Raw genomic sequence first — 57,671 nt, forward strand, 5'->3', positions numbered from 1 at the left:
CCGTTTGAAAAAGTAATTTTAAACGCAAAAATAAAGGCGCATAGCCGTACCCGTGAATTAAGTAAAAAAGCCCACCAACAGAACACTTTACTTGAGTATCATCGCAATCAAATAGAGCGCGAGCACGAAATTATTGAGCACATTTTTAATAATTCGCTCGAAAACCAAGATAAATTTAAAGATCATTTAGACTTTAGCCTGTCTCCTGCTTCTATGTTTAACGGTGACATGTTTTTAGTCGCGCAAAGTCCAATTGGCAATTTATATTGCATGTTGGGGGATTTTACCGGCCATGGTTTAGCTGCTGCTATTGGCGCGCTGCCAGCATCTCGAGTGTTTTATACTATGGTGCAAAAAGGCATGGCGGTTAATGATATTGCCTCTGAAATTAATATATTGCTGCACAATTTACTACCGGAGCATATGTTTTGTGCGGCGACCATTATTGAGCTCAGTGCGTCAGGCAAAAGTATTTCAGCTTGGTTGGGCGGCTTGCCCGATGCCTACTTAATAAATACTGATGGTGAAGTAAAGCAAACGCTTGAATCGCAACACATGGCGCTGGGGATTTTAGACAGTGATGAATTTGAATACGAGCTAATTAATTTAGAAGTTGATAAAAGCACCCGCTTAGTGCTTTCAACTGACGGCATAATAGAAACTAACAACGATGCTGATATTTTTTATGGTGAGCAGCGCTTTTTAGCTGCACTAAAAAGCAAGCCGATGATCAGCAGCCAGCGCGTTATAGATAATGTAAATACTTTTGCCAATGGTAGCGAGCAATTAGACGACTTAAGCTTAGTACTGCTTAATTGTTTGCCACTAACCCCAGAGCCTGAGGCCAAAGAAGCGTATTCTAATTTAGCGTTTAACTTTTCACTTAGCTTAAACGCGCAGCAAATTAAATGCACAGACCCTGTGTATGATGTTGTTAATGTATTAAGCAGTGTTGAGGGGCTTAGGTCGCATCGCTCAAATATATTTTTATTACTTTCTGAGGCATACAACAACGCACTTGATCACGGTGTATTAGGCCTAGATTCAGACATAAAAAAACAAGACGATGGCTTTTTTAAATACTATGAATTAAGAGAGCAAGCACTGAGCAAAATGAAAGAGGCGATGATCATTATTGATATGCGTTATTGCCCAGATACTTTGTGCTTGTACTTTATTATTTGTGACTCGGGTAGGGGATTTTCAAGTGACTCTTCAAAACGTACCGAACTGAACGCAGAGTTTGGTCGCGGCTTATCGTTACTCGAAGAAGTGGCAGAAAAAGTGACGTATAACGCAAGTGGTAACCAAGTCGAACTGTGTTATAAGTTGCTATAGCTCAGAAAAAATTTCCGTGGTATTATCTAAAAAATTTTAGATGTATGGATGGCCAAATGATTTCTTCTTACCTTGATATTGCGCAATTAAACATAGACCCACAATTAATTGCCAAAGAGCTAGAGCAGCTAGAACAGTATATTGCTCAGAGCGCGTTGCCGTCTGTGCGTTGGGAGTATCAAATTCCTGAACTTGGTGAAGGCGGCGCATGTAGTTTGTTTGGTTATTTACAAGATGAGCCATTTAAGCTCACCGAACACGTGAGCGCGACTTCACAAAACGAGCAAAAACTAGCAAATCTGCAAAATATAGTTAATTACATAGCCCAGCAAACACAGGTCGATTGGTATGGTATTTATCAGGCAATTGACACAGCTCAAGGCCCGCAATTATTAAAACTGGCGTATCAAGGCGCGCCAAGCCGCCCACTGTTTCCTCTCACTGATGCTTTTGCAGCAGGCAGTAATAATGTACAAGTTGCGTTATCTAAGCGTGGGCGTGTAATTAACAACGTTGAGAGCTATTTAGCACAAGGTGGCGAGTACTATACGTGCGACCCTAAAGTAAAAGCTGAAACCTGTTTACCTTTGTTTAATGATCAACATGAGTGCGTCGGTATTGTTGATGCGGAGGCATTCAGTAACGACTTTTTTGATAGCCGTACATTGGCTGTATTAGTTGCGTGCTGCATTAAAATTCCTCACTTTCTAGTGTAAATATCACTAGCCAAGAAGGTAAGCTTTTATGTTAAGCTTACTACAACAGCCAACCCCTAATTAATGATAAGAGATAGCTAATGTTCTCAGAATTAAAACCATTACCAACAGATCCTATTCTTGGCCTTATGGCAGCCTATAAACAAGATACAAACCCTAATAAAATTGATTTAGGTGTAGGTGTCTATAAAGATGAGCAAGGCAATACACCGGTATTAAAAGCGGTAAAAAAAGCTGAAGCATTTCGTTTAGAAAACGAAACAAGCAAATCTTACATTGGTTTAGCGGGTAACTTAGACTACTGTCAAAAAATGGAAAACCTACTATTAGGTGAGCATCAAGCGCTTTTAGCAAACCGTGTACGTACTGCACAGGCGCCAGGTGGCACAGGCGCACTTCGCGTTGCGGCTGAGTTTATTAAACGTTGCAATAAAGACGCAACAGTATGGGTAACTACACCAACATGGGCTAACCACATTAGCTTGTTTGAAGCAGCAGGCTTAAACGTTAAAGAGTACCCATACTACGATTACGAAAACAAAGACTTATTGTTTGACGACATGATAAACACCCTCAAGCAAGTACCAAAAGGGGACATTGTGCTACTTCATGCATGTTGTCATAACCCAAGTGGTATGGACTTAAACGAGACACAATGGAACACCGTTGCTCAGCTTGCAAAAGAAGTCGGCTTTACACCACTTATTGATATTGCTTATCAAGGTTTTGGCTCATCACTTGAAGAAGATGCACGTGGGCTTCGCATTTTAGCTGATGCGGTAGAAGAGCTAATTATTTGTTCGTCTTGTTCTAAAAACTTTGGTTTATACCGTGAGCGTATTGGTGCGTGTTCTATTATTGCAAAAGACGCTGCAACCGCAGATATTTCAAACTCTGTGCTATTAAGCGTTGTACGTAGTATTTATTCAATGCCACCGGCGCACGGTGCCGACATTGTAAACACTATTTTAAGCAGCACAGAACTTACACAAATGTGGCACAGTGAGCTTGATGAAATGCGTAATCGTATTAATGGTTTACGTAGCTTAATCAAAGAAAGCTTAGCAGCAAAAGAAATAGAGCAAGACTTTTCGTTTATTGAACGCCAGCATGGTATGTTTTCTTTCTTAGGCATTAATAAAGAGCAAATTGCGCGCCTACAAAAAGAATATGGTATATACATTGTTGGTTCTAGCCGCGTAAACGTAGCCGGTATTAGCGATGCAAACATTGAATACTTTGCAAATGCTGTCGCTGACGTTTGTAAATAAACCGTCTGCTAAATAGTAAAAAAACCGCACTAACCAAAGGTTGTGCGGTTTTTTTAATTTATACCCCTCCTCAAAATAGATCACTTAATTATGCGGATTGGTATTAAAATGAGCTTAGCTTTCAATTAAGTCTTCAACATCAACAATCAGCCATGGTGCATCATTTGATGTTGAGCGCTCAAGGTGCCAAATTTCTAAAATTGGCTCTTCTTTTTTATCACCTAAATCACGGTACTTACCTTTAAAGCGAATACTTACTTGCCAAGCGCTCGCTGTTGTATCGGCGCGAACAAGCTCTGCATCTATAAACATAACTTCAGTGTCTACACTTTCAATCGCTTCGCGTTCTGCTTTAAATTCTTGTGCTAACTCTGGGCTTAGGTATTCAGCCATCGTTGCATAATCAGCATTGTTCCATGCTATTTGTAGCGTATGGTAATGGCTACGCGCACCTTGTAAAAAGCCATTTACGTCAAAATTGGGTGGTAAGTTATAAGGCACTTGTTCTGCGTTAGTGCTTTGCTGAGCAAACCTATGATTTATAGGCTGCTCAGATTGAGCGTGTTTAAATGCATTTTGCCCCATATTATTGCCAGCAAGCTGCGGGGGGTGTTTAGCGCGTATAAAGCCCATAACAAGCTTAAATATAATAAATGCAGCTCCAGCTAATAAAATCATTTCCAATAGCTGAAACCCTTCAAAATTATCACCTAACATTGCTGCAATTAACCCACCGGCTAAAAGTCCACCTAGTACACCCGCCATTATGCCTTTTTTATTCGACTTAGCTTTAGTAGCCGGGGCTTGTGTTGTCGTGTCAGCTTTTTGCTTTTGTGCGGTTTGTTGAGTTGTTGGGGTTTTGCCGCGTTTGCTGCTACCAAATTTTTTACGTGCATGTACATCAAAACTGGCAGTACAAAGTAGTGCTAGTAAAGTAAATATAACGATGATGTTCTTCATGAAATTCCTTAATTTAAATCGAGCAGGAATTATAATTTACTTTGTTGTAGAACTTAATAAATTACGCTTAAAATCAACGTGATCGAGTGATAAGTAAACAGTGGTAATTATTTATAGGCACAAAAAAAGCGCTTATTTAAGCGCTTTTAAAATAACAATAAAGTTATAGCCAACGAATAGCATTGGTAACCCGCTCGTTGTACACATTAATTGGCGCGCCGGTATTTGCCACTAAAATAGTATCGGCTTTTTCGCCTCGATTAATATGCCCTGCAAAACGAGAATCATGAAAATCATCTTCGCCAAACCCAAACGACTTATTTTCAGAAGGGACAATAAACACTGTCATTGGGCCAAAGTCTGACTCAAAAATTAAGTGCAAACCTTTTTCTCCTTTGAAATCGCAAAACATTGCATAAGTAATCTTACCAGGCAGCTCTTCTATATGAGCGCCAAGTAGTGCAAGCTTGTCGTTGACGCTTTGTAAACTAATAGCATCGGTTTTTTCAAGGGCGCTAATTTCATGGTAAACATGGGTTAAGGCATGTTCACCTGCTGCGTGGGCAATGTGTTGTTCTGTGCTAAAAAAGAACGCACCAATGGCCACAAAAAAAGACGCGGCTAACGCTAAATGAACACGGTCAAATTTAAACCGAGAGCGTGCATCTACAACGTTACCCCCTGAGGCTTGTTCCTCTTGAATAGCTTTTTCTTTCAACGACGTATTTAAAATAATACGCTCAGCAAGGTTTTCAGGCACGGGCACATCTAACGCATCTTGAATGTGTTTATCAAAGTCTTTCATGTCGTTAATAAAGTTTTGTCGCTCAGAGCTTTCTTTAGCAAACTCTAAAAGCTCCTTTTCTAAATCGTTTGGCTGCGCAATAGTGCGTCGACGAAACTCAAGTTCATCCATTATTTTGATGCCCCTTTAAGTTGTTCATCATCACGGCTTAAAGCCTCTTTAAGTTGGTTTCTGGCACGGTATAAACGGGTCATAACCGTGTTTTTATTTAAATCGAGAATCTCAGCTATTTCTTCACCAGAGCAACCCATAACAACTTGCAGAAGTAAGGGTTCTCTGTATTCGTCAGATAGCAGTGAAATTTGGCGTTGGATAACCGTTTGCTCCATTTCATCATCTAACGAATGGCTGGTTTCATCGACAAGTGTATCGTTTTCTACATCGCTGTAGTCAAATTGCTTGCGCTCAAAGCGACGCGCATTTTCTCTACGCAAAATAGTGAGCAGCCATGGCTTGGCGGCTTTTTGATCCAATAATGAGTCAAGCGAGCGCCAAGCACGTAAAAACGTTTCTTGTACTAAGTCATCTGCAATATGGGGGTCACGGCATAACCAATAAGCAAAGCGATAAAGCTCCTTATTGTATACATGAACCAAGGCTTCATAGCGCTTTTGTTTCTCTGCCATATCAACTAAGACCTGATTATTTGATTTTTTCTTTCCAAGCATAATTACTTTTTTTAGTTAAAATTTATCATTTAATGCATGCAAAGACCTGAACTTATCAATTTTTTAATAAAGGTCTTTTAATACAGCTTGTTGCGACTTTGCGTGTTGAACTTGGTGCTGTTCAATTATGTTAATAATAGCATTAAGATCGAAATCTGCGTTGTTATTAGCATAAAGAGCTGAGCGTAAACGGTTGGTCTGTATTGCCAGCTCATCATTATTGATGTTGTGTATTAACGTGTCTATCGCAGCCACTTTTTTGCCCGTAAGCTTAATCGCTACTTCATTTAGTTCGCTGTAAAATGCATTGAGGTTATTTGATTTGGCTGCATTTTTAAGCGCGTTTAATGAAAGCGGTTGGGCTTTATTTACAGATGCACTGTTATTTTTTTGCTCATTATTAGTAGAACGGCTTAGCCAATAAAAAATTGCAGTGATTATCCAAAAAATATACCCCAGCACGGCAACAATAATTAACCAAAGCGGAATAACACTTTGCGACGTGGCTACTGCTGTATTGTGCTGCTCTGTATTACTTAGATTATTGTCAGGCAAATTTGGCTCACCTGTATTAAGGGGATCGTTTGTAGCAGTACTTGGGTTTATACCATTGGCGCTTGGTGTTACGGTTATAGTACGTTCAGGTAATTTAGCATAGCTAATACGGTTTATTTTGGTGTTATACCAAGGCAATGTTATTTCAGGTAGGGTGTAGGTACCTGCTTTTTGTGGTAATAACGCAAATGACGCTGTTTGCTGAGATACAACCCGTCCGTTTCTTACGGCATTGTTTGTTTCTACCTCGTCGGGATAACTGCGAATTCCCGTAATGGTTTTCATATCAATTTCAGGCAGTTGCTCTTTAGTAACCCCTAATGCGGTTAAGGTAATAGTGCGTGTAATAGGTGTGCCAACTTCTACTGTATTTTCATCAGGTTGCCACTGCTCATCAATATTAACTAACTCACTGGGCAGCCATGCGCCTTTATAGTTTGCTGGGATAGGTTTTATCTCAAGTTGCTGATCATCCCCTAAAGCCGACACCTCTAATTGGCGGTAGTTTTGTTGTACACGGCCTTGAAATGTAGGGCCTGTAATAGTGTATACACCACTTTTTTGCGGTTGTAGTAAGTATTCTCGGGTGATCACTAAATAACGTTTACCATCTACAAGCTCATAGCTTTCGGTTTGTTTACCTAATTGAGTAAGTTGGGCATCCTCCATGGTGGGTGTACTTAAACTGCCGTCAAGTAGCTCTTTTGCTAGGTAGAGTTTAATCGTATATACGCCAGCTTCTTGAACAAACAACGCGTCACTTGAGAGCGATGTTTTTAAAAAAATATCGTTATTTTTATCAGCATCGGCTGCGCGTTTAGCCACTTTTAATTTTATAGGTTGCGAGCTTAAACCTGCCACGGTAAAGGCTGGAATGGTGTATTCGCCCTCATTACGGGTCATTAACTTTACAGACCACGTTGTTTGCTTATTAATATTGCCATTTATAATGTTGGTGCGCGTACTCAAACTTGTGGGCCCAACGACAAAGTCTTTAAGTAACACCGAGGTGTCGGGTTGCTCGGTTTTTATTGTGTCGTCCACTGAAATGTTAAGCATAAAAAATTCGCCAGCAAGGACTGGGTTTTTATCTACACTTGCCTCTAATTTGGTGGCGGCCCATGATGGCATCGCACTTAATAGCAATAAACAGCAAAATAATCGCATTACCATGATTTTTCTACTCCTGTAGGGCGACGTTGATATTGTCTTTTTTGGGCTTCTAATTGCATTTTATTCCGTAATAAAATTGCCGGATCGTCCGGTACTTTTCTTAATAACTGGTTAAGCTGCTGGGCTTTTTCTTTCTCTTCGTTGGTGAGCTCACGGGCTTGTGCTTGCGCGGCTTGTTGTTGGGCGTTTTGCTTTTGCTCATCTGTTAACGTTTGCTGCTGCGCTGTTTGCGGCTGAGCATTTTCAGCCTGTTCTTCGTTTGTTTGCTCAGGCTGTTTTTGCTCTTGATTAGCTTGTGGCTGAGTTTGTAGGTCTGGCTCATTTTGTTTATCTGATTGTGAACCCGACTCAGCACTTTGTGGGTCTTGCTCAGTGTCAGACTCATCACTTGGCTCACCTTGCTGATCTTGTGATTGTTCGCCTTGGCTTTGCTCTGATTGAGAATCGCTATTTTCACCTTGTTGGCTTTGATCTGATTGCTGATTGTTTTGTTGCTCACTTTGAGCAGATTGTTGCTGATTATCTTGCGAATCACCCTCTTGCTGTTGCTGCTGTTGCTGCTCGAGCAACTGCTCAACCAAAGCTTGGTTATCAGCGGCTTCGCTAAAGTTAGGTTGTAACGTTTGTGCTTGTTTGTAAGCATCTATGGCTTGTTCTAGCTGTCCTGATTTGGCAAGCGCGTTGGCATAGTTATAAAAACCAGTGGCTGATTTATCATTACTAAAGGCTTCTAGTGCGGCATCAAAATTACCTTGTTGGTACAATGCGGCCCCTTTTAAGCTGCTTGAGTCGGCATTGGCGGCCTGTTCAAAATCTTTATTTTTATAAGCATCAAGTGCTTGCTGATCAGTATTTTTTAAAAAAGAGGGGAGCTCTAATGCGCTTGCTTGCTGGGTTGGCAAAACGCTGAGTACCAAAAAGGCCCCTAAAAATGCTGCACTTCTAAATAAATAAAGACCTAAGGGCAGTAAAATAAGTAACCCGTATATACCGGCGTCTATACGCCAAAGGGCATGGCTTTGTTTTTCATCTTTTAATAACTCACTATTGGCACTTGGTGCAAAAGTAGCTATGTCGCTGCTGCTAGGTTGGTAAAGGGCAAACTTTCCACCACTTCGCGTCGCTAGGCTTTTTAAGCGGCTAATATTAATAGTAGGAATGACTATTTGACCGTAGCTGTCTTTTAAAAAGCCGCCTTCAGGTAATTTAATCGGCGCGCCTTGCTCTGTGCCAACGCCATATATATTTAGCCGATAAGAGGAATTACTGGTAAAGCTTGTAATATCACTTTGTTCTTCTTGGTCTATGCCATCGGTAACTAATATTATATCGCCATCAATATAGCCTGCTTGTGTTAAAAGCTCCTTTGCCATATCAAGGCCAGCTAAAACATTCGAGCCTTTATCGGGCATAATGTCAGGGCTTAAACTCGGAATTAAATTGCTAAGCGTAGTGGCATCGTTTGTGAGTGGCGAAATAGTATAGGCACTGCCGGCATAAGCAACTAAAGCCGTGTCGCCTTCTTTAAATAGCTCAATCATATCGAGTGCCTTAAAGCGCGATTGCATTAAACGATTTGGTGCTATATCGGTACTGTACATTGAGTACGACATATCCATTACAATTACACGAGCACTTTTACTTTGAAATACAGGAACCTGTTTTTCTTCAAAGCTAGGGCCTGCACTAAACATAATCGCTAAACAGCAAAATACAGCAACCAACCAGAGTGGTTGGCTGGCTTTAGTGTTTGACTCGTTCATAATAAACGGCGCCAAATGAACCGCTATTAGGTTATCTGCGCTTTGTTTTTTATACTTAATAAAGGCGATAAAAAACAAAGCCAGCGCTGGTATTAAAAGCCACAAAACAGCGGGGCGAATAAATGTAAAGTCCATTAGCTAGGCTCCTTTAATGCACGTAAGGTGCTTAACAGTATTTTTAAACTAATGAGCAAAATAGCAATAAGTAGTGGGTAGTAAAACAATGAGCTTTGCGGGCGAAATGTCTGCTCATCTGCGCTAATTGGCTCTAACTTATCGAGCTCTGCGTAAATTTGCTGAAGTCCAGCTACATCTTTGGCCCTAAAATATAGCCCACCGGTCTGTTCGGCAATATCTTTTAATAGGCTTTCATCTAAGCTGCCGCCACTCATACCGCCCATATTAAAAAGGCTAAAGCCGCGTCGGTTATCAGAGCCAACCCCTATGGTATATACTTTTATTCCTTCTTCGCGGGCAAGGAGTAGGGCGTCTTCAGGTTTTAAATTACCCGCGGTGTTTTGCCCATCGGTTAATAGCACCACAATGCGGTTACTTTTATCTTTATTGGCAAAACGTTTTACCGATAAACCTAGCGCATCGCCAATAGCGGTGGCGCGCCCTACCAAGCCAATTTGAGACTCGCTAAGCATTTTACTTACGGTTTTAACATCGCGAGTTAGCGGCGTTTGTAAAAATGCGGTATCGCCAAATAATATCAGCCCTAGCCTGTCACCTTGACGCTGCTCTATAAAGTCACTCAATACGGCTTTTACCATAGTGAGGCGATCAACATATTGGCCGTTGTAGGCCATGTCTTGTTCGGTCATCGAGCCTGATAAATCGACCGCAAGCATTATATCGCGTCCTTCATTAGGTAATGAAATAGGCTCATCTAACCACGTTGGGTTTGCAGCCGCTGTTACCAGTAATAACCATAAAGCCCATTCAAAAATACTTAACTTACGTGTGCCTTGTTCAAAGCTGTGTGTGGCTAAATTGTGTTGAGCAAAGCTAGGAATGCGAAGGCGCGTTTGTGCGCTACTTGCAGCTGGCTTTAATAATAAAAGTAATAAAGGCAGCGGCAGTAATAAAAATAACCAAGGCCAGCTAAATTCAAACATGTACTGACTCCTTTAACTTAAATTGTTTAATACCTTGGCGAAACTTGTTGGTTAGTTCTTTGTTTGCTTGCTCGGTGTTATAAAGGCTGAGTATTTCCTGCTCGCTAAAGCTTAAACCCGTTAACGCATTAAGCGTATTGCACCAATTAGTGGTTGACTGTGCAGCTAGGCGTTTGTCGTAATACTCAATAACAAGGCGTTTTAAAATAATATGAAGGGTGAGCGGGTTTTGTTCTGTTTTACTTAAATCTATTGCGTAACGTTTTGGCTTTTTAAATTTGTGATTTTTGTAAAACCAAAAAGCAGCTGCACAGATTACTATAAATAGCAGGGCAATAATAACCCACCAAGCAGGAGCGAGTGGCCACCAACTTACTTGGCTTGGTGCTATTATGTCGTGCAGGCCGTCGAGTGGATTGGATTGCATGGTTACTTTCTCACTAATTGCAGTTCAAGCGGGCTGGCTGCATTGAATGATATTAAATTAAGGCCTGATTTAGTTAAGCGGTTAAGGCGAGTACTAAATGCGTGCTCGGCATTTTTTGCAAAGCGTTTTCTAAAATTACTGTCCATTAGTGGAAGGGCAAAGTCTTGATTATTTGCACTTACCGTTACAGTTTGTTTAAACGCAGGGAGCTGATGCTCAAATGGGTCACTTATATGACAGCCTATCAGCTCGCAGTGGCGGCTTAATATTTCTAATTGCTTAAAGCTTGCATCATCAAGGGCATTAAAGTCAGAGACTAAATACACTAAGCTGCCAGGTTTAGCTAAATGATTAAGGCGCTTTAAATTATCACTAAAGTTATTACTTGCTTGTTTGTCTATATTGTTAAGTGCTTGCTGGTGGCTGTCGCATAGGTTATGACACAGGTTTAATACTGCTTTTTCGCGGGCGCTGGGCTTTAGCTCTAAATGCGAGTGCTGGTTAAACACAATGCCGCCAATTCTATCTCCGCGTTGACACGCAGACCATGCAACTAGCGCGCTAATGTGCGCAGCTTGTACCGACTTAAGTAGCAGCTTTGAGCCAAAAAGCATTGAGTTTGAAAAATCAGTAAATACAAACACAGGGCGCTCTTTTTCTTCTTGAAAAAGCTTTGTATGGGTTTCGCCGGTACGCGCCGTTACTCGCCAGTCAATAGAGCGAATGTCATCGCCTTGCTGGTAATGGCGTACTTCGGCAAACTCCATGCCTCGGCCTTTATGAGGCGCAAGGTATTGCCCAGCTAAACTGTTTTTAATTTTAACTTTTGGTGCAAGCTCTAGCAATTGCGCTTTTGCTTTGTAATACATAAGCTCTTTTAGCGCTAAATTTACACCGTGGCTATGGCTTTGCTTTAGCCACGCCTTTGAGTCTAATTGTGTTTGCATAACTTAGGGTACGGCTACAAGTTCAACAATACGGCTTATCACCTGATCTTTAGTAATGCCATCAGCCTGTGCTTCGTAGCTTAAAATAATACGATGGCGCAGTACATTATGTACAACGGCTTGAATGTCATCGGGTGCAACAAAATCACGGCCATGTAACCAAGCGTGGGCACGGGCACATTTATCAAGTGCAATGGTGGCACGGGGGCTTGCGCCAAACTCAATCCAACGGCCAAGTTGCTCATCAAACTTAGCCCCTTCTCGAGTGGCAATAATAAGCTGTACTAAATATTGCTCAAGCGGCTCGGCTAAATACAAACCTAAAATAGCTTGGCGAGCGGCAAATAAGTCGCTTTGGGTAATTTGCTGCATTACCGCTTGGTGTTCATTAAGCGCTTCACCACGGGTTAAGCGCAGTATATCTAGCTCGTGCTCTGCACCTGGGTAATCAATGCTTAAATGTAATAAAAAACGGTCTAATTGTGCCTCTGGCAGCGGGTAAGTCCCTTCTTGCTCCAGCGGGTTTTGGGTAGCCATTACCATAAACAAATCGCTAAGCGGGTAGGTGTTTTTACCTACCGTTACTTGGCGCTCTGCCATGGCTTCTAATAACGCTGATTGTACTTTTGCTGGGGCACGGTTTATTTCATCGGCTAAGATAAGGTTATGAAATAAAGGGCCTTTTTCAAACACAAATTCACTTGTTTGTTGGCGGTAAATATCGGTGCCTGTGACATCTGCAGGTAATAAGTCGGGCGTAAACTGCACGCGTTGAAACGAGCCTTCAATGCCTTTAGCAAGGGCGTTAACAGCACGGGTTTTTGCAAGCCCTGGTGGGCCTTCTACTAATAGGTGCCCATCAGCTAAAATGGCAATAAGGAGTGCTTGAGTAAGCTCTGGCTGGCCAATAATTTGTGTATCTAAGTACGTTTTTAATTGTTTGAATGCGTTAGCTGCCATAATAAATAGACTTCCTCGTCAGCTGGGTTTGTACCTAATTTGTTATAGGTGATTAATACTGACCTAGTTATAAGGTTTATAAGTGAGTAACTCAAGAGTTAGACTGTATTTTTAAAAATAGTTCGTTATTTTTTAACGGTTTTTAGCGTACCACAAATCTTTGTAAAAACGCGTAAAAAAGCCTATTGTGGTAGTCAATATTAAGCACTATGTGTATATCTAGCTTTAGTGCTTTTGTATAAATTTGTGTTTATCTATTGGCTTTAGCACACGGGTTGTTTAGAATCGAGGAAAACAAACAGGTCAGACCTGTCAGCGGGAGAGCATAAATGTCTGAGCAAAATATACTAAAAACACCAAAAGGCGACCGTATTGCCATCGTTAGCGGCTTACGTACTCCTTTTGCAAAACAAGCAACAGCGTTTCACCATGTACCGGCCCTTGATATGGGTAAGTTGGTGGTTAACGAAATGCTTGAACGATTAAATTTCGACAAGTCAGAAATCGATCAACTTGTATTTGGTCAAGTAGTGCAAATGCCAGAAGCACCAAATATTGCGCGTGAAATAGTATTAGGTACGGGTATGCCTGTAGGTGTAGATGCGTATTCTGTATCGCGTGCGTGTGCTACCAGCTTTCAGGCCATTGCCAATGTAGCTGAGTCTATTATGGCAGGCTCTGTAAATGTAGGTATTGCTGGTGGTGCTGACTCATCTTCAGTGCTGCCTATTGGCGTAAGTAAAAAATTGGCAGGTAGCTTAGTTGATTTAAACAAAGCGCGTACCTTAGGCCAGCGCTTAAAAATATTCTCAAAACTGCGTTTAAAAGATTTATTACCAGTACCGCCAGCGGTTGCCGAGTACTCGACGGGTCTTTCTATGGGGCAAACAGCTGAGCAAATGGCTAAAACACACAACATTAGCCGTGAAGATCAAGATGCACTCGCGCATCGCTCGCATTCACTTGCAACCCAGGCATGGGCAGATGGCAAGTTAAAAGATGAAGTTATGACGGCGCACTTGCCGCCATATAAAAGCTTTATTGAAGAAGATAATAACATCCGTAAAAATTCTACCGTTGAAGGCTACGCTAAGCTTAAACCAGTATTTGACCGCCAACATGGCTCGGTTACCGCAGCAAACGCAACACCCTTAACAGATGGTGCAGCTGCCGTACTGATGATGAGCGAAAGCAAAGCAAAAGCACTAGGCTACGAAATTTTAGGTTATGTGCGCAGTTTTGCGTTCTCGGCAATTGGTGTAGAGCAAGATATGCTAATGGGCCCAGCGCATTCAACGCCTATCGCACTTGATAGGGCAGGTATTACGCTTGCTGATTTAGATTTAATTGAAATGCATGAAGCATTTGCAGCACAAGCGCTGGCTAACATGAAAATGTTTGCATCAGATAAGTTTGCGCAAGAAAAACTTGGTCGTAGCAAAGCAATTGGCGAAATTAACATGGATAAGTTTAACGTTAACGGCGGCTCACTGGCATATGGTCACCCATTTGCAGCAACCGGTGCTCGCTTAATTACGCAAAGCTTACACGAGCTTAAACGTCGTGGTGGCGGTTTAGCATTAACAACAGCGTGTGCTGCTGGTGGTTTAGGTGCAGCCTTTGTATTGGAGAGCGCGTAATGACAGATTCAGTATTTAATTTAACGGTAGATGAAAACAAAATTGCCGTAGTAACCATTGATGTGCCGGGTGAAAAAATGAACACTCTGCGTGACTCATTCGCTGATGACTTAAAAGCTTTACTTGAAGAAGCCAAGCAAGAGTCAGTAAAGGGTATGGTATTTATTAGTGGTAAAAGCGATAACTTTATCGCGGGCGCTGATGTAAAAATGCTTGATAGCGTAGAAAAACGTGAAGATGCTTTAGCAATCAGTGAGCTGTGTCATCAAGCCTTTTTTGATATGACAAAGCTACCTTACACAACGGTTAGCGCAATTCATGGTGCGGCGCTTGGTGGTGGTTTAGAGTTTGCTTTAGCGTGTGATTACCGCGTAGGCACGGATAGCGATATTACTAAAGTAGGCCTGCCAGAAGTACAACTTGGTTTATTACCAGGTGGTGGCGGTACGCAGCGTTTAACTAAAATTGTAGGCATTCAAAAAGCGCTAGAGTGGATGCTAACAGGTAAGCAAATTCGTCCTAAGCAAGCTAAAAAAGCGGGCGTATTAGATGATGTAGTACCACAAAGTGTATTGTTAAAAGTTGCTAAAGAATTTGCAGCTAAGAAAAAGCCAGCAGATAAAGAGCCTAAGCTTGATAAAGTAAGCAAATTGCTAGAGTCAAACCCGTTTGGTCGTAACTTTATCTTTAAAAAGGCGAAAGAAAACGTCCTTAAAAAAACTGGCGGACATTATCCTGCACCGCTTGCAATTATTAAGGCTGTGCGTGCAAGTGTAGAGCTTGATAAATTAAAAGCATACAAAACAGAAGCTGAAAGCTTTGCAACACTTGTAATGAGTGACGAGTCTAAAGCGCTGCGTAGTATTTTCTTTGCAACCACGGAAATGAAAAAAGAGTGGCGCAACGATGATGCGCCGGCTATTAGTAAAACAGCTGTTTTAGGTGGTGGCTTAATGGGTGCTGGTATTGCGCATGTAAGCGCAGTAAAAGCCAAAGTACCTGTGCGTATTAAAGATGTTGCAGAACAGGGCATTAGTAATGCCATGAACTACACCTACAAAATTTTAGATAAGCGCCTTAAGCGCCGTATTATGTCTAAAGCTGATATGCAGTTAACCATGAACCGTATTACCGGTACTACTGACTACAGCGGCTTTAAACACATTGATTTAGTAGTGGAAGCTGTATTTGAAGACCTAGCCTTAAAGCAAGGTATGGTTGCTGATATAGAGCAGCAATGTCAAAGCAATACTATTTTTGCTAGTAACACGTCATCACTGCCTATTTCACAAATTGCAGCGCAGGCGCAGCGTCCAGAAAACGTGATTGGTCTGCATTACTTCTCGCCAGTTGAAAAAATGCCACTAGTGGAAATTATTCCACATGAAGGCACGTCACAAGAGACCATAGCACGTGTCGTTAACTTTGCTCGTAAGCAAGGTAAAACGCCCATTGTGGTAAAAGATATGGCTGGTTTTTACGTAAATCGTATTTTAGCGCCTTATGTAAATGAAGCGGCTAATTTAATGCTTGCCGGTGAGCCAATTGAAAAAATAGATGCAGCGCTTGTAGAGTTTGGCTTCCCAGTGGGGCCACTTGCTTTACTTGACGAAGTAGGGATTGATATAGGCTCTAAAATTGCCCCAATTCTTGAAAAAGAATTAGGCGAGCGATTTAAAGCGCCAGATGCATTTTCTCGTATGATTGATTCAAAACGCCTAGGCCGTAAAACGGGTCGTGGTTTTTATGAGTACGATAAAAAGAGCAAAAAAGTTGACGAGTCAGTGTATGAGCTACTAGGTGTGACACCTGCTCCGCGTTTAAATAAAAGCGAGATTGCTAAGCGTTGTGTATCACAAATGCTTAACGAAGCAGTACGTTGTTTAGACGATGGCATTATTGCCAGCCCACGTGATGGCGATATTGGCGCTATATTTGGCATTGGCTTCCCACCGTTTTTAGGTGGACCGTTTAGCTACATGGATAAATTGGGCGCAAGTAAAGTAAGCTCTGAAATGTCTACTTTGGCTAATAGCAATGCGAACTTTGCTCCGTGCGATACGTTAGTAAGTATGGCTGAATCAGGCGCTAAGTTTTATCAAACGCAGCCTGTTACAACTGAGCTAAGCCCAGCACCTGTTGCTGAACAAGCAATAGAGGCAGAGCCTGCTGATGAGCAACCTCAAGAAGAGAGTGTAGACTCACCAAAACAAGACTCGTAAAACAGCTTGATTAAAAAACCGCATTAGATGCGGTTTTTTTATACCTGCTATTTGTAAATATAGAATACTAGGGCGCAATGATAAGCAATTATTCTTTAGGGCTAACCTCGGTACATACTGTGTTAAAAACGTGCATTTATAAACTTAGATTGCCAGTCTTTATTTAGTTATCGACAGGTTTTTACCCTCAAATAAGGCTTATAATTAAGTGGCTTGCTATAAAGTGTGTTAGCTTAATTTGCAGCTAAGCAGATAAGAGGTAAACCATTATGCAGTTGTTTACAGCACGACTAGCAATGCGCCCACTTCAAAGCAGTGATTGGCCATTATTTTTGCAGTTACATCAAAATTCAACCGTGATCCGTTATTGCTACGATATGCCCAGTGAAGCGTTTGTACGCAGCCGGTTTGAACAACGTTTAAAAAGCTGGGATAGCACTTCTACTCATCCACTTTGCCTTGTCGTATTTGATAAGCGTTCAAATGAGCCCATGGGTGTTACGGGGTTTACGTACGAACTTGAGCAAGCTGAGCTAGGCTATTTGTTTTTACCCGCGTATTTTAATCAAGGCTTTGCCAGTGAGTCACTGCGTGCCGTGATTGAGTGGGCATGGCAACAATGGGGTATTACACAGTTTAAAGCCGTGGTTACAAAGGGGAATATAGGCTCTGAAAAAGTATTACAAAAGTGTGGACTAACGTTAACGGGCATTAATACGCAAGCGCATACTATTAATAATACACGTTATGATGATTTGATATACACATTAAAGTTGTAGCAAATAGGGCTAGCAAGCTAGCCCGTGATGGTGGTTTCTATAGATGTGCTTCAATTGCTTTACGGTCTTTTTCTGGCATATTCTCAACAACTAATTTGAACGAATTATCGATCATTCTTTCAATTTCGCCTTGTGGAATAGAGCCATCTAATATCACCGTATTCCAAAGCCGCTTGTTCATATGATAGCCAGGGATCACCGCAGGAAAAATATCACGCAATTTAAGTGCTTCATCGGGATCGCACTTTAAATTAAGCCACCAAATAGGATCTCCATCATCATTAACGTCTCCATCATTACCTAAGGCAAGGGTGGCAAACATTTTATGATTTACTTTATAAACATCAACCTCTTGAGCAAATGGTTTTGTCACTTGCACCAAGGGCTTTTTTACTAAATACTCATGTACTGTGTTTTGGTCCATGATCCAATCCTTGAAGTCATACTCGGTAGAGATACCATAGCAGTTTTTTTCGCTTTTGATTATAGGTATTTAGTTTTAAATTAAAATTTTGCAAGTCTACATCAAATGAAGCCCCAAATTAACGTATTTTTAGTTGAACAATACCCAGTTCGTGGTATGTTTCTGGCAATCAAAAAAATAATAGGAAAACCCCCATGCCAAAGGCGAGTGACGTTAAAAAAGGAACCGCGATTGAGTTTAATAATCGTGTGTTGGTAGTTAAAGATATTGTACGTTCGGTACCACAAGGTCGTGCAGGCGGTAGTTTGTACCGTATGCGTTTATACGATGTCGTAACAGGTGCAAAAGTAGACGAAACCTTCAAAGACAGCGACATGCTAACCCTAGCAGACTTAACTCGCCGCGAAGCAATGCTTTCGTACATTGATGGCGATGAATACGTGTTTATGGATAATGAAGACTACACGCCGTATAACTTAAACAAAGAGGCAATAGCAGAAGAAATTCAATTCGTTAACGAAGAAACGCAAGGCGTACACGTTATTGTGATTGATGGCTCGCCTGTAGGTTTAGATTTGCCATCGAGCGTAGAGTTGGTTGTTGAAGAGACTGACCCTTCAATCAAAGGTGCTTCTGCGAGTGCGCGCTCTAAGCCTGCACGTCTGAGCACGGGTTTAACCATTTCGGTGCCTGAGCATATCTCTACGGGCGACCGTATCCGTATTAATACGGCTGAGCACAAATTTATGGGCCGCGCTGAAAAGTAGCCCAAGCTATATGATAAAGCTGGCGTTATGCCGGCTTTTTTTATGTCAAAATTTTATAAATTAAGTAAACACAACCTATATCAATACTTAATTTATATAAGCTGATAGCTAGAGCCGCTACTTATTCGTCTGATTAAACGGGCCTATTTGCCCTAAAATACGTAGCTTTGCTTTTGATTTTAATGGAGAAGATGTTTGCTTTTCCGTACACAGGTGTTTGCATACACAATTAAGAAGCCAATCTGTGTATTTGCTCCATGGCATTACCTTATTTGAGCTAAGTGTTTATTAGCACTTATAAGGCTTGGCGTAGAGTTACTTTGTTGCTGTTTCAAAAACGCGGTAAATTCATCTTTTGAAAGCGGTTTAGAATAGAAATAGCCTTGCACCGTTTCACAATTTAGCGTTTTAAGTATGTCAATTTGGCTTGCTTGCTCCACACCTTCAGCAACCACATGTAAATCGAGGTTTTGTGCAATCGTCACAATAGAGTCAACCATATTACGGCCTCGTTCGGTGGTCATGTCATCAATAAATGCTTTGTCTACTTTTAAGGTATTGAGCGGAAATTGTTTTAAGTACGCTAAAGATGAATAACCTGTGCCAAAATCGTCCATGGCTAAATGAATACCACGGGCACTTAGCGAGCGCATAATTGCAATGGCTTCTTGCGGGTCGTCCATTACGGTGCCTTCGGTAATTTCCAGCTCTAAAAAGTAAGAGGGAAGTTCGTTTTTTTGTAAGATCACGTCAATACGGGTTGTTAAATCTGGCAAGCTAAACTGCTTAGCCGACAAGTTAACTGCAACGCGGCCGCTAAATAGCCCATCGTCTAGCCACTGCTTTACATCGCGACACGCTTTGTTTAAAACCACCTCACCAATTTCTATAATTTGCCCGGTTTCTTCTGCAATAGGAATAAAAACGCCGGGGCTAATAACGCCTTTTTTGGGCGTTATAAAGCGCACTAATGCCTCCATTCCGGTGAGTTTACCTGTGCGAATATTCATTTTTGGTTGGTAATACACTTCAAAATGGTTTTCTTTTAGACCAAAGCGCATTAGGTTTTCTATTTGTAAGCGTTTAACCGCTTGGCGGTTCATAGTGTCGTTAAAAAACAGATAACTATTACCTTTCTTTTTAGCGTGATACATAGCGGTATCAGCGTTTTTTAACAGTAGTTCTGGCGTACTGCCATCTTCAGGGAATAACACTATGCCTACGCTAGAGGTAATCGCGAGCTCATGGCCTGCCATTTTAAATGGGGTGGCAATAGCGGCTAAAAACTGTTTTGCCATGCGCGTTATCACATGTATGTCGTTTGTATCTGCCATAACTAGGGCAAATTCATCCCCCCCTAAGCGGTAAAAAACATCATTCTCGCGGGTTAATTTATTTAACCGCATAGCCAATTTTGCTAACAAGCTGTCGCCTAGCTGGTGGCCTAACGAGTCATTTATTTTTTTAAAGTTATCTAAATCAAATACCAAAAGGGCGTGATGGGTGTTTTGTTTTACTAGCTTTTGTAGGTTCGTAAAAAATAAATTTCTATTCGGTAAACTGGTCGTGCGGTCTCTATTTGACAAATTATGTAACTGCGATTGTGCATTTTTACGTTCAGTTAAATCTGAATAAACCACGACATAGTTTGTTATTTGGTGTTGAGCGTTTTTTATCTCATCAATAGAAATTTCTATAGGTAGTAAAACTCGCTCGCTATTGCGCAGTTTTACCTCTTGTTGAATTCGCTCACGCTCTCGTACTATATTTTTAATGTTTTCTATATAGCTTTTATCGTAACCAGGTAAGTTAAAAGGCTTTTTAATGTACTGCTCTCTAACGCCACCAAACAGGGTTAAAAAGCTGGGGTTTATATCAACTAAGTTAAAGTTTTTATCATAGATAGCGAGTGCATCAGTAAGGGATTCAACACACTTAGCAAATAAATTGAGGCGCTCTTGTGTTGATTTTAACACTGAAATATCGCGCACTGTGCCAGTCATCCTCAGTGGGGCTAAGTTAGCATCTTTTTCTATTATTTTTCCGCGGTCTAATACCCAGTGCCAGTGGCCAAAGGTGTCTTTAATGCGGTAAGTGGCTTCAAAAAAAGCAGACTTTTGAGCAAAGTGTTTTTTTAGTAAATGCTCAACTGAAGCAATGTCGTGTGGGTGAATTAAGCTTTTGTTTGGCGGAAAACCCATTAACGTTGTTGAGTCCATCATGTATTTGTCGTTAATGCGAATAACTTCGCCAGTTTTTATATTCCAATCCCAAAGTGTATCACCACTGCCTTCAACAGTGCTTTTTAAGCGTTTTTCCGAGAGGCTATGCTGCAGTCTAGAGCGCTTTAATTTATAAATTACCAATAATAGATACGGCAAAGCCAGCGCGAGGAGGGCGCTGGAAACAGTTAAAACAGTGTGGGTATCTATGTTAAAGGCGTGTTCAAAGGCAACCGCTACGGGTGATAGGCTTAGCAGCAACCAGCAAAAACTACATTTTATTATTGTTATTTTTATCATTTGTTTTATTACTACTAATTAACAAACAATAATTTAAATCATGCCTCCTTTAGAGTCAAAGAGATTGCGAGCAAAGCGGCATTTTTTGCGATTTATTTACTTTTGCGCTACTTAATAACTCATACCTTGGTCTATCGTCTGCAAAAGTAGCCATTGTATAGGCCTTTATTTGCTCAAGGGTAAGCGTATGGAGAGCCTCTAACAGGCGTTTTTGCATATGAAAGTTATGATCTTTATTACCTATTGCAAGCCAAAAGCGCTGTGAACGTAACCGTAGGTTTTTATCTTTTTCAGCAATATGAGTTGCTAACCCTTGTTTATGCTGCTGCCATGCTGTTTCATCTAGGGCGTCTAGGTTGGCAATAAATTGGCTTACAAAATGATTATGTCTGTGCAGCAGGGTTTGAGCTTCAAATTTTGGTGATTGTATATAAAAAGCGATACCGGCTCGGGTGTTAAAAGGGGCGTAACCTGTGCCAACTAAGTACCCTAATTGCTGAGTTGTTCGCAGTTCGTTAAAGTAATCTTGGTTTATTAAATGATTAAGCGCCATTAATTTTACTTTTTCATTTACATCAGAGGTTTGCGCCTGATAATAAATAACCATAGCGTGGTCGCTACAAGGCAGTTCAAGCTGACAGCGGGTTACTTGATCTATTTCACGCAGCGGGCGTGTTAAATCTTCAATAGCAGCGGCACTTTTTAGATGTTCAGCCACTTTTTTATGGAACACTTTTGCATCTGTATGCTGCCAATTACCATGTAAAAAGGACTCAACATGTAAAGCTTTAAAAAAGTCGACTCGAAATTCGTTAAATTGCTGAAAACACGTATTTTTAAGTGCTGTAGCTAATTCATTAGGCTGCGGATTCCATGGCATTATTTTAGCCCCTAACACGCTAAATAGCTCACTTACGGGCTTATTTTGGTTACTGTTTCGCCAGTGTCTTACCAGTTGCTTTTTGTATTCAGCAAAGCGACGGGCGCAAATATCAACATTAAACAGTGCATCAAGTAATTGCTCTACTAACTCTAACTGACTCGTGGATAGCCCCGCTGTGTGAAGCGTAAGCCCGCCTTGATGTGAGGTTAAATGATAACTAAGCCCAGCTAGTTCTGCAGGGTAAAATTGCTCACCGACACTGTCCATAAATAAGTCGCTAAAAAGGCGAGTTAAGGCCATGTGTTTTACATCTTTTACTGCAAAGTGCGAGTCCATTGCTAAATAAAAATGACCTTTTGCCACTCTAAAGGTGTTGTCTTGTTTAAACCAAAAATCAAAACCAGGCTCTTTAACTAACAATACAGGCTTTGTTTGTGGTTTTTCGACTTCATATAATACCACTTCTTTTGTTAAATAAGGATTTGCTGAAGGCAGCAGCATGGTGTTTAAGGGTTTATTTATATGTGAAAGCGACTCCAGCCAATGCGGCGAAATTGCCTCAACTTTGTAAGGGGTGTTGTACCACGCGGTTGTGTGCTCTGCCTCAACGCCTGGGTGAATAAGTACCAAGCGCATATTCTGTGGGGTAAGCCATTGCATAGCCATTTCGTGAGCGGCTTTATTAAAACCCTCCATTAAGTAATCGCCTTGCACATAGTTAGCTTCGTCGTAGTGCTGCATATTAATACTCAGATTACTTACCCAATCAATTAAGCGCGATTTTTCTTGGTTATCAAACGCAATTTGTAACAGGTTTTTTTTATCTTGATACAGGCGCGGTAGTTTGTCGGTGTTGTCGTTGATTAGGCAAATATACTCAAACACAATTTCTATTATGTCTTCAAAGTATTCAATGCCTTCATCGGTAAGGGCCATGCTAATGTTAAAATCTTTAAAGTTACTTCCATTTATACCGCCACCGGCAGAAAGGGCGTTAATCCACCCTTGTTCTTTTAAAATAGAGTACAGCGAGCCTGCGCCTTCGTAGCCTAGTAGATGGGCTATAAAACTTACCGTTTTGTGTCGGTAAAAGTCATCAATATTTGGCATAGCAAAACTAACTATAAGCTTTTGCATATGCTTATGCGGTTCTATATGCAGTATTTTGCCTATGTCTTGTGTGCGGTACAAAGGTTCATTGATAGCGGGCTTTACTTGGTCTTTATCCCCTTTGATAGGGCTAAAGTAATGTCGTACCCATTGCGCTAGTGTATCGAGCGGTTCATTCGCGCATATCACTAATGTCATCCACTGTGCTTGATAGTGGTTAGTAAAAAAGTCTCTGAGCTCGTCACTTATACAGCGTTCTCTATCTGCAAGTGTTTGTAAATTGCCAACGGAAAACTTCGCAAAAGGGTGGGCTGGGTTTACGGTTTCTTTATGAGCCTGATAAATGCGCCGACCGTCGTCTTTTATTTTTAATTTAAACTCAGCGTCGATAGCATTACGCTCTTTTTCGGTTTCTGCTGGGTTTAATAATGGGGCTATAAAAAAACGGCTAAACTGTGCAAGTGCACCTTCAAGTGCTTGATTATTAATATCAAAGAAATAACAAGTGTGTTCAGTGCCGGTCCATGCGTTAGTATTGCCGCCAGCTTGTGAAACAAAATTATTAAAGCTTCCAGAATCAGGGTATTGGTCGGTACCTAAAAAAAGCATATGTTCTAAAAAGTGTGCGAGGCCTTGCCTATCAAGGGGATCATCAAAATGGCCAGCGTTTATGGCCATAGAAGCAGCGGCTTTAGTTGAATCTTTATCTTGCACTAATAATACTTTTAGCCCATTGTCGAGTGTAATGGCGCGGTATGCTCTGTTATCATTGCGGCTGATATTCAAATGATGCTCCTGAAACTAAACGTTTACTTGTTAACAACAGATGATAGCTTCAGGACAGCGAAAAATAGCGAAAAGATTTACCTGAATATCATGAGAGAATTATTCTTTGGAATAATAGTTAATATAGCGGACAAATGGGCAAACTGGCTACTGTTTTATATTCATTAATCGGTTGATTATTTATGAAAACAATCTTAATTATGCGCCACGGCGAAGCAACACCGATGCAAGCTAACGACGCAGCAAGAAATCTAACACCGAAAGGCCATGCAGAGGCAGAAAAAATGGGCTTATGGTTACACCAACATTTTTCTGTTGACGCTTTGTTGGTAAGTCCTTACTCGCGGGCACAGCAAACAGCTAAAGAAGTCGAGAAAAACAATGTATTCAAATTTAGTGAAACGTGTAGCGATATTATTCCTGAGGGAAAGCCACAAATAGCAGCTGACTATTTAGAAACACTTATTGCTATGCACCCCCAGTGCAATACCTGGTTAGTGGTCGCCCATATGCCTATTGTCAGCTATATAGTTGATCAACTCACCCCGGGTAATATGCCTATTTTTAACACCGCGGCGGTTGCTGTAATTCAGTATGATGAAACCTCACAGCGCAGTGAATATATTAATATCAACGCGCCTGCCAATATATAGAAAAAAGAGATAACTATGAGTATAGAACGCCTTGAAACGGGTGCGCGCATGAGCCGTATAGTTAAGCATAATGGAACCGTTTATTTATGCGGACAAGTATGCAGTGACGCAGAGCAAAACATAACAGAGCAAACGCAAACAATGCTCAACAAAGTAGAGGCCTTACTTGAGCAGTCGGGGAGTTCTAAAAAGCATATGCTCAGCGCAACTATTTACGTTAAAAGCATGGAATATTTTGCCGATATGAATGCGGTTTGGGATGCATGGGTACCAGAAGGTTATGCACCAGCACGCGCCTGTGTTGAAGCTAAAATGGCGCGCGATGCACTATTAGTAGAAATTTCGGTAGTGGCCGCACTTAAATAAGTGTTGTTATAAAAGTACAGCAAGCCACAACGAAAAGCTTACAACACTAAGCACTGTTGAAAGCACCACTGCACCGGCGAGCGTAACTTGATGCGTATTTAATTGGCTTGCAATTAAATACGCATTAACGCCAACGGGTGAGGCGCTCAGCAATACCAGTACGTTACGAATTTGCGTATCTAATGCAAACACCCATGTAGCTGCTACATACACAGCAGCAGGCAACACCAGTATTTTTAATAGTGAAGAAATAAGCGCTGGCTGCCAATTAGCGGCTACTTTATAAAACACCAAATTAGCACCTAATACAAATAAAGCGCACGCAATAGCAGGGCTTGCAAGTAGCTCTAAGGCGTTGGCTAAATTAGCAAATAATGTAATCCCCGACACATTTAAAAGTAACCCACAGCCAATACTCAACACAATAGGGTTAAGAATCATGTTTTTAGCAAATTTTGTCCACGAGAAGTCAGCTGTGTTTCCTTTCGCGCCTATTAAATAAGTTAACGCAAAAAGCAACGTGCTATGAAAGGTGATGATCATGAAGGCGATAGCAATCATGTCTTTGCCAAGTGAAGCAATAACAATGGGTATGCCCACTAACACCATATTTGAATAACTTCCAGCAAGACCAAACACACTATGCTGTTGATAATTTCCCGCACTTTCTTGTTTGGTTAAACAGTACCTATCAATAAGTATGCCCAAAGCAAATACCGCTAACACAGGAATATAAAAGCTTAAAAATGCTTGGAGGCTAATACTTTGATGCAAATTTATTTGCGACATATTGAGCATTAAAAAGGCGGGTAAGCTCACATAAAAAGTAAATTTACTTAAGCCGGCAATATGCTGCTGATTAAAAAATTTAAAATAACAACAGGTGTAGCCCAATGCGACAATAAAAATTAATGGAAAAATAATCGAAAAAATTTGCACGTATTCTTCCTCTAATTAGCGTCTAAACTCATCGCTTTGTGGTAAATCAATTAAAATCAACACGGCACCGCGTCCGCCGTATTCAAGCGGTGCTTGGTGCATGGCTATTACATCGGGGTGCTGCACCAAGTACTGCGGTACTTTGTGTTTTAAAACACGCTCGCCAATACCATGCACTATGCACGCGCAGTAATAATGCTGTTTTTTGCACTCGTGAATAAGTCCCGCGAGTTCATCTTTTGCACGTTCTTTATTAAGCCCGTGCAGGTCGAGAGTTAAATCGGGCGCAAAGTCGCCGCGTCGCAACTGTTTTGCTAAAAAAGAGTCGTGACCATTTTGCACATAGTTAATGGTGCTATTTGTGTCTATATCGGGGATATATTCGTCAGAAAAGAAAAATTCAGACTCAACCTGCTTTTTTTGCTGGGCAAATTGCTTCGCTTGTGACACTTTAGGTTTTGTATCAAACCTATGGGTATCTTGTTTGAACACCTTAGCGCCTGTAATTGTTTGGCGAAAAAGGTCAATGTCGTCGTTGCTTAGGGACGATTGTGATGAGATGTCTTTTTTCATAAATTTTACCTAAACAAAAAAACGTAAAAACGCAGCGCAAAAGGCGGTACAATATAAAGGTGAGGGGCAATTGTAATTTGCTCAGCACAGTTAGGCAATGCAATCGTTGCAAAGACTCAAAACAGTCAGTTAGCTAAAACAGGTAAAAAATATGAGTGATTTACAAATAGAAGAAGCAACACTTGATGAAGCTGTTGCAGAACTGTCAACGTTACATGACTGGTTACGCTGGACTACAAGCCAATTTGCAAGTAGTGGAATATTTTTTGGACATGGCACAGATAACGCGTGGGATGAAGCCGTTAGCTTATTACTTCCTGCATTAAGTTTACCTATTGATGCCCCCAAAGAGTTAATGCATGCGCGGTTAACAAGTACAGAAAAAAACCGCCTAGCAGGGTTAATCGCAGAGCGTATAAACGACTGCACGCCGGTGCCATATTTAACAAACACTGCTTGGTTTGCGGGCATGCCATTTTATGTCGATGAGCGTGTGCTTATCCCGCGCTCGCCGTTTGCAGAACTTATTGCTAATAAGTTTTCACCGTGGCTTGAGCAGCCGCAAAGCGTTAACCGTATTTTAGATTTATGCACAGGCTCTGCTTGTATTGCCATTGCGCTTGCTCAGGTGTTTGAAACGGCGCAAGTAGATGCGGTTGATATATCGTATGAAGCGCTTGAAGTAGCAGATATAAATATAAACGACTATATGCTAAGCGACCGCGTACTGCCTATTCAGTCAGATGTATTTAGTGGTGTGCCAGGGCAAAAGTATGACCTAATAGTAGCCAACCCACCGTATGTTGATGCTGAAGACATGGCTGATTTACCACGTGAGTTTCATCATGAGCCTGAGCTTGGTTTAGCATCTGGTCATGATGGCTTAGACGTTACACGTACTATTTTAGAGCATGCAAGCAATCATCTAACTGATAACGGTTTGTTATTTGTAGAAGTTGGTAACTCTATGGTACATATGGATGCCTTGTATCCGGGCGCACCCTTTGAGTGGGTTGAGTTTGAGCAAGGTGGCTTAGGTGTATTTGTAATAAGCAAAGCGCAGCTTGATACGTATTTTGCAAAATAAATTTTAAGCCGAGCACATGCTCGGCAACTTTTGTAGTCATTAGGAATGAGGAAAGTTAATGGCAGGTAATAGCATAGGGCAGTTGTTTAAAGTGTCCACCTTTGGTGAGAGCCACGGCGTTGCTCTAGGCGGTGTTGTAGATGGTACTCCCGCGGGCCTTGAGATCACAGAGGCCGACTTACAAATTGATTTAGACCGTCGTAAACCTGGGCAAAGCCGTTATACAACGCAGCGCCGAGAAGACGACCAAATAAAAATTCTTTCAGGCGTTTTTGAAGGCAAAACCACAGGCACCAGCATTGGTTTACTTATCGAAAATACCGATCAGCGCTCAAAAGACTACGGTAAAATTAAAGATGTGTTTCGCCCAGGTCATGGCGATTACACTTACTGGCACAAATACGGCCTGCGCGATTATCGCGGGGGTGGCCGCTCTTCTGCGCGTGAAACCGCAATTCGTGTAGCGGCAGGCGCCATTGCTAAAAAATACTTAAAGCAGTTTCATGGTATTGAAGTAAAAGCATGCCTAAGCCAACTAGGGCCAATAAAAGCCGAAAGCTACGACTGGGATGAAGTTGAAAACAACTTATTCTTTTTCCCTGATGCAAGTAAGCTGGAAGCGCTTGATGAGTACATGCGAGACCTTAAAAAGCAAGGTGACTCAGTGGGCGCTAAAGTAAAAGTTGTGGCTAGCAATGTACCAGTAGGATTAGGCGAGCCTGTATTTGATAGACTAGATGCTGAGATTGCGCATTCACTTATGAGCATTAACGCCGTTAAGGGTGTAGAAATTGGTGATGGCTTTGATGTAGTTGAGCAAAAAGGCTCAGAGCATCGTGATGAGTTAACCCCAGAAGGCTTTACCTCAAACCACGCAGGTGGCGTACTTGCTGGTATTTCTACAGGGCAAGATATTATTGCCTCAATTGCGCTTAAGCCTACATCAAGTATCACTATTCCAGGTAAAAGCATTAATACTGAAAACGAAGCAGTAGAGATGATCACCAAAGGGCGTCACGATCCGTGTGTTGGTATTCGTGCAATTCCTATTGCTGAGGCAATGATGGCCATTACACTAATGGACCATTTACTGCGCCAGCGCGGGCAAAACCCACATGTTAACCATGAACATGGACCAATTAACGGCTCTGTATAACCGTTAATACTTTGAATAAGCGCGGAGAACCGCGCTTTTTTGTGCCTGTAATTTGCTTTTAAGCCTTTCAGGGGTTGTTCAAGTTTACGCTATATACTGTTTTAAGGAGGAGAGTAATCATGAACGATAAAAAGCACGATAACACACACCTTGAAACCCAAGCTGCTATAGCAAGGCTAGAGCGTTTTAGTAAGCTAACAGACAGCAGCATTGGTATTCCTTTTACTAAATTTAATATTGGCCTAGAGGCTGTGATTGGTTTAATACCCGTTATAGGGGATGCCGCAGGGCTTATTTTATCAAGCTATGTATTAGTAGAGGCGCAGCGCTTAGGTGTAAGTAAACGCATAAAAACAAAGATTATCATTAATATGCTGATTGATTTTGTAGGCGGTTTAGTTCCATTTTTTGGCGATATATTTGATGCTTTTTTTAAAGCCAACACCCGCAATACCCGTTTATTAAAAAAATATTTAAATGCGCAGCTAGCTAATTGATACTAATAGTCTTTTTACAGGCTTTAAATTTTTTTATTAAGAATAAAAAACAAAGTGTTGTTGGTTGTTTAATCACCTAGTAAGGTAGAGAAGCCTATTCACTTTGGTATATACAAAATGCAATTATTTATCGGTAATAAAAACTATTCTAGCTGGTCATTACGCGCATGGTATTTAATGAGTAAATTTGATGTCCCGTTTGACGAAACCCAACTTTTGCTCGACACCAGTGATTTTTACGACGAACTAAAACAACACTTTCACGTTCAAAAAGTGCCGGCGTTAATTGATGGTGATCTGCAGGTGTGGGACTCGCTCGCAATCTGTGAATATATTAACGATGCTTATTTATCTGGTGCTGCATGGCCAAAATATATTACCCAAAGAGCTAAAGCACGCGCGTTAAGCGCTGAAATGCATTCAGGCTTTATGGCACTTAGAAACGAAATGCCAATGAACATACGAGCAACCCGTAAAGTAGATCTATCAAACGAAGCACTAAAAGACATCGCTCGCATAGATGAGATCTTTGCACTGCAACAAGATGTGTTTCCCAATGCATGGTTTTTTGGTGACTTTAGTATTGCCGATGCGATGTACGCGCCCATTGTATTGCGCTTAAAAACCTATCAAATTACGCTATCAGAACTGGCGCAGCAATATTGTGATTTTGTGATGCGTTGCCCTGTTTTGCGAAAGTGGATAACCCAAGCACTTAACGAAACCGATATAGTGCAGTGCGATGAAGCGGGAGTAGAGGTATAACTCGCCCATCACTTTTACTTTAAAGGTAAAAGCCCGTACAATTCGTCTCGTTTTTAGTGCGCTAATTTTGCGCTGTAACCGAGATGAATTAATCAGTTTTTATGCATCAAATTGCCGATCTTATATCTATTTTCGATAGTGTTTTTTATCAAAGTCATAATACTCGCTTAGTAAAAGGCGATGATGAGCCTATTTATCTACCTGCCAATAAAACCCATGGGTTTAATCAAATTGTATTTGCACACGGCTTTTACGCCAGCGCTCTGCATGAAATAGCACACTGGTTAGTGGCTGGCAATAAACGCAGAGAGCTTGAAGATTATGGGTATTGGTATTGTCCAGATGGGCGAGATAAACACCAGCAAGCTGAATTCGAAAATGTAGAAATAAAGCCACAAGCAATAGAATGGTTACTCAGTAAGGCCGCAGGGTTTGAATTTAATGTGTCGGTAGATAATTTGAACGGCGAGCAAACTTGTCGGTTTGACTTTCAGGCGCGAGTACACCAGCAAGTATTAATATTATTAGAGCAGGGAGTTAACGCACGCACCCATGCATTATTAAAAGCGTTAAGTGATTTTTATAAAACACCGTGGCCGTTAACCGCTCAGCAATTTAATTGGCATCACCCTCAGGAGTTACAAAATGCAGTTTAAGTTAGGCTTAATTATTAACCCTGTTGCAGGACTTGGTGGCAGCGTTGCTTTAAAAGGGAGCGATGGCGAAAACACGGCTGCAAAGGCAATTGAGCTGGGTGCGCAAGCCAAAGCTAACAGCCGCACACAGGCAGCCCTAGAAGTGCTTGTACCCTATCAAGAGCAGTTAACAATATATACTGTAAATGGCGATATGGGCGAAAAAACAGCACGCGCATTAGGCTTTAATGTTGAAGTAATTTATACCACTAATACCGTAACAAGCGCCGATGATACAGAGGCCAGCGCTAAATTACTTAAAAATTTAGGTGTTGATTTAGTCCTGTTTGCTGGTGGCGATGGTACTGCGCGTAATATTTGTCATGCCATAGAAGATACTATACCAGTGCTGGGTATACCTGCTGGCTGTAAAATTCACTCTGGCGTCTATGCCATTACCCCTAAAGCAGCTGGGCGAGTAGTAGAAATGCTAGTAAAAGGCGAGCTGGTTACACTTGCAGATGCCGATGTAATGGATATTGACGAAGAGGCGTTTAGGCAAGGCATCGTAAAAGCTAAGCGCTACGGTGAAATGCAAATACCAAGCGAAGTACGTTATGTACAAGCGGTTAAAAATGGCGGTAAAGAAACAGACGAGCTCGTGCTTGCCGATATTGCAGCGCATGTGGTGAGTGAAATGGATGAAGACACTTATTACATCATGGGAAGTGGCTCAACCGTTGAAGCCATAATGCAAGAAATGGGGCTTGAGAACACATTGTTAGGTGTTGATTTAATTAAAAATCAAACCCTAGTTGCGCAAGATTTAACGGCTAAGCAATTACTTGAGTACACGCAAGGGCATGCGACTCAATTGGTTATTACATTAATCGGCGGGCAAGGCCATATTTTTGGCCGCGGTAACCAGCAGCTAAGCCCTGAGCTTATCCGTGCCATCGGCAAAGACAATATCATAGTGGTGGCAACTAAAACCAAATTACACGCGTTGAACGGGCGTCCACTTATTTGTGACACCGGCGATAGCGCTTTAGATGATGAATTAACAGGTTACATTAAAGTAACCACCGGCTATAACGACCATATTATGTATGCTGTCGGTTATGAAAACCAGGAGAAGTAACACAATGAGTTTAGTGAATTATATTGATGCTGCGCAGCAATACTTTGATGATTTAGTAATTAAAGCAACAGATGATGAGCTGTTCGCTGGTGGTTACTTGCGCGGACATTACGACCTTGCAGTAGGCTATGCCCAAGTAGAAGAGCTGACAATTTCTATTGATGAGCTCAACGAAACTGTGGAGCAAAGCTTAGTAAAAGCATACCGCAATGGCGAGCTAAACGAAGAAGATAAAACCTTGGTTGTTAGGCTTTGGGAAGAAGTGAAAGCCCTCGCTTAACGGATGCTTAGTTCACAATTACAAAAAACGCGGCAACGATAATGAAGCCGCGTTTTTTTATGCTTTATTTGTGCCCATAATAGATTAATTAGTTAATTTACTGTTACTCATTAATGGTATATTGTTACTAAAACCTATTTGGGAGCTATAAATGAACAATAATAATCAAGCAGCGGTACCTACAGGGTTAATCGCACGTTTTTTAAATTTTGTGGAGCGGGTTGGTAATAAACTACCCGATCCGGCGATTATTTTCTTATTCGCTATGTTACTTATTTGGTTGTGCTCGTGGTTATTATCTGGCGTAAGTTTTGATGCGTTAGACCCACGTACAGGTCAAGCCATTGTTGTGAATAACCTGCTAGAGGGCGACTCACTCGCTTCGTTTTTATCTTCCATGGTAAAAACCTTTACGGGCTTTGCACCACTGGGCGTGGTACTGGTTGCCATGTTAGGTGTGGGGGTGGCTGAACACTCGGGTTATATCAATACGGGCCTTAAGTTAATGCTTAAAGTGACCCCAAGGCAACTGTTAACCCCTTCAGTGATTTTAGTGGCTATTGTAAGCCATACTGCAACCGATGCAGGCTACGTATTGGTGATCCCACTAGCAGGTGTTATTTTCTTTGCCGCAGGGCGACACCCATTAGCGGGCATTGCAGCAGCGTTTGCAGGTGTGAGCGGTGGATTTGGCGCTAACTTTATTCCATCAGGGATAGACCCATTACTACAAAGCTTTACCCAAAGTGCAGCGCAAATTATTAACCCCGATATGTCGATTAACCCCCTCAATAACTGGGCATTCACTTCTGCTTCGAGTTTATTTATTGTGTTATTAGGCTGGTATATTACTGACAAAATAATTGAGCCACGATTAAAAAACACACCGCTTAATGAAGATACCCAAAATTTACCAGCCTTCGATGAAGCTAAAAGTGATGAAAAACGCGCCTTTTTTATAGCCAGTAGCGTAATGGTTGTAGGGCTTGCTTTACTTGCATTTGTATCCGCTCCTGCCGATTCAGCAATGCGCAGTGCTGATGGCTCACTGACTAATTTTAGATCGCCCCTTATGCAATCTATTGTGCCTTTAATCTTTTTATTATTTTGGATACCTGGTGCCGTGTATGGTTTTACCGTTGGAACCTTTAAAACCTCAAAAGATATGATAGATGCGATGAGCACCGCAATGAGTGGCATGGCTTATTACATTGTAATGGCGTTCTTTTGTGCGTTATTTATTGCGGCGTTTTCTAAGTCTAACTTAGGGGCGTTAATGGCCATTGAAGGAGCGCAGCTTTTAAAGGCAATGGAGTTGCCAAGCGCTGTAACTGTTGTGGGTATTATATTTTTGACCGGCTTTGTAAACTTGTTCGTTGGCTCAAGCTCAGCAAAATGGGCATTACTGGGGCCCATTTTTGTGCCCATGTTAATGCAACTAGGTATATCACCCGATTTAACCCAAGCGGCTTACAGAATCGGAGACTCTAGCTCAAACATTATTACCCCACTTATGCCGTATTTCCCATTGGTTGTGGTTTACTGCCAAAAGTACGTAAAAGATACCGGTATAGGCACGCTTATCGCACTTATGATCCCCTACTCAATCGCGTTTATGATTGGCTGGAGTATTTTCTTGCTAGGGTATTGGGCACTCGGTATTCCGTTAGGGTTAGATGCGAGTTACGTTTATCCAACGTTACCTTAATTTAAAACTTAATTTATGAACCTCACTCACTTGAGTGAGGTTTTTAATATAAAAATTCAGTAATGTAAAAAGTAGTGTTAATTACCTTTCTAATTCTCTCACTATATAGCCAAATAAACTCGCCTCACCAACAATATACACGTAATCGTTTTTGTTATTCATTATTGTAGGCTTATCGTCGTACCATCTAAAGTCGTGCGTTTTGTTAGTAGTAGGGTCTTTAAAGTATAAGCGAGTACAACTATCTTCATAATCAGACCCACACTCTTGTACATCAGTGAGGATATATTCCTTATACCAATAGTCGCCTTGCGTGTAGTAAGCCCATAACTCAATGGGGGCAGAAAGTAAAAAATAGAAAGTTGCATAGATTAACAAAGGGAGTATTGGGTAGGTGAAGATTAATGATAACTTCATTTTTGTATCTGAAAAGCTACCTTTAAGATGCTCCCTGTATTTATTGCAACGTCTATATTTTTTGATTACAAGTACATGGAGATAGATAAATAATGCCCCGCAAAAAATAGGAAGCGCTATATAAAAAATAGCCTCATAAATTTTATTTTCAATAAATGGTGGATCGGTAAAATCCATTAGTATAAGCGTGGCAATATTCAGAATTGGGAAGCCAATTATTGCTGCAAAGAGCAAGTTGTCATAATATTTTTTCAATGTAAATTCATCCGTGAATTATAGTTTTTTCTTAGTTTACAGAACTTTTATTTTTTACTAAAGCAGTGGCTTTAAAACAAAAAAACCTTGGCACTTTCGTGACAAGGTTTTTTATAACATAAGCTATAACGCTTAGTTAGATGTGAAGCTCACTGGACGACGTTCTTTACGAGGACCACCACGCTTATCACCGCGTTGGTTGTCTTTGTTAAAGTTGCGCTTTCTGTCGCCACTTGGACGCTCAGCGCGCTCACCACGTGGCTCAGCTGGGCCTTGATCTTTTGTTAGTGTCATACCCATTGGGCGTTTACAAATAAACACTTTTTGGAAGTGATCAAGTACATCTTTAGGCATGTTTTGCGGCAATTGTACCGTACTGTGACTGTCGTGTAGACGAATGTCACCAATAAACTTGCTTGAGATGTCCGCTTCGTTAGCAATCGCGCCTACAATGTTTTTAACCTGTACACCGTGCTCACGACCCACTTCGATACGGTAAGTATCCATAGGGCCTGCATCGCGGCTGTTACGCTCGCGAGGTTTACGCTCAGGACGGTCACCACGGCGACCACGATCGCCACGCTCGTTACGTGAATTACGCTCGTTACGAGGTTGAACCTTCACTTCTTCAACTTTAATTGGTGACTGTTGCTGTGCTAAACACAGTAACGCACCTGCTAAGTCTTCTAAAGATAAGTCTAGTTTTTGCGCCATGCTAGCAGCTACTTCATTGAAGAACGTAATGTCTTTGTTTTCAAGAGCAAGCGTAAGCTTTTCTTTTAACGCATTAATACGCTTTTCTTCAACTACTTTAGCTGTAGGTAGTTCAACTTGTGCAATTTCAGATTTAGTATGGCGAATAATATTTTTAAGCAAGTAACGTTCGTTATGCTTAACAAATAAAATCGCTTTACCAGTACGCCCAGCACGACCTGTACGGCCAATACGGTGAACGTAAGCTTCTGAGTCTTGCGGAATATCGTAGTTGATAACTAAGCTTAAACGGTCAACATCCAGACCACGTGCTGCTACATCTGTTGCAATAACGATGTTGATCATTCCGCTTTTTAAACGGTCAACCGTGCGCTCACGTGCTTGCTGGTTCATGTCACCATTAAGTGGAGCTGCAGAGAAACCTTCGCGCTCTAATAACTCAGCAAGTTGCACTGTGTCGTTACGTGTACGTACAAAAACAATAGCGCCTTCGTATTGCTCTGCTTCTAAGAAACGAACAATGGCTTTGTTTTTATGTACGTGAGCATTCCAAAACACTTGCTCAACAGATGATGTCGTTGAGTTTCTAGCAGAAATATGAACCTGTTCAGGGTTATTCATATATTTACTGCTGATGTTTTGAATTTGCTTAGGCATGGTTGCTGAGAAAAGACATGTTTGCTTTTCACGTGGCGTTTTTTCCATGATGCTTTCTACATCATCGATAAAGCCCATACGTAACATTTCATCGGCTTCATCAAGTACTAGTGCTTGTAAAGCATCAAACTTGATAGTGCCACGGTTAATGTGATCGATTAATCGACCTGGAGTAGCAACAATAATTTGTGCGCCACGACGAAGTGCGCTTAATTGAATGCTGTAGCTTTGGCCACCGTATAGTGCTAATACTTCTACACCACGAGTACCTTTTGCATATTGTTCAAATGCCTCAGCAACTTGGATCGCAAGCTCACGGGTTGGTGTGAGTACAAGGATCTGTGGCTGTTTCACAGACGGGTCAATATTGTTTAGTAACGGCAGTGCAAATGCTGCTGTTTTACCTGTACCCGTTTGTGCTAGTCCCAGTACGTCCTTTCTTTCTAGCAATAACGGTATACATTGAGCTTGGATTTCAGATGGTGTCTTGTAACCCAACTCTTCAACTGCCTTTAAAATTGCAGGAGAAAGATTTAGAGATTCAAACGTGACTGGTTCTGACATTAATACGCCTCAACGAATTTAAAGAGGCGCGCATTGTATAGGAAATACGAGGCAATTGCTTGTATAAATTACAACTAATTTGTATGTGATTGATGTTGGTCGAAATTTAACCAGTTTAAGTTTTTGATTTTTTAAACTGGTTAACAAGCTATATACATAGGGTTATTTGTATAGCCCTAGGTTTTCTTTAGCGTAGGCTTCAAATTCAGTAAATCCACCAATGTGTGTTTGATCTACAAAAATTTGCGGCACAGTTGGACAGGGTTTACCTGCAGACTTTTCTAAATCAGCTTTGCTAATACCTTCTTTGATGATATCGATATAACGAAATTTAAAATCATCACGCTCATTAGATAGTTGCTCGGCTACGTCTTTAGCACGTACACAAAAAGGGCAGCCCTCGCGGCCAAAAATTACAGTAAGCATAATACTCTCCTCAATAAATTTAGGTTCATATTAAACGATTAATAAATAATTTAAAGCGCAAAAAATCGATTGGTAAGTTCCGTTTTTATGTAAAGTCGCTTAATTTTTCATTTGCCATGCATTTTGAATTGCAATTTGCAAAAAACTCGATTGCCTTTAAGTTAAGTAGTTTTTAAACCTAATAAATTCATCGTATTAGTAATGGCAAGCAGGTGGCATATAAATTGATATTTAAGTGCATAGCCAACCTGTTAGGAATGATGATGAGTAATAACAGCCATGTACTAGAAATTATCCAAGGGGTAATTGCACGCTTTTGCAAAACAAATAACACCAATGTGCCAATTACTCTCATCAACAAATTACAGTGTAATTATATTTGTTTACAGATTGCCCCTGAGCAGATGATTATACAATGTGAGGCGTTTATTTTGCCTTCGTTAAAAGCCGCTAAAAGCAATTTTGTGCTAACAGTAGAGGCTAATTTACAGGGGGTTAATTTAAATTACTGGGTAGACTCTAACCCTGAAATGCACACCATTGACATCCATGGTTTGCTAGCAACCCGTGAGCCAATATTATCTGTCGATACAGGTAAGGAGTGGGTCAATGCATCAAGTAGTAACCCAGATTTACACCAAAGCATTCACTACTTAGCTAATTCAAGTGCACAAAACTTTGGTTTAAAACTCGCCGAGGGCAGCAACGATAATGTTTTAAATATCGAAGATGCACGTCACTTATCTGCAGAAGCGCTCGCTAACCACCTTTTAAATAATGACGAGTCACAAAGCATAAAAATTTGTGCATTTGATGCGCTCAGTGAGTTACAAGACCAACAGGTTATGTCACAGCCGGTATTAGCGTGGCCTTTTTTTGATACTGATTTAGTGCACGCGATAAATAACCTTAATACTCACAATAAATTATCAGTCCTGGTTGCTGATGATAGCTTGCCAAGTCAAGTTGCTACCAAAGTTATGCTTGAAATGCTCGGGTGCGCCGTGACGTGCGCAGAAAATGGCTCAAGTGCCTTACTCATTGCCCAGCAAGAACCTTTCGATTTACTGCTGTTAGATGAGCGTATGCCGGGAATGTTTGGCAGTGATGTAGCCCAGCAACTCATTAAGCAAAATACCCCAAACGACAATACACCAAAAGTCATTTTAACGGGCATTACTGAAGAGCAGCAAATTGCGCAGCTTTTTGAAAAAGGGGCGACTCACTATCTTCAAAAACCAGTTACAAAAGCGGTATTAGAAGAGTTTATAAAGCCTTGGCAAGCTGCCTAAAACTCTACTTAGGAGAACGCTATGAACGATTTATCAAAAACAGCTTTGCTACTTATAGGCTTTCAAAACGACTATTTTTCACCTGATGGCATTTTATATCAAGTTGTTGAAGAGTCATCGCGGGTAACCGGTGTGGTAAATAACACCTTAGCGCTGTTAGACAAATACATAGACAAATTCGCTTTAGTGCTTAGTACACCCATTCACTTTACACAAGATTACAGCGAGCTTAAAAACCCCATTGGTATTTTAAAAGTCATTGCCGAAGTCGGTGCTTTTAAAGCAAACTCTTACGGGGCGCAAGGCATTAAAGAGTTCGATAAATATGGCGAACGTATTGTGCAAATTCCAGGTAAACGAGGGCTCAATGCCTTTACTCATACAGAGCTTGCGAATGTACTCAATAACAACGGAATAACCGATATTGTTTTGGCTGGCACGGTGACCTCTATTTGTATTGATTCGACTGCACGTTCAGCTGTGGAGCTAGGTTTTAACGTGACGGTGCTTAATGACTGCACATCAAGTAGAACGCCATTTGAGCAAACATTTTACTGTGAAGACGTTTTTCCACTCTATGCCAAGGTGTGCAGCCATGCCGAGTTAGTAAATGAATGAGGCGAAAATGGAAGAAAAAGATGAGCTACAAGTACAAGTCCACTATGCGTTAATTGAGCAACTTTCAGCAAACACTCGCAGGCAAACTAAACTACTTGCTTTGCTTGATGAGTGTGTATTTGAATGCGATAAGCATTTAGTTTTTAGTTACGTCAACGAAGCGTGGCTCAATAAGCTAGGGTTTACACCGGCCATGCTTATAGGTAAAAAAATTACCTCTTTATTAGAAATTAAAGACAGATTAAAGCTGTCGGCATATATTGAGTCTATTTTTGATGAGTCATTTAGCGCAAGCATAGAGCTGCAGGTTAAAAACAATGATGGGCTAAGTAATTGGTTCGAAATGCGCATAGCGTGTGACGATAACGGCGGTTTTATTGGCTCTTTACATGATATACAACGCCACAAAGATTACCAATACCTGCTCACCGAGCAACAAGTGTATGCCAAGCGACTCTCTTTAGTGGCAAGCCATACTAATAATTTAGTCATAATTACCGATCGTTTCGGTAAAATAGAGTGGGTTAATAAAAGCTTTGAAATACTGACCAGCTATAAATGTGAGGAAGTCATCGGGCTTAGCCCCGGTAAGCTATTGCAAGGACCAAAAACCAGCTCAGAATCACGCCAATTAATGGCTAGAGCGATAAAAAATGCCGAGCCATTTCAAATTGAAACAGTCAATTATGATAAGTATCAAAACGAATACTGGGTGGCTATTGATGCCACTCCGGTAAAAGACGACGATGGAAGAGTTAAGCATTTTATAGCCATAGAAACGAACATTACCCAGCGTGTAAAAGCTGAACAAGCAATGGCCGAAATAGAATATAACTACCATTCTGTGGTCGATAATATTCCTGATATTGTATTGCGGTTAGACGCGCAGGGCTGTTTATTGTTTATGAATAAAGCGTGGCAAGATTTCTTTCAAACTGACATGAATAAACACCTTGGTTTGCCCATTGCTAATTTTATAATGTGTGAGGATGTTGAAAAGTTAAATACGGCTCTCGCCAGCTATACAGATGGCAGCCGAGAAGTAAAGCGCTTGGATATTAGATTCACTAACGCACTAAACGAGCCAAACTGGGTTGAAATGACCCTTACACCAATTACTTCATTTAACGGTACACACTTAACGTCTATAGCCGCTACCGTTGTGGATATTCAAGAGCGTGTGATAGCTGAACAAATACTCTTAGAAGCTAAGCATCAGGCAGAGTCGTTGGCAGAGTCTAAAAGTCGATTTATGGCAAATATTAGTCATGAAATACGTACACCTTTAAATGCGGTGATTGGGTGTGCTGATATTTTGCATGACACAGGGCTTACGACTGAGCAAAAACGTTACACTCAGATGATTAAAACAAGCTCAGATGCGTTATTAAGCATATTAGACGATGTATTGACATACTCGCGTTTTGAAGCACAAGCAATTTCGATTGATAATCAGCCATTTAGTCTCGACACTTGTTTAGAAGAAGCTATTGATATAGTGAGCGAAAGCGCTGTACAAAAAGGGCTTGAGCTCATTTTTGATCTGCACCCTGATGTTCCGGTTCAGGTGATTGGCGATCATGGTCGTATAAGGCAAATAGCTATAAACTTACTCTCGAATGCTATTAAGTTTACCCAAAAAGGGGCACTCATCGTCACTGCCCAGTGTGCCGAATTTAAAAACAATAAATTTACGTTGCAGCTTAGCTTCAAAGACACTGGTATAGGAATTGCTCAAAACAAACTCGACAGTATGTTTAAGCCCTTTATTCAATCTGATAATTCTATTACACGAGAATATGGCGGTAGTGGTTTAGGGTTAGCCATATGTAAGCAAATATGTGATGCTGCAGGGGGTGATATTACTGTCAATTCCCAGTTTGGTGTAGGGAGTGAGTTTATTGTTACTTACCCGTTACTCATAGACACAAGCGGGCAAGTGCAAAGGGAAGGGTTTTCTGCTAGAGCGAAAAAACCTAATGTTTGTGTGTTCAGTAAAAACTCCCCCCTAAACACAGCGATAGAGCATATGCTTACCCGCCATTCTATTGATTACTCACGTGTTCAAAGCCTATCGAAGTTAAGCTCTATTGCAACACCTGACGCTATTGTTACAACTAACAAGCGTGATTTAGAGGCAGCGCAACAATTTTTAAAAAATCACCCGCGTTTAAATGAGCCGTGCCTATTACTGATAGATTTATTAGGTAAGAGCCAAAAGGAAGAGGTACCAAGCGATGGCATGCTTAGACTAAATGGCCCCTTTAAACCTTCTCACCTCCCTAGAGCAATTGTTGCACTTGAGGAAGCGCTTTTTCACCTTAATATTATTTTTACTAATAAAAAAGAAATTTCGAAAAATACAAACACAATAAAGGCTCAACCATTTAAAGGTACACATGTACTTGTTGTTGAAGACAATAAAAATAATCAAATAGTCATTCAGCAATTTTTAGAGCAGCAAGGGTGTTTAGTAAAAATAGCTAGCAACGGACTAGAGGCAGTTGAAAAAGTTAAAACTCAAACAATAGATCTAATATTTATGGACATACAAATGCCAATTTTAGACGGTATTTCTGCGACTAAAAAAATCAGAGAATTATCTATCGTTACACCTATTATAGCGCTAACAGCAAATGCTATTCATGGCGATAAAGAGCGTTTTATTAAGGCAGGGATGAATGACTATTTAGCAAAACCAATAATTAGCAGAAAACTTAATCTGCTTTTGAATCAATACTTACCAAAACTTGATGACGTTAAACACTCTAAGCTAGAGCGTATTAATGAAATTTGGTCATTATTAAAGTAAAAAGTAACACCGTTGTATTACAGCTTAAACCAAAGCTAAATATGACCAAATAAGGCCTTACATCGATATTTAAAGTTAATGATTTTTTGAAGGTAGAAGACGTGTTTTAAAATGTACTATGAATTAATTTTTTTATTTTACTAAACCTTAAGCTGTTAACTAAACGACTAATTGGTACCTTAATACTAGTTTCTTTTGGTTATAAAACTAATCCATACCTGCTCCTTTTGAATTATTTTTAAATTGGTTTGCATTTTGCAAATCAAAATGAAATTGAATTTCATAATGCAATTGGTTACTCAGCGAGTTTTTATCTTCTTCTATTAAACATATTATTTTAATTATTGATTTATAAAGACTTAAATTTTTTATCCTCATTTAATTTAATGTGGCATGGCTTTCGCTACATAGACATCAAGTAAAGCGAAATAATCGCAGTTACAAATTTATTATATCGTCATATGATTTTAAGGTGTCTATTATGCAAACTAATACTAAAGTTAAACAGCAACCAAAAAAAATGTCTTTTGTTCTTACTCCTGAGTTAATGGTGCTGTCTATTATTATTGTTGCAGCGGTTATTGTGGGTGCAACGGCACTGAGAGGCACAGTTACTATTGAGCCTGTTAACGAAGGCAATACTGAGATGTTTACGAATAAATTTAGTAATAGTGAGTTAGACAATGCCACTATTGAAAGTGCTTCATTAAATTACGCCCAAAACATCAATGAGCAAGCTGAGCAATCAGGCTCGCAAGGTTTAAACAATTAAACAATACTTCCCCTTTAGTATTTTTTGGCTGACTCTAAGTAATTAGGTCAGCCTTTTTATTTTATGCTGCTCTATAAACGCAAAACGACATTTTTTACGTGTTTTTCCTCAACTTGCGTGTCAGTGTGATTTGCAAAATGCAAATATCCCTCCAGATGATTTCAAGCTAAATAGATAAATTTAACCCATTGAAAGTATAGACTTTATTTATTCTTTTATACGTATTTTTGGTCTGTATATTGCTAATGTATAACAAGTTTATGTTTTGCCTTTATTTGTGGAGAAATTTATGAATGCGTTTAAAAGCTTAGAGCCTACCAATACGGTCAACATTGCACGCTGGCACGAACTAGAGCAAATTATGACGCATGCTATGAAAAACCATTGCTTTAATATGGTTTATCAGCCTCTTGTGTCTTTAACTAGTGGTCAACTAGTTGGCTTTGAGTCTTTAGTACGTTGCGAATCTTCACGCTATGGTGCGGTTGGCCCCGACGAATTTATACCGCATGTGGAGCAATCAGGCATGATTTTAGATTTGGGGGATTGGATTTTCAAGCAAACACTGAGTGACTTAAGCGAAATGAGAAAGATAGGTATGGACGATATAACTATTTCACTAAACATTTCACCTATACAAATTATTGAAGGGAATGTGTTCTCTAAAGTAATGACTTTACTCGATAAATATCAGATAGATCCAGCGGCCATAAAAGTAGAATTAACAGAAACAGCGTTAATCAAAAGTCCTCAACGTATAGCCAAAACATTTGAGCATTTTCACAAAGAAGGGGTGAAAATTTGGCTAGACGATTTTGGTACGGGCTATGCTTCGCTGGGGCTTTTACGGCAGTTTAATATTGATGGGCTAAAAATAGACCGTAGTTTTATAAGCGGTATTACAACTAACAATGAGGACTTTACGTTGTGCAGCGCAATTATCGCTATGGCGCAAAGGTTAGGCCTTGAAACCATTGCTGAGGGAATTGAACATCGTGAGCAATTACAGATATTAGAGCAGCTAGGGTGTGATGTCGCGCAGGGTTACTTACTCGGCAGGCCAAGTAGTTTAGCTAATAATACGGCGACTTGGGTAAAAATGTAACTTAACTGAATGTTTCAATTTGCAAAATGCGAAAAACGACTTACTCTAAAAGTATAAACCTAGTGAAGCATTACATTACAATAATAAATAAAGGCCTGATATGCCAATACCAGAAGAACATATAGACAACACCATTACTCAAGCACATGTGCTAGCGCAATTAGAGCAAGATGTTGGCTCACTCACTTTAGTAAGGCTGGTAAATTTATTTATTACTGAATTAGAGGAAATGCGACTTCGCCTTAAACAAGCTATTGATGAGCAAGATGAAGATAATATTAAAGATATAATGCACGTACTTAAAAATTCTGCCGCGCTTTACGGTGCTTTAACTCTGGCAGCCCTAGCTAGCCAGTTACATGATTACCCACCAGTTACCATTGAAGAAAATATCCATGCTGCCCAAATCGTTCAACATAATCTAGAAAAAACCCATGCTGCATATCAAGTTATTGCACAAAATATTACTTAAAAGGTTCTGCTATGAACGATCCTCAAGAAAAAGCACTGATTTATATTGTTGAAGATAGCATTGCAAGTGGGGCTCTATACGCGAGTCAACTAGAGCAGGCTGGCCATGAATGCCGGCACTTTACCGATGGTTATTCAGCCTTGGTTGCTATAAAAGACACGATGCCCGACGTTATTGTGCAGGACGTTTGTTTACCCGATATTAGTGGCTTAGAGGTGCTGCAGTTTGTAAAAAAACAGGAAAAGCCAGCGAATGTCGTGATGATCACCTCAAATAGCTCTATTGATGTAGCTGTTGAGGCAATGCGCTTAGGAGGCTTTGATTTTTTAGAGAAACCGTTTTCAGGGCAGCGCTTAGTAAGCGCAGTTGATAGTGCGCTTTCACAGAAAACCACTCCTGCTGTTAAAGTTCAAAAACAAAAAGCACCAAGCACGTCAGCATTTATTGGTGAGTCACTCGCAATGCAAACAGTGTTTAGGCTTTTAGATAGTGCAGCACGAAGTAAAGCATGTGTTTTTATTACTGGTGAAAGTGGTACAGGGAAGGAGGTGTGCGCGCAAACGTTACACGACACGAGTCCAAGAAGTGAAGGGCCGTTTATAGCCATTAACTGTGCTGCTATTCCTGGAGAGCTATTTGAATCCGAGTTTTTTGGTCATGTAAAAGGGGCTTTTAGCGGCGCGTTAAGTGATAGAAAAGGCGCTGTAGAAGTGGCAAATGGTGGCACTTTATTTTTAGATGAGTTGTGTGAAATGGAGCTTAATTTGCAAGCTAAACTATTACGTTTTTTGCAAACAGGCGCGTTTAATCGAGTAGGCAGTAGCGAGGTTTTACACAGTAATGTTAGGCTAGTGTGCGCAACAAATAGAAGTCCCGTAGTTGAAGTTGCTGAAGGGCGTTTTAGGGAAGATTTATACTACAGACTTAATGTTATTCCTGTAAAATTACCACCGCTGCGTGAGCGAGCTGGCGATATTATGTTGCTTGCAAAGCATATTTTAAAACAAAAAAGTGAAAGTAACGCTAAGTTGTTCCATCGTTTTTCAAAAGAAGTTGAAAATCTTTTTTGCAACTACGATTGGCCCGGTAATATTCGTGAGCTGCAAAATGTTATAGAAAATATAGTTGTTATTAATGATGGTGAAATTGTTGAGCTAGATATGCTACCAAGCTCATTCGGTGTTAATTCTGCTATTCCAAGCAAAAATACTAGCCCATCTCAATCTTCAGAGCCATTACAAACTAACTCACTTATGGGCGTGCACGACATAGAGCCCCTTTGGCAGGTTGAAAAAAGAGCAATAGAGTCGGCAATAGCGGTATGCGATGATAACATACCACTTGCTGCGGCCTATTTGGGTGTAAGCGCCTCGACTATTTACAGAAAAATAAAAGGCTGGAGTTAGCTTCACGCTTCTTCCTTACACCTGCTTGGGGTTTATACTGTACTAATTGCTGCTTAAAAAAAGCAAGGTGCCTGTTTTATCTAACATTTTATTATTCTGCTCATAGCTTATAATTCTCTTAATCACATTAAACAAGGCTGCTTAATAAAAGCGAATCGCCTGCCATTTTGTTTTCAGTTACATTTTCTTGGTTGAAATAAAAAAAGACACCCTAAGCTCTATTACTACACCCTAAGTTTAATAGTAAAAGGAGATCACAATGAGTAACGTTAATTTACAGCCAGCAAGTGTAATGCAGCCTTTAGTGGTATGTGATTTAGATAACAACAACGTGAATTTAGTTGACCGCGTAAGCGACAAACCTTGGAAAATGATAGTGGTGTACAGAGGACAGCATTGCCCTAAATGTACCGAGCAACTCAACGAGCTTGCAACCATGCATGACGAGTTTGCCAACGCAGGGGTAGAAGTTGTAGCAGTAAGTGGCGATGGCGAAGCGCAGCTTAAAAAGCATCTTGAAAAAATAGACGTAAATTTCCCTCTTTATTACAATTTGACCATGGAGCAAATGACAGATTTAGGCTTATACATTAGCGAGCCGCGTAGTGATGCTGAAACAGATCACCCCTTTGCTGAGCCTTGCATTATTGTTTTAAACGAAGATAACCAAGTGCAAATGCTTGATAAATCAAATAGTCCATTTGTTCGCCCAAGCCTTAAGCAGTTACTAAGCGGTATTAAATTTTCACGCGAAAACGACTACCCAATTCGCGGTACTTTTATTAAGTAACATGTACTGAGTAATTTGTTGAATAGACGATGAGGGCACATTTTTGTGCCTTTTTCATTTTTTTTCACTTTTTTTAATAAAATTACTTGAAAACTATTTTACTGCCCATAAATAGTTTAGTGAGGACGCCTGATGGGTCCCAAAAAATACAGAAGTTATTGAAATTTATATTATTAATTTAATTGTGTTGTACTTGTTCAAACGAAAAGTAACAACATTATATCGCTTAAATATGAGGATATTATTATGCGTACAGTAGATTTATCACCACTTTATCGTTCATTCATCGGCTTCGATCATTTAGCATCTTTAATGGATGCGGCAGCGCGTACAGACAAGCAGCCTAGCTTTCCCCCTTACAACATTGAAGCGCTCGATAAAGACAAATACAGAATCACTATGGCCGTTGCTGGCTTTAGTGAAAATGAACTGACCATTGAGTCAGAGAACAACACTTTAAAAGTTGCAGGCACTAAACCAAATAAAGATGAAAATGCAGAACGCAAGTTTATTCATCAAGGTATAGCAGAGCGTAACTTTGAGCGTAAGTTTCAACTAGGGGATCATGTAAAGGTACTTGGTGCCGATTTAGCTAACGGTCTGCTCAGCATTGACCTAGAGCGCGAAATTCCGGAAGCACTTAAACCTCGCAAAATTGAAATTGGCGCTAGCAACCTAATTGAAGGTAAGTAATCGCTAGTTTATATTTTTTTGATTGTAGCCGCCTAAGCTTAGGCGGCTTTTTTTTTATAACTCATTTATATGCGTTAGATAATAATTCGCTTGGTCTAAGGTCTGTTGTTGGAGCTCAGGCGCTTGTTTATCCCAGTTTCTATATACCATGCCGATGCGTGGATTTTTTTCAAGTAGTGCGCGGTGTTTGTCCATAAATTGCCAATATAAGCTATTGTAAGGGCACGCCTTATCACCTACTTTTTGTTTAACATCGTAGTGACAGTTTTTGCAGTAATCACTCATTTTATTAATGTAATTACCACTGGCTGCATAGGGTTTAGTGGCAATAATACCTTCATCTGCAAATTGGCTCATACCACGGGTGTTAGGCATTTCAACCCATTCGATGGCATCAATATAAACCCCTAAATACCACTGGTCGACCTCATTAGGGTCAATGCCTGTCAATAAGCAAAAGTTCCCAATGATCATTAACCGTTGAATATGATGAGCATAGGCGGTGTCTAAGCTCTGTGTTAAAGCATGACTTAAACAATTCATTTTTAAATCACCATCCCAAAAGTAATTCGGTAACAACTGCTTTGCCTGTAATTGATTTTTTTGTGCATAGTCGGGCATGTTTACCCAATATATACAGCGGACGTACTCACGCCAACCTAGGATCTGCCTAACAAAGCCCTCGACTTGAGAAATCGAAATTGTATCAGGGTGAGCATTATACTCGTCAATTACACGTTTAATAACGTACAGCGGGTGGATTAGTTTTGCATTCAAAGCAAACGATAAACGGCTATGGTACAAGCTTGCGTTATTGGCGACTTGATCGGTCATTGCATCTTGAAACTGGCCAAAGCTTTTTAATAGGTGGGTGCAAAAATACTCTAGACAGGTTTTTGCTTGGTTGCGAGTAAGCGGCCACGGGAGCTGCTTAGGGTTTATTTGACCAAAGTAATTTACGTTATGTTTTTTAAGTCTGCTAATGATAGTGCTAACATCGTTATCAAATACTTTTGGCGGGGGAATAGCGTTCAAATCTGCTTTTTTAAATTTATTTCTGTTTTTACTATCAAAGTTCCATTGTCCTCCTTGTGGGCTACTCCCATCCATAAGAATATTGTATTGTTTGCGCATAGCACGGTAAAAGTGCTCCATAGTCACATGTTTGTTTTTTTCAAATCGTTCGTTAATACGTTCAAATGGCAGCAAAAAATGTTCAGTGTCATAGGCTTTAACGGTAAAAGGTGATTCTTTCTTAAACTTGCTCAGCTGTGCTTTGAGCCTGTATTCATCAGGGTATTGATAATGTATTTCACTGCATTGGTACTGTTTAGCTATTCGCGCAATCAAGTCGGGTAAGGTTTTGTCTTGGTGGGTATCATCAAGGGTAAGGTGAAGTGTGCTGTAATTAGCGCTTTGTAAAGCCGTAGCAAAACGCTCCATCGCATAAAAAAAAGCACATAACTTTTGCACATGGTGCTTAACATAGCAGGTTTCTTGATTTAACTCGGCGATTAAATAAAGCGTATCAGGGCTTTTTTCTTTAAACCACGAATGTGAAGCATTGAGTTGATCACCTAATATCAGGCGCAAAACCTTAAAACGAGACATAAACCACCTAAATTTAGTTGTACGTAAAAATCGACAACACAGATCTAGAAAGTCTGCTCATAACCAAAAAATCAGTGAGCCTTTTAAACCTTATTTGCGCGAAGTTGAGATATTTTTTGTTCTAGCGAAATAACATTTGTTTTATTAAACAATGTTGTATTAGCAAAGCTTTCAAAATAACGAAGCGCTTTTTGCCAAGCAACTTGCGTTTGTGCTGTAAAAAAACGTCCTAGATGCTCGCTTAGTGTGTCGTAAAAGGCGTCACAAAGTAGTGATATTTCCCTTGGCGTCACATTCCTCTTTTTTAAATATTGCAAGTGAAAGGCTAAAAAGGGGGCAACAGATGATGGGTTATTCAAATGCCTAACTATGCGTTCTAAGACGCAATACAGTATATAACTTTTTTCGTTAAAGTAGGCCGCACTTGGGTATTGCATTGTTATATTTGACTCTTCAAGCTTAGCATGAAAGCGTGCTGTAAACGCATGAAAGTTTGGCTTAACTATATGCAAACTTTTAATTAACTGTGGCTGATAAGTATTCATTAGCAATCTCATTAAATTTTGTAATTTTTATTTTTATCCACATCGGAGAGCTTTTAGTATAGTGCGTCGCTCACATATCGCACGTAATCTAAACGTAAAAAGCATAAATTTGTATCATTTTTATGAATTTTAGACATTTTATTTATGAATATACGGCTTTTTACGTAGATGTTAGTGACGTTACAATTACCATTTTAATATCTGCATAATCATAATACATACTAGCGAAGCTTAAAATGGGGGGTCACTGATTTTATCAAACTTATTAGTTATTATGGTTGCTAATTACCCCGTATATCCTTATAATAGCCGCCATTGTTTAGCGGTTGATTAACCACTAACAGCGATATTGAATTTTAGGTTTGATATCTATTGGCGCGGGATGGAGCAGCCTGGTAGCTCGTCGGGCTCATAACCCGAAGGTCGTCGGTTCAAATCCGGCTCCCGCAACCAATTTTTATAGTTAGGTATAACCTTACTAATTCTGTATCGCGCATTCTATGTAATGCGCGTTTTGCGTTTAAGCTAATGTAGTTTAATTAGGTCAGTAAAATGACCCGCAGCCAAGCTTGGCCAAAGGCCACACAGTTTTATGCTTTATTGGTGTGACGCCCCGCTTGGTTCGGGGCGTTGTTGTATCTGCACCATTGATTTTTTGTCTTGTCATTAAATCAAAACTTAAACTCAGTATTTTAGGGCTATAAGCCCTTTTTTTGTTTGTATGGAGGATTTTCGTGACAAAACTTGAGCAAGATTTATTAACCATGCTAACGCCTGCAGTAGAAATGTTAGGCTTTGAATTACATGGTCTTGAGTTTGTACAAGCAGGCCGCCATTCTACCTTAAGGGTTTACATTGACCATGAGGATGGGATATCTGTTGATAACTGTGCGGATGCGAGTCGCCAAATTAGTGCGATTTTAGACGTCGAAGACCCAATTACAAACGAATATGATTTGGAAGTATCGTCTCCTGGTGTTGATCGTCCATTATTCAAACAAGATCACTACGAGAAGGCGCAAGGAGAGGAAGTACGCGTGCGTACTAAGCTTCCACAAGATGGTCGCCGTAATTTTAAAGGCGACTTAGTAGCAGTTAGCAGTGATATGATCACACTTAAAAGCGATGGCGAAGAGCACTTAATCATGCTTAGCAATATCGAACGTGCGAACATCATCGCAAAGTTTTAATTCGAGTGCGAAGGAATAGGGCAAGCGAGGCATTACCCATGGCAAAAGAGATATTATTAGTTGCTGAAGCCGTTTCCAATGAGAAAGCGGTTCCAAAAGAAAAGATTTTTGAAGCGTTAGAGTTCGCTCTAGCAACAGCGACAAAGAAAAAACACGATGGCGAAATTGAAGTGCGCGTATCTATCGACCGCAAAACTGGCGATTACGATACATTTCGTCGTTGGAAGATTGCAGAAATTCAAGAAGATGGTTCATTAGAAAATCCTTACAGCGAAATCACATTAGAAGCAGCTCAAGTTGAAGAACCTGACTTGCAACTGGGTGATTATGTTGAAGAACAGATTGAATCTATCAAATTCGACCGCATAACTACACAAATGGCAAAGCAAGTTATCGTACAAAAAGTACGTGAAGCTGAGCGCGCTTTAGTTGTAGAAGCGTATAAAGATCAAGAAGGCGAGCTAGTAACAGGTGTCGTTAAAAAAGCAACACGTGATGCAATTGTACTTGATTTAGGTAACAACGCCGAAGCGGTTATTTACCGTGACGATATGCTGCCACGTGAAAACTTCCGTCCAGGAGATCGTATCCGTGGTCTTCTATACGAAGTTAAACCTGAAGCACGCGGCGCACAGCTATTTGTAACGCGTTCAAAACCAGAAATGCTGATGGAATTATTCCGCATTGAGGTGCCAGAGATTGGCGAAGAAATGATTGAGCTTCGTGCTGCAGCACGCGATCCGGGTTCACGCGCTAAAATTGCCGTTAAATCAAATGACAAGCGTATTGACCCAGTAGGTGCGTGTGTTGGTATGCGTGGTGCCCGTGTTCAAGCTGTATCATCAGAACTTGGTGGCGAGCGTGTTGATATCGTACTTTACGATGACAACCCGGCACAATTTGTAATTAATGCAATGGCACCAGCAGAAGTGGCTTCAATCGTAATGGATGAAGACACTCACTCAATGGATATCGCAGTAGAAGCCGATAACTTAGCACAGGCAATTGGTCGTAATGGTCAAAATGTTCGTTTAGCTAGCCAATTAACTGGTTGGGAACTAAACGTAATGACGGTTGATGACATGCGCGCTAAAAATGAAGCCGAGTCAGATAAGTTAATCAACTTATTTACTGAAAATTTAGATATTGATGATGAATTTGCATCATTACTTATTAACGAAGGTTTCTCAACACTTGAAGAAGTAGCCTATGTGCCTGCTTCAGAGTTTTTAGAAATCGACGGCTTAGATGAAGAAACAGTTGATGTGCTGCGTTCACGCGCTAAAGATGCATTAACAACAAAAGCACTTAAAACGGAAGAAAGCTTAGAAGGTGTAGAACCGGCTGAAGACCTACTTGCGCTTGAGGGTTTAGAACGCCATCTAGCATTTGTTATGGCAAGTAAAGGTGTAGTAACACTTGAAGACTTAGCTGAGCAAGGTATTGATGAATTAGTAGATATTACAGAGCTTTCACCTGAAAAAGCAGGTGAGCTAATTATGGCTGCACGTAATATTTGTTGGTTCGCAGACGAGTAATTTATTAACGGAGGTATTACACACTATGGCAGAAGTAAATGTTGAAAAACTAGCCGGCGATATAGGTACAACTGTTGATAAATTGCTTCAGCAATTTTCACAAGCGGGTATCACTAAAAAAGCGGGTGATAATGTAACTGAGGCTGAAAAAGCACAGCTACTAGATCACTTAAGCAAATCGCACGGTGGTACTGGTTCAGAAGGCCCAGCACGCATGACTTTACAGCGTAAGAGCAAAAGCACATTAAGTGTTACGGGCTCTACAGGTAAAGCAAAGGCTGTTCAAGTTGAAGTTCGCAAAACACGTACTTACGTGAAAAAAAGCGCAATTGAGCAAGAACAAGAGCAGCAGCGTCTAGCCGCTGAAGAAAAAGCGCGTATCGAAGAGCAGCAAAAAGCTGCACAAGAAGCCGCAGAATTAAAAGCGAAACAAGAGGCAGAACGTAAAGCAAAAGAAGAAGCTGATCGTAAAGCCAAAGAAGAAGCTAAGCGCAAAGCAGAAGCAGAGCGTAAGGCTAAACAACAGCAGATGACCCCAGAGCAAAGTGCTAAGTCTGAGAAAGATCGCATCGAAGCTGAGCGTCTGCAGAAAGAAGCAGAAGAGGCCGCATTGAAGAAAGCTGAAGAAGAAGCGAAACGTCAAGCAGAAGAGGCAAGAAAGCTAGCTGAAGAGAATGAAGCTCGCTGGAAGAAAGAGGAAGAAGAACGTAAGAAACGCGAAGAAACAGCGGATCACCATCTTACGACTTCTACTTACGCACGTGAGGCAGAAGATGTTGCCGATGCACGTGATGAGCAAGGCGCACGCCGTGCTAAGAAAAAGAAAAAAGCCCCAGCAAAAGATAAATTTGCAGGTGGTAAAGGCCGTAAAGGTAAGCTAAAAGCACCTACATCGCTACAACACGGTTTCCAAAAACCAACAGCAGATGTTAAAAACGAAGTGCGTATTAGCGAAACAATTACAGTTGCAGAGCTTGCATCACGCATGGCTGTTAAAGGCGCTGAAGTTGTTAAAACAATGATGAAAATGGGTGACATGGTTACCATTAACCAGGTAATTGACCAAGAAACAGCACAACTTGTTGCTGAAGAAATGGGCCACAAAGTTATCATTGTTAAAGAAAACGAATTAGAGCAAACAGTACTAAATGACCGCCATGAAGATGGTAAGTCTGAGCCGCGTGCACCAGTAGTAACTGTAATGGGTCACGTTGACCATGGTAAAACATCAACGCTTGATTACATTCGTTCTGCTAAAGTTGCATCAGGCGAAGCCGGTGGTATTACACAGCACATTGGTGCATACCACGTTGAAACTAACGGCAACATGATCACTTTCTTAGATACACCAGGTCACGCCGCGTTTACATCAATGCGTGCACGTGGTGCTAAAGCAACAGATATTGTAATCCTAGTGGTTGCAGCAGACGATGGTGTAATGCCACAGACTAAAGAAGCGGTACAGCATGCTCGCGCAGCTGGCGTTCCTTTAATCATCGCTGTAAACAAAATGGATAAAGAAGGCGCAGACCCAGATCGCGTTAAAAACGAACTAGCTCAGCTAGACGTTATTCCTGAAGATTGGGGCGGTGATACGCAGTACGTTCATATCTCAGCTAAAACAGGCTTAGGTATTGATGACTTACTAGAAGCTGTTCTTATGCAATCTGAGCTTTTAGAGCTTCGCGCTCCATCAGAAGGCATGGCAGCAGGTGTTGTAATTGAATCTCGTCTTGATAAAGGACGCGGCCCAGTTGCTTCTATCTTAGTTCAATCCGGTACTCTTAACCAAGGCGATATCGTACTGTGTGGCCTTGAATACGGCCGTGTTCGTGCAATGAAAGACGAAAACGGTAAAGACATTAAATCAGCGGGTCCTTCTATTCCTGTAGAGATTCTAGGTCTATCAGGTATTCCGGCAGCAGGTGATGAAGCGACTGTTGTTAAAGATGAGCGTAAAGCGCGTGAAGTTGCTTTATACCGTCAAGGTAAATTCCGCGACGTTAAACTTGCTCGTCAGCAAAAAGCGAAGCTTGAAAACATGTTTACTAACATGGCTGAAGGCGATGTATCTGAAGTTAACGTGGTACTTAAAGCAGACGTTCAAGGTTCAATCGAAGCGATTTCAGACTCACTAACTAAGCTTTCTACTGATGAAGTAAAAGTGAAGATTGTTGGTTCTGGCGTAGGTGGTATCACTGAAACTGATGCAACACTTGCTGCTGCATCTAACGCAATCGTAGTTGGCTTCAACGTGCGTGCTGACGCATCTGCACGTAAAGTGATTGATACTGAAAACTTAGACTTACGTTACTACAGTGTTATCTACAGCTTAATTGAAGAAGTTAAGCAAGCCATGTCGGGTATGCTTGCGCCTGAGTTTAAGCAAGAGATTATCGGTCTTGCTGAAGTGCGTGACGTATTTAAGTCTCCAAAAATTGGCGCAATTGCTGGTTGTATGGTGACTGAAGGTACTATTAAACGCAGCGCACCAATTCGTGTATTACGTGATAACGTGGTTATTTACGAAGGTGAGCTTGAGTCACTACGTCGCTTTAAAGATGACGTTCAAGAAGTACGTAACGGCATGGAATGTGGTATCGGTGTTAAGAACTACAATGACGTGCGCGTTGGTGACCAAATCGAAGTATTTGAGACAGTTGAAGTACAACGTACACTTTAATTGCTCGTAAGCTAAGATTGTAAATGGGGGCTTTGCCCCCATTTCTGTATCCATTATTTAATTAACTTATTATTTTAATTCAGTAAGTTATGATTTTAGGAAAACAATCATGAGAGAATTTTCTCGCACTGATCGTGTTGCTCAGCAAATTCAAAAAGAAATTGCTGTTATTTTACAACGCGAAATTAAAGATCCGCGCTTAGGCATGGTGACAGTGTCTGCGGTAGAAGTATCGCGCGATTTATCTTACGCAAAAGTTTTTATTACGGTATTTAATACCGAAGATGAGAACAAAGCAAAAGAAAGCGCAAAAATACTTAACGAAGCAACGGGCTATATTCGCTCGTTACTGGGTAAGCGTATTCGTGCTCGTATAATGCCTGAGCTTAAGTTTGTAGTAGATAACTCACTAATGGAAGGGATGCGTATCTCTAACTTAGTGGACTCGGTTATACGCGAAGATAACGCTAAACATGTTGATGATGAAACTGATAGCGAAGAAGGCACTAAAGACTAATGGCTAGACGCAGTAAAGGCCGTCCGATTGATGGTATTTTGTTGTTAAACAAACCTCAAGGCATTTCGTCGAACAAAGCCCTACAGCAAGCTAAAGGTATTTATTTTGCTCAAAAAGCAGGTCATACCGGTGCGCTAGATCCACTGGCCACTGGCATGCTGCCTATTTGCTTTGGTGAAGCGACTAAATTTACCCAATTTTTGCTCGATACAGATAAAACCTATGTGGTAAGAGCAAAACTAGGGGAGCGAACAACTACCTCTGATTCAGATGGCGAAGTGGTGGAAACCCGCGATGTAAACGTCACCACGGAACAGTTAGCTGCAGAAATTGAAAAGTTTTTAGGCGAGTCAGATCAGTATCCATCAATGTACTCGGCACTTAAATATGAAGGTAAACCTTTATATAAATACGCGCGTGAGGGCATTGAAGTACCGCGAAAATGTCGAAAAATAAACGTGTTTAGTTTGTCGCTTGATGAGTTTGATGAAACAAACAATGAAGTGCAAATGACTGCGCATGTATCTAAGGGTACATACATCCGTACCATTGTAGATGATTTAGGCGAAAACCTAGGCTGTGGCGCACATGTTATTATGTTGCATCGCTCGGCGGTTGGCCATTATCCTAAAGACAAAATGGTCTCGCTTGAGCACCTTGAAACTCTATTAGCGAAGGCTAAAGAAGAGGCGGTTGCCCCTTCTACATACCTTGATGAACTGCTATTGCCAATGGATAGTGCGCTGGTTGATTTACCCGTTGTAGAAATTAGTAAAGAGCAGGGTGTTGCGTTCAGCCATGGCCAAGCCGTAGTACTAGGCACAGATTTACCCGAAGGGGCCATTAAGGTCTTAGCTGATGGTATGTTTATTGGGACCGGTGAGCGCAACCCTGATGGGCATTTAAAATCAAAGCGCGGCTTATCTAATCAGCAACCTGAGTAAACTTTCACTTGTAGTTATCCTCATAGTTGGTAGAATACGCCCGCTCAATCGTTTTGGCTGAATTAGTGATCGGCTAAAGCACCTATTAAATTTAACTTTTGGAGTTATTATGTCACTAAGCAATCAAGAAAAAATCGATATCATTGCTAAATTTGCACGTGCTGAAGGCGACACTGGTTCACCTGAAGTACAAGTAGCTTTACTTACTTTTGATATCAACAAGCTTCAAGGTCACTTTGCTGACCACAAGCATGACTTCCACTCACGTCGTGGTCTGCTTCGTAAAGTAAGTACTCGCCGTAAATTGCTTGATTACCTTAAAGGTAAAGATATCTCGCGTTATACTGCATTAATCCAAGAGCTTGGCCTACGTCGCTAAGAACTAGATTACGAGAAAAGGAGCTTTATAGCTCCTTTTTTTGTGCCTAAATTTTTAACCTACCAATACACCTTCTTAAAATATAAGTAAAAATCAATAAATGATTAGGCAAAAGCGATTGTGTTTTATCATTGGGTAGGCTCGCAATTTTAGGTCGCTTTGGTATATACTATGCGCGTAGATAAATAGGTTATCTGCAGTCATTAAAAATTTTGCCAATTGTAGTACTTAATTGATTTCCAACTGAATACAATTATGTACTGTAATTGGCCCTTTTAATGACACTTATTATTGAAATATAAAAACATTTAAGGAATATTTTAAGTGCAAGCAATTATTAAAGAATTTCAACTAGGCCAACACACAGTTACCCTAGAAACAGGTGCAATCGCACGTCAAGCTGACGGTGCAGTATTAGCAAGTATTGGCGATACATCAGTATTAGTTACTGTAGTTGGTAAGCGTGAAGCTCAACCTGGTCAAGACTTTTTCCCATTAACAGTTAACTACCAAGAGCGTATGTACGCTGCTGGTCGTATCCCAGGTGGTTTCTTAAAGCGTGAAGGCCGCCCTAACGATGGCGAAACACTTATTGCACGTCTTATTGACCGTCCAATTCGTCCACTTTTCCCAAATGGTTTCGTAAACGAAGTACAAGTTATTGCAACCGTTGTATCTGTAAACCCTGAAATCCAACCAGATATGGTTGCGATGATTGGTACATCAGCAGCACTTGCTATCTCTGGTATCCCTTTTAACGGCCCAATTGGTGCATCACGCGTTGGTTACATCAACGGTGAATACGTACTTAACCCGACATTAAAAGAGCTTGAAGAAAGCCAACTAGATTTAGTTGTTGCAGGTACTGATAACGCAGTACTAATGGTTGAATCTGAAGCAGATGTACTTGCTGAAGATGTAATGCTAGGTGCGGTTGTATACGGCCATGAGCAATCTCAAGCTATCATCAATGCAATAAACGAATTTAAAGCAGAAGCAGGTAAACCTACATGGGATTGGACTGCACCTGAGAAAAACGTATCGCTTGAAGAAAAAGTAGCTGAACTTGCTTCTGAAAAAGTAGGTGAAGCTTACCGTATTACTGATAAAGTAGCGCGTAAAGAAGCATTAACTGCAGCAAAAGACGCTGTAATTGAAGCGCTTACAAGCGAGCTTGCTGAAGATGAAACGCTTGATAAGCAAGAAGTAGGTAAAGTATTCGGTTCACTTGAGAAGAAAATTGTACGTGGCCGCATCACTGCAGGTGAAAAACGTATCGATGGTCGTGAACCAGACATGATCCGTGCACTAGACGTAATGACGGGTGTATTACCACGTACTCACGGTTCTGCAATCTTTACTCGTGGCGAAACACAAGCGCTTGTTACTGCTACACTGGGTACAGAACGTGATTCGCAGTTAATCGATGATTTAACGGGTACTCATAAAAACCACTTTATGCTTAACTACAACTTCCCTCCATTCTGTGTAGGTGAAACTGGTTTTGTAGGCTCTCCTAAGCGTCGTGAAATTGGTCACGGTAACCTAGCTAAGCGTGGTATTCAAGCTGTAATGCCTACACTTACTGAGTTCCCTTACTCAATTCGTGTTGTATCTGAAATCACTGAATCTAA

The 57,671-nt window shown here is 40.7% G+C and carries 52 protein-coding genes and 1 tRNA gene (2 of these 53 running past the window's edge); 34 read left to right on the forward strand and 19 right to left on the reverse strand.

Annotated features, from left to right (window positions below):
* The 3 genes from AN389_RS02620 to AN389_RS02630 form a co-directional block, all read left to right on the forward strand.
* Window positions 1-1,338: the 3' portion of a SpoIIE family protein phosphatase gene (locus AN389_RS02620; protein ID WP_055019199.1), read on the forward strand. 312 nt of this gene lie to the left of the window's left edge; 1,338 of the gene's 1,650 nt are visible here — the last part of the coding sequence; the start codon falls outside the window, past its left edge; the stop codon is at window positions 1,336-1,338.
* A gap of 56 nt (window positions 1,339-1,394) precedes the next feature.
* The gene (locus AN389_RS02625; RefSeq protein ID WP_055019200.1) at window positions 1,395-2,054 is read left to right on the forward strand and encodes a GAF domain-containing protein; all 660 of its coding nucleotides are present in this window, start codon (window positions 1,395-1,397) and stop codon (window positions 2,052-2,054) included.
* 80 nt (window positions 2,055-2,134) lie between these two features.
* On the forward strand, window positions 2,135-3,325 hold the full coding sequence (locus tag AN389_RS02630; RefSeq protein ID WP_055014030.1) for an amino acid aminotransferase: 1,191 nt from the start codon (window positions 2,135-2,137) through the stop codon (window positions 3,323-3,325).
* Between the two features lie 114 nt (window positions 3,326-3,439).
* Here the strand turns inward: AN389_RS02630 and AN389_RS02635 are convergent, their stop codons facing one another.
* From AN389_RS02635 to AN389_RS02675, 9 genes are all read right to left on the reverse strand, one after another.
* Window positions 3,440-4,285, reverse strand: a complete 846-nt coding sequence (locus AN389_RS02635; protein WP_055019201.1) for a Tim44 domain-containing protein — start codon at window positions 4,283-4,285, stop codon at window positions 3,440-3,442.
* A 163-nt stretch (window positions 4,286-4,448) separates the two neighbouring features.
* Window positions 4,449-5,201 carry a DUF3379 family protein gene (locus AN389_RS02640; RefSeq protein ID WP_055014028.1) on the reverse strand — a complete coding sequence of 251 codons (753 nt, stop codon included), beginning with the start codon at window positions 5,199-5,201 and terminating at the stop codon, window positions 4,449-4,451.
* Window positions 5,201-5,758 (reverse strand): sigma-70 family RNA polymerase sigma factor, encoded by a 558-nt coding sequence (locus tag AN389_RS02645; RefSeq protein WP_055014027.1) that lies wholly within the window; start codon window positions 5,756-5,758, stop codon window positions 5,201-5,203. Before AN389_RS02645 ends, AN389_RS02640 begins: the two co-directional genes overlap by 1 nt.
* A 63-nt stretch (window positions 5,759-5,821) precedes the next feature.
* Window positions 5,822-7,486, reverse strand: a complete 1,665-nt coding sequence (locus AN389_RS02650; protein ID WP_055017184.1) for a BatD family protein — start codon at window positions 7,484-7,486, stop codon at window positions 5,822-5,824.
* Complete coding sequence (locus AN389_RS02655) at window positions 7,480-9,384, reverse strand: VWA domain-containing protein (protein ID WP_055014025.1); 1,905 nt, start codon at window positions 9,382-9,384, stop codon at window positions 7,480-7,482. The genes AN389_RS02650 and AN389_RS02655 overlap by 7 nt, the downstream gene beginning before the upstream one ends.
* Window positions 9,384-10,370, reverse strand: a complete 987-nt coding sequence (locus AN389_RS02660; RefSeq protein ID WP_055014024.1) for a VWA domain-containing protein — start codon at window positions 10,368-10,370, stop codon at window positions 9,384-9,386. The genes AN389_RS02655 and AN389_RS02660 overlap by 1 nt, the downstream gene beginning before the upstream one ends.
* Window positions 10,363-10,797, reverse strand: coding sequence for a DUF4381 domain-containing protein (locus AN389_RS02665; protein ID WP_055019202.1), 435 nt, complete (start codon window positions 10,795-10,797; stop codon window positions 10,363-10,365). The genes AN389_RS02660 and AN389_RS02665 overlap by 8 nt, the downstream gene beginning before the upstream one ends.
* A 2-nt stretch (window positions 10,798-10,799) precedes the next feature.
* On the reverse strand, window positions 10,800-11,744 hold the full coding sequence (locus tag AN389_RS02670; RefSeq protein ID WP_055017186.1) for a DUF58 domain-containing protein: 945 nt from the start codon (window positions 11,742-11,744) through the stop codon (window positions 10,800-10,802).
* A gap of 3 nt (window positions 11,745-11,747) precedes the next feature.
* Window positions 11,748-12,704 carry a MoxR family ATPase gene (locus AN389_RS02675; protein ID WP_029773481.1) on the reverse strand — a complete coding sequence of 319 codons (957 nt, stop codon included), beginning with the start codon at window positions 12,702-12,704 and terminating at the stop codon, window positions 11,748-11,750.
* A gap of 329 nt (window positions 12,705-13,033) precedes the next feature.
* On the opposite strand from AN389_RS02675, the gene fadI reads away from it, so the two are divergent.
* The 3 genes from fadI to AN389_RS02690 all read left to right on the forward strand — a co-directional run bounded on the left by fadI (window position 13,034) and on the right by AN389_RS02690 (window position 17,345).
* The gene (fadI, locus tag AN389_RS02680) at window positions 13,034-14,344 is read left to right on the forward strand and encodes an acetyl-CoA C-acyltransferase FadI (RefSeq protein ID WP_055014021.1); all 1,311 of its coding nucleotides are present in this window, start codon (window positions 13,034-13,036) and stop codon (window positions 14,342-14,344) included.
* Window positions 14,344-16,566, forward strand: a complete 2,223-nt coding sequence (gene fadJ, locus AN389_RS02685) for a fatty acid oxidation complex subunit alpha FadJ (protein ID WP_055017187.1) — start codon at window positions 14,344-14,346, stop codon at window positions 16,564-16,566. The genes fadI and fadJ overlap by 1 nt, the downstream gene beginning before the upstream one ends.
* A 269-nt stretch (window positions 16,567-16,835) precedes the next feature.
* Window positions 16,836-17,345, forward strand: coding sequence for a GNAT family N-acetyltransferase (locus AN389_RS02690; protein WP_055014019.1), 510 nt, complete (start codon window positions 16,836-16,838; stop codon window positions 17,343-17,345).
* A gap of 37 nt (window positions 17,346-17,382) precedes the next feature.
* On the opposite strand, the gene AN389_RS02695 is transcribed toward AN389_RS02690, so the two are convergent.
* Window positions 17,383-17,769: an MmcQ/YjbR family DNA-binding protein gene (locus AN389_RS02695; RefSeq protein WP_004587303.1), complete on the reverse strand. Its 387-nt coding sequence runs from the start codon at window positions 17,767-17,769 to the stop codon at window positions 17,383-17,385.
* A 194-nt stretch (window positions 17,770-17,963) separates the two neighbouring features.
* Here AN389_RS02695 and yeiP point away from each other — a divergent pair, with 194 nt between their 5' ends.
* Window positions 17,964-18,536: an elongation factor P-like protein YeiP gene (gene yeiP, locus AN389_RS02700; protein ID WP_055014018.1), complete on the forward strand. Its 573-nt coding sequence runs from the start codon at window positions 17,964-17,966 to the stop codon at window positions 18,534-18,536.
* A 263-nt stretch (window positions 18,537-18,799) separates the two neighbouring features.
* Here yeiP and AN389_RS02705 read toward each other — a convergent pair whose 3' ends face one another.
* Window positions 18,800-21,058, reverse strand: coding sequence for an EAL domain-containing protein (locus tag AN389_RS02705; RefSeq protein ID WP_055014017.1), 2,259 nt, complete (start codon window positions 21,056-21,058; stop codon window positions 18,800-18,802).
* Window positions 21,059-21,113: 55 nt separating this feature from the next.
* Window positions 21,114-23,837, reverse strand: a complete 2,724-nt coding sequence (locus AN389_RS02710; RefSeq protein ID WP_055019203.1) for an insulinase family protein — start codon at window positions 23,835-23,837, stop codon at window positions 21,114-21,116.
* 182 nt (window positions 23,838-24,019) lie between these two features.
* On the opposite strand from AN389_RS02710, the gene sixA reads away from it, so the two are divergent.
* Window positions 24,020-24,490: a phosphohistidine phosphatase SixA gene (gene sixA, locus AN389_RS02715; protein ID WP_055014015.1), complete on the forward strand. Its 471-nt coding sequence runs from the start codon at window positions 24,020-24,022 to the stop codon at window positions 24,488-24,490.
* 15 nt (window positions 24,491-24,505) lie between these two features.
* Complete coding sequence (locus tag AN389_RS02720) at window positions 24,506-24,856, forward strand: RidA family protein (protein ID WP_055019204.1); 351 nt, start codon at window positions 24,506-24,508, stop codon at window positions 24,854-24,856.
* A gap of 6 nt (window positions 24,857-24,862) precedes the next feature.
* Here AN389_RS02720 and AN389_RS02725 read toward each other — a convergent pair whose 3' ends face one another.
* On the reverse strand, window positions 24,863-25,795 hold the full coding sequence (locus tag AN389_RS02725; RefSeq protein WP_055017190.1) for an AEC family transporter: 933 nt from the start codon (window positions 25,793-25,795) through the stop codon (window positions 24,863-24,865).
* 15 nt (window positions 25,796-25,810) lie between these two features.
* Window positions 25,811-26,368 carry an endonuclease SmrB gene (gene smrB, locus AN389_RS02730; protein ID WP_024031888.1) on the reverse strand — a complete coding sequence of 186 codons (558 nt, stop codon included), beginning with the start codon at window positions 26,366-26,368 and terminating at the stop codon, window positions 25,811-25,813.
* 151 nt (window positions 26,369-26,519) lie between these two features.
* Between smrB and prmB the strand changes: the two genes are divergently transcribed.
* The 8 genes from prmB (at window position 26,520) to AN389_RS02770 (ending at window position 33,637) form a co-directional block, all read left to right on the forward strand.
* A complete protein-coding gene (gene prmB / locus AN389_RS02735) occupies window positions 26,520-27,455 on the forward strand; it encodes a 50S ribosomal protein L3 N(5)-glutamine methyltransferase (RefSeq protein WP_055019205.1) in 936 nt (311 codons plus the stop codon).
* A 58-nt stretch (window positions 27,456-27,513) separates the two neighbouring features.
* A complete protein-coding gene (gene aroC / locus AN389_RS02740; RefSeq protein ID WP_024031890.1) occupies window positions 27,514-28,611 on the forward strand; it encodes a chorismate synthase in 1,098 nt (365 codons plus the stop codon).
* 119 nt (window positions 28,612-28,730) lie between these two features.
* Complete coding sequence (locus tag AN389_RS02745; protein WP_055019206.1) at window positions 28,731-29,108, forward strand: DUF4112 domain-containing protein; 378 nt, start codon at window positions 28,731-28,733, stop codon at window positions 29,106-29,108.
* A 117-nt stretch (window positions 29,109-29,225) separates the two neighbouring features.
* Entirely contained in the window at window positions 29,226-29,873 is a 648-nt protein-coding gene (locus AN389_RS02750; RefSeq protein ID WP_055019207.1) for a glutathione S-transferase family protein, read from the forward strand.
* 101 nt (window positions 29,874-29,974) lie between these two features.
* Entirely contained in the window at window positions 29,975-30,529 is a 555-nt protein-coding gene (locus tag AN389_RS02755; RefSeq protein ID WP_055019208.1) for an elongation factor P hydroxylase, read from the forward strand.
* The gene (locus AN389_RS02760; protein ID WP_055019209.1) at window positions 30,519-31,649 is read left to right on the forward strand and encodes an ATP-NAD kinase family protein; all 1,131 of its coding nucleotides are present in this window, start codon (window positions 30,519-30,521) and stop codon (window positions 31,647-31,649) included. Before AN389_RS02755 ends, AN389_RS02760 begins: the two co-directional genes overlap by 11 nt.
* Window positions 31,650-31,653: 4 nt before the next feature.
* The gene (locus AN389_RS02765) at window positions 31,654-31,929 is read left to right on the forward strand and encodes a YfcL family protein (RefSeq protein ID WP_055014003.1); all 276 of its coding nucleotides are present in this window, start codon (window positions 31,654-31,656) and stop codon (window positions 31,927-31,929) included.
* A 151-nt stretch (window positions 31,930-32,080) separates the two neighbouring features.
* Window positions 32,081-33,637 carry an AbgT family transporter gene (locus AN389_RS02770; protein WP_055014002.1) on the forward strand — a complete coding sequence of 519 codons (1,557 nt, stop codon included), beginning with the start codon at window positions 32,081-32,083 and terminating at the stop codon, window positions 33,635-33,637.
* A gap of 81 nt (window positions 33,638-33,718) precedes the next feature.
* Here the strand turns inward: AN389_RS02770 and AN389_RS20630 are convergent, their stop codons facing one another.
* The 3 genes from AN389_RS20630 to AN389_RS02785 form a co-directional block, all read right to left on the reverse strand.
* Complete coding sequence (locus AN389_RS20630; protein ID WP_235575939.1) at window positions 33,719-34,054, reverse strand: hypothetical protein; 336 nt, start codon at window positions 34,052-34,054, stop codon at window positions 33,719-33,721.
* A 387-nt stretch (window positions 34,055-34,441) separates the two neighbouring features.
* Window positions 34,442-36,244 (reverse strand): DEAD/DEAH box helicase, encoded by a 1,803-nt coding sequence (locus AN389_RS02780; protein WP_055017198.1) that lies wholly within the window; start codon window positions 36,242-36,244, stop codon window positions 34,442-34,444.
* A gap of 162 nt (window positions 36,245-36,406) precedes the next feature.
* Window positions 36,407-36,670 (reverse strand): GrxA family glutaredoxin, encoded by a 264-nt coding sequence (locus tag AN389_RS02785; protein ID WP_004587283.1) that lies wholly within the window; start codon window positions 36,668-36,670, stop codon window positions 36,407-36,409.
* 263 nt (window positions 36,671-36,933) lie between these two features.
* On the opposite strand from AN389_RS02785, the gene AN389_RS02790 reads away from it, so the two are divergent.
* From AN389_RS02790 to AN389_RS02830, 9 genes are all read left to right on the forward strand, one after another.
* Entirely contained in the window at window positions 36,934-37,962 is a 1,029-nt protein-coding gene (locus tag AN389_RS02790) for a response regulator (protein WP_055013999.1), read from the forward strand.
* Window positions 37,963-37,983: 21 nt separating this feature from the next.
* The gene (locus AN389_RS02795; RefSeq protein WP_055013998.1) at window positions 37,984-38,580 is read left to right on the forward strand and encodes an isochorismatase family cysteine hydrolase; all 597 of its coding nucleotides are present in this window, start codon (window positions 37,984-37,986) and stop codon (window positions 38,578-38,580) included.
* Between the two features lie 7 nt (window positions 38,581-38,587).
* Window positions 38,588-41,392, forward strand: a complete 2,805-nt coding sequence (locus AN389_RS02800; protein ID WP_055019211.1) for a PAS domain-containing hybrid sensor histidine kinase/response regulator — start codon at window positions 38,588-38,590, stop codon at window positions 41,390-41,392.
* A 481-nt stretch (window positions 41,393-41,873) separates the two neighbouring features.
* Window positions 41,874-42,164 carry a hypothetical protein gene (locus tag AN389_RS02805; protein WP_055013997.1) on the forward strand — a complete coding sequence of 97 codons (291 nt, stop codon included), beginning with the start codon at window positions 41,874-41,876 and terminating at the stop codon, window positions 42,162-42,164.
* Window positions 42,165-42,453: 289 nt separating this feature from the next.
* Window positions 42,454-43,269 (forward strand): bifunctional diguanylate cyclase/phosphodiesterase, encoded by an 816-nt coding sequence (locus tag AN389_RS02810; RefSeq protein WP_235575940.1) that lies wholly within the window; start codon window positions 42,454-42,456, stop codon window positions 43,267-43,269.
* A gap of 100 nt (window positions 43,270-43,369) precedes the next feature.
* Window positions 43,370-43,741, forward strand: a complete 372-nt coding sequence (locus AN389_RS02815) for an Hpt domain-containing protein (protein ID WP_055013996.1) — start codon at window positions 43,370-43,372, stop codon at window positions 43,739-43,741.
* An 11-nt stretch (window positions 43,742-43,752) separates the two neighbouring features.
* Entirely contained in the window at window positions 43,753-45,147 is a 1,395-nt protein-coding gene (locus AN389_RS02820) for a sigma-54 dependent transcriptional regulator (protein ID WP_055013995.1), read from the forward strand.
* Window positions 45,148-45,406: 259 nt separating this feature from the next.
* Window positions 45,407-45,937, forward strand: a complete 531-nt coding sequence (locus tag AN389_RS02825; RefSeq protein ID WP_055017201.1) for a peroxiredoxin-like family protein — start codon at window positions 45,407-45,409, stop codon at window positions 45,935-45,937.
* A gap of 246 nt (window positions 45,938-46,183) precedes the next feature.
* Window positions 46,184-46,630 (forward strand): Hsp20 family protein, encoded by a 447-nt coding sequence (locus tag AN389_RS02830; protein ID WP_055013993.1) that lies wholly within the window; start codon window positions 46,184-46,186, stop codon window positions 46,628-46,630.
* 54 nt (window positions 46,631-46,684) lie between these two features.
* Here the strand turns inward: AN389_RS02830 and AN389_RS02835 are convergent, their stop codons facing one another.
* Complete coding sequence (locus AN389_RS02835; protein ID WP_055017202.1) at window positions 46,685-48,241, reverse strand: cryptochrome/photolyase family protein; 1,557 nt, start codon at window positions 48,239-48,241, stop codon at window positions 46,685-46,687.
* 83 nt (window positions 48,242-48,324) lie between these two features.
* On the reverse strand, window positions 48,325-48,786 hold the full coding sequence (locus AN389_RS02840; protein ID WP_055013991.1) for a globin: 462 nt from the start codon (window positions 48,784-48,786) through the stop codon (window positions 48,325-48,327).
* 376 nt (window positions 48,787-49,162) lie between these two features.
* Between AN389_RS02840 and AN389_RS02845 the strand changes: the two genes are divergently transcribed.
* The 8 genes from AN389_RS02845 to pnp form a co-directional block, all read left to right on the forward strand.
* Window positions 49,163-49,239, forward strand: a tRNA-Met gene (locus AN389_RS02845).
* 281 nt (window positions 49,240-49,520) lie between these two features.
* On the forward strand, window positions 49,521-49,976 hold the full coding sequence (rimP, locus tag AN389_RS02850; protein ID WP_004585883.1) for a ribosome maturation factor RimP: 456 nt from the start codon (window positions 49,521-49,523) through the stop codon (window positions 49,974-49,976).
* 38 nt (window positions 49,977-50,014) lie between these two features.
* Window positions 50,015-51,514, forward strand: a complete 1,500-nt coding sequence (gene nusA, locus AN389_RS02855; protein WP_055013990.1) for a transcription termination factor NusA — start codon at window positions 50,015-50,017, stop codon at window positions 51,512-51,514.
* Between the two features lie 25 nt (window positions 51,515-51,539).
* On the forward strand, window positions 51,540-54,197 hold the full coding sequence (infB, locus tag AN389_RS02860; protein ID WP_055013989.1) for a translation initiation factor IF-2: 2,658 nt from the start codon (window positions 51,540-51,542) through the stop codon (window positions 54,195-54,197).
* A 109-nt stretch (window positions 54,198-54,306) separates the two neighbouring features.
* Entirely contained in the window at window positions 54,307-54,714 is a 408-nt protein-coding gene (rbfA, locus tag AN389_RS02865) for a 30S ribosome-binding factor RbfA (protein WP_004585886.1), read from the forward strand.
* Window positions 54,714-55,658, forward strand: coding sequence for a tRNA pseudouridine(55) synthase TruB (gene truB, locus AN389_RS02870; RefSeq protein ID WP_055013988.1), 945 nt, complete (start codon window positions 54,714-54,716; stop codon window positions 55,656-55,658). The genes rbfA and truB overlap by 1 nt, the downstream gene beginning before the upstream one ends.
* Before the next feature lie 109 nt (window positions 55,659-55,767).
* The gene (gene rpsO, locus AN389_RS02875; protein ID WP_004585888.1) at window positions 55,768-56,037 is read left to right on the forward strand and encodes a 30S ribosomal protein S15; all 270 of its coding nucleotides are present in this window, start codon (window positions 55,768-55,770) and stop codon (window positions 56,035-56,037) included.
* Window positions 56,038-56,361: 324 nt separating this feature from the next.
* Window positions 56,362-57,671 carry the 5' portion of a polyribonucleotide nucleotidyltransferase gene (gene pnp, locus AN389_RS02880; RefSeq protein WP_055017204.1) on the forward strand. It continues 817 nt past the right edge of the window, so the window shows 1,310 of its 2,127 coding nt (coding positions 1-1,310); the start codon lies at window positions 56,362-56,364; its stop codon lies off the right edge, out of view.

This window comes from Pseudoalteromonas sp. P1-7a, from assembly GCF_001401855.1.
Taxonomy (GTDB): domain Bacteria; phylum Pseudomonadota; class Gammaproteobacteria; order Enterobacterales; family Alteromonadaceae; genus Pseudoalteromonas.

Bases quoted from the DNA above. Each gene is read 5' to 3' on its own strand.
- AN389_RS02625 (WP_055019200.1), top strand. From the start codon at position 1,395: ATGATTTCTTCTTACCTTGATATTGCGCAATTAAACATAGACCCACAA.
- AN389_RS02630 (WP_055014030.1), top strand. From the start codon at position 2,135: ATGTTCTCAGAATTAAAACCATTACCAACAGATCCTATTCTTGGCCTT.
- AN389_RS02635 (WP_055019201.1), bottom strand. From the start codon at position 4,285: ATGAAGAACATCATCGTTATATTTACTTTACTAGCACTACTTTGTACT.
- AN389_RS02640 (WP_055014028.1), bottom strand. From the start codon at position 5,201: ATGGATGAACTTGAGTTTCGTCGACGCACTATTGCGCAGCCAAACGAT.
- AN389_RS02645 (WP_055014027.1), bottom strand. From the start codon at position 5,758: ATGCTTGGAAAGAAAAAATCAAATAATCAGGTCTTAGTTGATATGGCA.
- AN389_RS02650 (WP_055017184.1), bottom strand. From the start codon at position 7,486: ATGGTAATGCGATTATTTTGCTGTTTATTGCTATTAAGTGCGATGCCA.
- AN389_RS02655 (WP_055014025.1), bottom strand. From the start codon at position 9,384: ATGGACTTTACATTTATTCGCCCCGCTGTTTTGTGGCTTTTAATACCA.
- AN389_RS02660 (WP_055014024.1), bottom strand. From the start codon at position 10,370: ATGTTTGAATTTAGCTGGCCTTGGTTATTTTTATTACTGCCGCTGCCT.
- AN389_RS02665 (WP_055019202.1), bottom strand. From the start codon at position 10,797: ATGCAATCCAATCCACTCGACGGCCTGCACGACATAATAGCACCAAGC.
- AN389_RS02670 (WP_055017186.1), bottom strand. From the start codon at position 11,744: ATGCAAACACAATTAGACTCAAAGGCGTGGCTAAAGCAAAGCCATAGC.
- AN389_RS02675 (WP_029773481.1), bottom strand. From the start codon at position 12,704: ATGGCAGCTAACGCATTCAAACAATTAAAAACGTACTTAGATACACAA.
- fadI (WP_055014021.1), top strand. From the start codon at position 13,034: ATGTCTGAGCAAAATATACTAAAAACACCAAAAGGCGACCGTATTGCC.
- fadJ (WP_055017187.1), top strand. From the start codon at position 14,344: ATGACAGATTCAGTATTTAATTTAACGGTAGATGAAAACAAAATTGCC.
- AN389_RS02690 (WP_055014019.1), top strand. From the start codon at position 16,836: ATGCAGTTGTTTACAGCACGACTAGCAATGCGCCCACTTCAAAGCAGT.
- AN389_RS02695 (WP_004587303.1), bottom strand. From the start codon at position 17,769: ATGGACCAAAACACAGTACATGAGTATTTAGTAAAAAAGCCCTTGGTG.
- yeiP (WP_055014018.1), top strand. From the start codon at position 17,964: ATGCCAAAGGCGAGTGACGTTAAAAAAGGAACCGCGATTGAGTTTAAT.
- AN389_RS02705 (WP_055014017.1), bottom strand. From the start codon at position 21,058: ATGATAAAAATAACAATAATAAAATGTAGTTTTTGCTGGTTGCTGCTA.
- sixA (WP_055014015.1), top strand. From the start codon at position 24,020: ATGAAAACAATCTTAATTATGCGCCACGGCGAAGCAACACCGATGCAA.
- AN389_RS02720 (WP_055019204.1), top strand. From the start codon at position 24,506: ATGAGTATAGAACGCCTTGAAACGGGTGCGCGCATGAGCCGTATAGTT.
- smrB (WP_024031888.1), bottom strand. From the start codon at position 26,368: ATGAAAAAAGACATCTCATCACAATCGTCCCTAAGCAACGACGACATT.
- prmB (WP_055019205.1), top strand. From the start codon at position 26,520: ATGAGTGATTTACAAATAGAAGAAGCAACACTTGATGAAGCTGTTGCA.
- aroC (WP_024031890.1), top strand. From the start codon at position 27,514: ATGGCAGGTAATAGCATAGGGCAGTTGTTTAAAGTGTCCACCTTTGGT.
- AN389_RS02745 (WP_055019206.1), top strand. From the start codon at position 28,731: ATGAACGATAAAAAGCACGATAACACACACCTTGAAACCCAAGCTGCT.
- AN389_RS02750 (WP_055019207.1), top strand. From the start codon at position 29,226: ATGCAATTATTTATCGGTAATAAAAACTATTCTAGCTGGTCATTACGC.
- AN389_RS02755 (WP_055019208.1), top strand. From the start codon at position 29,975: ATGCATCAAATTGCCGATCTTATATCTATTTTCGATAGTGTTTTTTAT.
- AN389_RS02760 (WP_055019209.1), top strand. From the start codon at position 30,519: ATGCAGTTTAAGTTAGGCTTAATTATTAACCCTGTTGCAGGACTTGGT.
- AN389_RS02765 (WP_055014003.1), top strand. From the start codon at position 31,654: ATGAGTTTAGTGAATTATATTGATGCTGCGCAGCAATACTTTGATGAT.
- AN389_RS02770 (WP_055014002.1), top strand. From the start codon at position 32,081: ATGAACAATAATAATCAAGCAGCGGTACCTACAGGGTTAATCGCACGT.
- AN389_RS20630 (WP_235575939.1), bottom strand. From the start codon at position 34,054: ATGAAGTTATCATTAATCTTCACCTACCCAATACTCCCTTTGTTAATC.
- AN389_RS02780 (WP_055017198.1), bottom strand. From the start codon at position 36,244: ATGTCAGAACCAGTCACGTTTGAATCTCTAAATCTTTCTCCTGCAATT.
- AN389_RS02785 (WP_004587283.1), bottom strand. From the start codon at position 36,670: ATGCTTACTGTAATTTTTGGCCGCGAGGGCTGCCCTTTTTGTGTACGT.
- AN389_RS02790 (WP_055013999.1), top strand. From the start codon at position 36,934: ATGAGTAATAACAGCCATGTACTAGAAATTATCCAAGGGGTAATTGCA.
- AN389_RS02795 (WP_055013998.1), top strand. From the start codon at position 37,984: ATGAACGATTTATCAAAAACAGCTTTGCTACTTATAGGCTTTCAAAAC.
- AN389_RS02800 (WP_055019211.1), top strand. From the start codon at position 38,588: ATGGAAGAAAAAGATGAGCTACAAGTACAAGTCCACTATGCGTTAATT.
- AN389_RS02805 (WP_055013997.1), top strand. From the start codon at position 41,874: ATGCAAACTAATACTAAAGTTAAACAGCAACCAAAAAAAATGTCTTTT.
- AN389_RS02810 (WP_235575940.1), top strand. From the start codon at position 42,454: ATGAATGCGTTTAAAAGCTTAGAGCCTACCAATACGGTCAACATTGCA.
- AN389_RS02815 (WP_055013996.1), top strand. From the start codon at position 43,370: ATGCCAATACCAGAAGAACATATAGACAACACCATTACTCAAGCACAT.
- AN389_RS02820 (WP_055013995.1), top strand. From the start codon at position 43,753: ATGAACGATCCTCAAGAAAAAGCACTGATTTATATTGTTGAAGATAGC.
- AN389_RS02825 (WP_055017201.1), top strand. From the start codon at position 45,407: ATGAGTAACGTTAATTTACAGCCAGCAAGTGTAATGCAGCCTTTAGTG.
- AN389_RS02830 (WP_055013993.1), top strand. From the start codon at position 46,184: ATGCGTACAGTAGATTTATCACCACTTTATCGTTCATTCATCGGCTTC.
- AN389_RS02835 (WP_055017202.1), bottom strand. From the start codon at position 48,241: ATGTCTCGTTTTAAGGTTTTGCGCCTGATATTAGGTGATCAACTCAAT.
- AN389_RS02840 (WP_055013991.1), bottom strand. From the start codon at position 48,786: ATGAATACTTATCAGCCACAGTTAATTAAAAGTTTGCATATAGTTAAG.
- nusA (WP_055013990.1), top strand. From the start codon at position 50,015: ATGGCAAAAGAGATATTATTAGTTGCTGAAGCCGTTTCCAATGAGAAA.
- infB (WP_055013989.1), top strand. From the start codon at position 51,540: ATGGCAGAAGTAAATGTTGAAAAACTAGCCGGCGATATAGGTACAACT.
- rbfA (WP_004585886.1), top strand. From the start codon at position 54,307: ATGAGAGAATTTTCTCGCACTGATCGTGTTGCTCAGCAAATTCAAAAA.
- truB (WP_055013988.1), top strand. From the start codon at position 54,714: ATGGCTAGACGCAGTAAAGGCCGTCCGATTGATGGTATTTTGTTGTTA.
- rpsO (WP_004585888.1), top strand. From the start codon at position 55,768: ATGTCACTAAGCAATCAAGAAAAAATCGATATCATTGCTAAATTTGCA.